We start from the raw sequence: 56,028 nt of genomic DNA on the forward strand, positions 1-56,028 counted from the left end.
GGCGTGATGAACGAGCAGGAAGTCAAGGAATACTCCCCGCGCGTCGTCTTCGTCGATGCCGACAACAAGCAGATCGAACTCGGCTCAGACCCGGCTCACGCGCCGGAGGGTTCGGGTCTGATCACCCCGCGCATGCTGTCGACACTCGAGGCCTCGCGCGAATCCAGCCTGGTGTAATCCATGCTGCTCACGGTCGACGTGCGGAACACCAATATCGTTCTGGGGTTGTTTTCCGGGACTGGTGAGTATTCGAAGCTGTTGCAGGACTGGCGAATGCGAACCGACCCTCGGATGACTGCCGACGAGTTGGCGTTGACCTTCCGTGGGCTGTTGGGTACTCATGTCGATGAGATCACCGGCGTTGCGGCGCTGTCGACAGTGCCGTCCGTCTTGCGTGAAATCCGCGTGATGCTGGAGCGGTACTGGGGTCACGTTCCCCACGTGGTGGTCGAACCGGGTATTCGCACCGGTGTGCCACTGCTGGTGGACAACCCCAAAGAGGTGGGGGCCGACCGGATCGTCAACAGTCTTGCCGCTCACCATCTTTACGAGGGTCCGTGCATTGTCGTGGACTTCGGTACGTCGACCTGTGTCGACGTCGTTTCCGCCAAGGGTGAGTTTCTGGGCGGCTGCATCGCGCCCGGACTCGAGATCTCGACCGATGCCTTGGCGTCGCAGTCCGCTGCGCTGCGCAAGGTCGAATTGGTGCGCCCGCGTTCGGTGGTCGGCAAGAACACCGTCGAATGCATGCAGTCCGGTGCGGTATTCGGCTTTGCCGGCCTCGTTGACGGATTGGTCAACCGCGTACGCGACGAACTGCCGGAGTTCGGTGGTGACGACGTCTCCGTGATCGCAACCGGGGACAGCGCACCGCTGATCATTCCCGAATCCGACACTATCGATCACCTCGAACGGGACCTCACTCTCGAGGGGCTGAGGTTGGTCTTCGAGCGCAATCAGGCGCGTCGTGGATCCGGTCGACGACCGGTCGCCTGATCGATGGTTTCGTTCCAGCAGTTTCGCGATTGCAAAAGTTATGCCACAATGGTGCTCGTGAATCGCTGCATGGGTGCTCAGGAGTGTTGTCGAGGCTGACCGCTGCCTTGACCAATTCACATTCCTTGGAGCTAGCTCGTGCTATCCACATATTCTGCAGATCTCTCTGTTTTGACCCCTACTCTCGCTGCTGATCGTGCTGTTTCCGCAGGTCGTAGCGCTAATCGTGGGGTGTCCGGACGCCGTCCGAGTGGTGCGTCGTTGCCTACCCGCCTTCGCCCGGCCGATTTGCTGCGACTGACCGACGAGGGAGCGAACGGCGTGCTCGACGGCCGTTTCGACCACCTCATCCCCGACGCCTTCCCGACGCTCGATCGTTGGTCCACCCGCCTGCATGCGGACGACGACGTCGATGTGTGGCTCATCAGCTGGGTACCCGAACGCAACACCGAATTGCACGACCACGCAGGCTCGTTCGGCGCATTGACCGTCCTCAGTGGTTCTCTCACCGAATTCCGTTGGGCCGGTGACGCCTTGGTGGAACGCCAGCTCGACGCCGGCGACCAGGCTTCGTTCCCGCTCGGCTGGGTTCACGATGTCGTGCGTTCGACGGATGCTCCTGGTGCTCCGATCGAAATCAGCTCTGATGCACCGACTCTGAGTGTTCATGCCTACTCGCCGCCACTGACGGCAATGTCCTTCTACGAAGTGACGGATCACCGGACTCTTCGTCGCACCCGTACCGAGCTGACCGACCTGCCCGAGGGGGGCACCAAATGACCATCGACCAAATGCTCGACGACGCTCGCGCACAGATCGATCGTATGTACGTCTTCCAGCTCACCGAAGCCTTTCATCGCGGGGCGATCTTCGTCGACATTCGCCCGCAGGCGCAGCGCGCCATCGAGGGAACTCTTCCCGGCGCACTCGCGATCGAGCGGAACGTTCTCGAGTGGCGACTCGACCCCACCAGCAGCGCACACCTCGCGTTGGCCACCGACCACGACGTCGAGTGGGTAATCGTCTGCTCCGAGGGCTACACCTCGAGCCTGGCCGCAGCGTCGTTGCAGCAGTTGGGTCTGCACAAGGCAACCGATCTCGTGGGCGGGTACCAGGCGATCAAGGCCGCCGGACTGCTCGGTGCGCTCAGTGGAGTTCGTCATTGCTCCCGCGAGTTGGCGGCGGTTTCGGCTCATTGAGGTATTTGCTGTGCGCCTTTATTAACCGCGGGCGGTTAATAAAGGCGCACAGCGGGTCTGGCGGTAGATCTTCGGGCTCATTCCGTGATGGCGGGTGAAGGCCGTCGTGAGCGCAAAGGGGCTCGAGTAGCCCACTTCTCGCGCGATCGAGGACACCGTTCGTGCCGGGTCTGCGAGTAGATCTGCCGCCACCGACAAGCGCCACTCGGTCAGATAGCCGACGGGTCCGATCCCCATGAGACCGGTGAACCGGCGCGCGAAGGCCGCTCGTGAGCTGCCGGACTCCTGGGCCAGGCTCGCGACCGTCCAGGGGTGTTCCGGCCGATTGTGTATGAGCCGCAAGGCATGCCCGATGACGGGATCCTCGTAGGCCTTGATCCATCGCGGTGATCGATTCGGGTTCTCGGCGAACCATGTACGGACCGCCGAGATCAGGACCAGGTCCAGGAGCCTGTCCAACAACACTTCTTGTCCTGGCCCGTCGGCGGCGATCTGTTGTTCCAGAAGCGTCGTCATCGGCGTGGTTTCCAGGCTGCGTCGCACTACCGCGACGGGTGTCAGGCTGTCGAGGATCTGACGGCTGACATAGGAGTCCAAACGGTATGTGCCCGTGAGCATGACGGTCTGGCCGCTGGTCGAGTTGCCCCAGGTGCGAACGCCGAGAACTGACATGTCCTCGAGCGGTGATCCGTCGACCGCGGCGCAGTTTTGTGCCTCGTCGATGAGTACGTGGACCGGGGTGTCCGGGTGATCGGCGACCGTATAGGGATCGGGGCCGCGCAGGAGCGCAATGTCGCCGGCCTCGAGATCTTCGGTCTGTCCGGTGTCGGACACGACAACTGCGGTGCCGCGAACCAGAACCAGCACGGTGATCGGTGCGTGGTCTTCGATACGTAATGACCACGGTGGATCGAGCAGCGAGCGCAGCAGAAAAGCGCCCTCCGCCCGCGATCCGGCCAGCATCATCGACAATGCATCCATGTTTCGACGGTAGACGCTGACGTATGTTTTTGCGACCTTCAGCTATGGATCGTATTGCCGCCGCGCGATCGAATGAGTTCATGACGACAACAAGCGACATTCAATCGGCAGTAGTGATCGGTGGTACCGGCAAGACCGGTGCGCGCGTTGCGCAGAGGCTGACGGCGGTGGGAATCCGTACCCGAATCGCGTCGAGAACATCCGGGACGCGTTTCGACTGGAACGATCAGTCGACGTGGCAGCCCGCGATGTCCGGTGTCGAAGCGGCATACGTGACGTATGCGCCGGACCTCGCAGTGCCGGAATCGAGCACCCACATCGAGGAACTCGCGGAGCTTGCGTACCGCGAAGGGGTTCGTCGCATGGTGCTCCTGTCCGGGCGCGGTGAACCGGCGGCGCAGAAAGCCGAGCAGGTTCTGGCCGACACCGGTCTGGAATGGGCTGTGGTGCGGGCCAGCTGGTTTGCCCAGAACTTCAGTGAGGGGTATCTACTCGATCCGATTCGGGAAGGCCACCTGGAACTTCCCGTAGGCGAGGTGGGGGAGCCGTTCATCGACGTCGACGATCTCGCTGACGTGGCGGTGGCCGCATTGACTCGAACCGACTTCCTCGGCCGAGTTCTCGAGGTGACGGGTCCGGAGTTGCTCACCTTCGCGGAGGCCGTTGAGGCGATTTCGGCGGTGTCGGGGCGTGCGGTGTCATTCGAAAGAATTGGACTGCAACAGTTTTCCGGCGGCATGGCAGAAGTTGGCGTCCCGAGTGATGTCGTGGAGTTGCTCACTTACTTGTTTGCCGAGGTTCTCGACGGACGAAATCAAAGTGTGACCGGCGTCGTCGAAGAGGTCCTGGAACGACCCGCTCGAGATTTCACCACTTTTGCCGCCGAGGCTGCTCGAACGGGGGTCTGGTCGTGAAGAAATCCGAGATCTTCTTGGAGTTGCTCGTCGGCGTGACTGCGCTCGGCGCGCTCGTTGCCGGTGGCGCGTTGTTCGCGTTCTCATCCTTCGTAATGCCCGCTCTGCGGTCGGTCGATGCACACGCCGCGATCACGTCGATGCAGGCGATCAACGTCGAAGCTCCGCGGAGCGCCTTGATGCTGCCCCTCGTCGGATCGGCGCTCACCGCGATCGCCGCCGGAATCTGGGCAGCGATCTCCAGACCGGACGGCTGGGTCCTTGCCGTTGTCGGTTGTGTCGGGGTGCTCGCGTCCTTCGCGGTGACAGCGATCTACCACGTCCCCCGCAACGACGCTTTTGCCTCGGTCAGCGCTACCGATGCAGCCGCATGGGCGTCGTACGAGGCGGGTTGGACGGTGTGGAATCACGTCAGGGTTGCGCTGTACCTCCTGTCGGGAATCGTGCTCGCGGTCGCCGCGGTGCTACCAGCAACAAACGCGGTGGACACGGCCCAGTAGTCTTGTACCCCGTGAGTGATGTAGAAGCCCAGCCAGTCGACGACACCCCCGAGCAGCTCCGTATCCGGCGCGAGAAGCGTGAACGGATCCTCGCGCAGGGGCAGGAGGCGTACCCGGTCTCGGTCGATCGCACCCACACGCTCGCGCAGATCCGCGCGGAGTACCCGGAACTCGAGCCGGACACGGCGACTGGCGTGCTGGTCGGCGTCGTCGGCCGCGTCATCTTCATGCGCAACACCGGCAAGTTGTGCTTCGCGACTCTGCAGGAAGGCGACGGTACCCAGCTGCAGGCCATGATCAGCCTCGCCGGCGTCGGCGAAGAGGCACTGGCCGCCTGGAAGTCCGACGTCGACCTCGGCGACTTCGTCTTCATCCACGGTGAGGTCATCAGCTCCCGTCGGGGTGAGCTCAGCGTGATGGCCGACGCGTGGCAGATCGCATCCAAGTCGCTGCGCCCCCTGCCGGTCGCTCACAAGGAGATGAGCGAAGAGTCCCGGGTGCGTCAGCGCTACGCGGATCTGATCGTTCGCCCCGAGGCTCGCGACAACGCCCGCAAGCGCGTCGCTGTTGTCCGTGCGCTGCGCAATGCGCTCGAGAGCCGCGGCTTCCTCGAGGTCGAGACGCCGATGCTGCAGACGCTGCACGGCGGCGCGGCAGCTCGCCCGTTCGTCACACACTCCAACGCCCTCGACATCGACCTGTACCTGCGTATCGCGCCGGAACTGTTCCTCAAGCGTTGCGTCGTCGGCGGTATCGAGAAGGTCTTCGAGATCAACCGCAACTTCCGCAACGAGGGCGTCGACTCCACTCACTCGCCCGAGTTCGCGATGCTCGAGACGTACGAGGCCTACGGCACGTACGACGATTCCGCGAAGATGATTCGTGAGCTCGTCCAGGAAGTTGCGCAGGAAGCATTCGGCACGCAGGTCCTCACCCTCGCCGACGGTTCCGAGTACGACGTCAGTGGCGAGTGGCAGGTTCTCGAGATGTACCCGTCGCTGTCGGCTGCCATCGGCACCGAGGTCACGCCGGATACGACGGTCGACGAGCTTCTCGCTCTGGCGGAGAAGGTAGGCCTCGAGGTTCCCAAGGACAAGGGCTACGGCCACGGCAAGCTCGTCGAGGAGTTGTGGGAGCACCAGTGCGGCGATCAGCTGTACGTGCCGACGTTCGTCCGTGACTTCCCGGTCGAGACGTCGCCCCTGACTCGTGATCACCGCAGCAAGAAGGGTGTCACCGAGAAGTGGGACCTGTACATCCGCGGATTCGAGTTGGCGACCGGCTACTCCGAACTTGTCGACCCCGTCATCCAGCGTGAGCGCTTTGTCGACCAGGCGCGCCTCGCGTCGGCAGGCGACGACGAAGCGATGGTGCTGGACGAGGAGTTCCTCGCCGCGATGGAACAGGGCATGCCGCCGACCACCGGCACCGGCATGGGAATCGATCGACTGCTGATGGCTTTGACGGGTCTCGGTATTCGCGAGACGATTCTCTTCCCGATCGTTCGTCCGTCCGCTCGCTAGCTTTACTTCGATCAAGGTTCGGCCGCACATGTTGCGGCCGAACCTTTTTCAGTTGGGGCACTCCCAAGGTATTCGATACGGTTCACAGTCGGCGTCGTCGTCGGCTATCGGCGGTGCCGAAAACCAGATGAATCTGGGTGAATTCTTCAGCTCGATCAGCTCAGCGGGGAGCGCTCGTAGTTGGGATTCGATTTGTTCCCAACGACATTCGCCTGCGGCAAAGGATTCATCCATGCGCGGTCGCCTGAGTTTCGGACTTTCGAATTGTTGCGATGATTTGGTCGATCGTGCCCTGGTTGAGTGCGTCAGGTAGTCCCTGATCCGACTGGACAAGGAGGACCATGACCTCGGCTGTGGAGTATCCGGGTGTGGTGACGACATCGAATTGTGCTGAGGGCGGATCGCATTCGTTGTCCGCCGGGATATTTGTGACGGTTGCGGTGTACCGGATCGCAGGGCGTCCGGAGATGGTGAAATTCGTGGGTCCGCTGTAAGCGATGCTGGCGAGAGTGCCGTTCTTGGAGGCGAAGATTGCGCTCGGTAGAGGTCTTGTCTCGAGCCGTCGTCTGTCATGATTCCCACGTCTGGATGCATCCCCGATGCGCGCAAGGAATGTATCGGCACTGTCTTTGTCGCAAGACAAGCCGACTGGCATACCCGGCGGAGATCAGTCCCAATCATCCGGACGAGCCAAGACAGGACGTTTGTCCAGGTGCTATTGTCGCTGCTTATCGAAGGATCTGGGGAGGAATGGTCGTGGTGAAAAAGGTTGTTGTCACGATGGTTGACGATCTGGACAAAAAATCGCCCGCGGACGAAACTGTGGAGTTTTCCGTCGACGGAGTTGCTTACGAAATCGATCTGACCGCCGCCCACGCCGCGGAACTGCGCGATGCACTGAAAAAGTGGATTCCTCATGCGAGAAAGTCGAATTCCGCCAAATCGGTCAACGGAGCGGTGACCAAATCCCGTCCCGTTGCGGACCGCGATCAGAGTGCCGCCATCCGCGAATGGGCCAAGGGTGCGGGCTTCGAGATTTCGGCCCGCGGTCGTATTTCCACGGAGGTGCGCCGAGCCTACGAAAAGGCCGTCTGAAATGGATCGCGAATGGATTCGGGCGCATTTTGCCGAAACGGATTGATAACGCGTTCTAGTTTGTTAGCGTCTGCACGGTTCGCATCTCTCGTAGAGGAGTCGGTCGTGCACAGAATCGGGTTGTTCGGGGGCGTGGTTCTTGCCGCTCTGATGCTTGTCGGGTTCACCTCCGTGGCTTCGGCTCAGGCCCCGTTGCCCGTGCCCAATGCCTTCCTTGCCGGTGTTCCTCAGGAGTTGGGAAATCCTGGCGGTTCAGCTCCGGGATCCAATGACTTTTTGTGTAAACCTACTGCCGAACATCCCAATCCGGTTGTGCTCGTTCACGGAACGGGTGGAAACAGGCAGACCAACTGGGCCACCTATGCGCCGTTGCTCGCCAACGAGGGCTACTGCGTCTTCGCGCTGACGTACGGAAACTTCCCCGAGCAGCCGTGGCCGTTGTCGGCCATCGGTGGAATGCAGGAAATTCCTTCCAGCGCAGAACAATTGTCGAATTTCGTCGATCAAGTTCTGGGCGCTACGGGCGCAACGTCGGTGGATCTCGTCGGGCATTCGCAAGGCACGATCATCAACGGGTACTACGCGAAGTTCCTCGGCGGTGCCGACAAAGTGGACAACATCGTCTCGGTGGCATCGCTGTGGAAGGGAACCCTCGGAAACGAGCAGGCAAGTATCGGCCGCAGCCTTCGCGAACTCGGGGTATCCGAGGCGGCACAGGCAGGATTCCCGATCTGCAAGGCGTGCCTGAACATGGGAGCCGGTTCGGAGTTCATCGAAAATCTCCGTGCGGGAGGCGTTTACGCGCCGGGCGTTCACTACACGAACATCACGACGCGCTACGACGAACTGGTGCTGCCGTATACAAATGGGCTGGAGCCCGGGCCGAACGCAACCAACATCGTCGTCCAGGACGGTTGTGAGCAAGACATCTCCGATCATCTCGCCATCGCGGCATCGTTGCGCGCGGCGACTTTTGCTCTCAATGCACTCGATCCCGCGCATCAGCGGCCGGTACCGTGCAACTCGGTATTGCCCGTCGTGGGTTGATCAATATGTGGAGGCCTTCGGTGGGGATTCGAACATGCGTGGGTGCGCTCGCTCTGGCGGGGGCCGTGGCCGCGACCGCCGCACCTCTTGCGTCGGCGAACGAACCTCTTCCCGTTCCGTCCGGTTTCTTCAGTGGAATCGCCCTCGAAGCGACCAACCCGGGCGGATCGGCCCCTGGCACCAACGACTTCTCGTGCACGCCTTCCGCTGCTCATCCTGATCCAGTCGTCCTGGTGCACGGGACGGCGGCCAACCGTCAGACCAATTGGGGCGTACTCGCACCCGTACTGGCCAACGAGGGATACTGCGTTTTCGCGCTCACCTTCGGGAATCGAACGGACCAGCCGTGGCCGATTTCCGCAGCCGGCGGTCTCGCACCACTCGGAGACAGCGCAGGGCAGCTGTCGGACTTCGTCGATGACGTTCTTTCTGCGACGGGTGCCTCGAAGGTCGACCTGATCGGACACTCTCAGGGGACGACGGTAAGTGCGTACTACGCCAAGTTTCTCGGCGGCGACGCGAAGGTTTCCAAGATCGTCTCCATCGCTCCGTTGTGGGACGGCTCGGAGGTCGGGCCGCCGGAAGGCGTCGGGGGACCGGATTTCGACAACGCCACCTTCGTGACCGAACTGCGCGACGCGGGCGTCTACTCCGATGACGTCGAGTACACCAACATCGTGACTCGGTTCGATCAAGTGGTCGTTCCGTACAGCAGCGGAATACTGGCCGCGTCGAACGCGTCGAACATAGTTGTTCAGGACGGTTGCGAGCAGGACCTGTCGGATCACATCGCGCTGGTGGCGTCGCAGCGAACGGCGACTCTGACGCTCAACGCGCTTGATCCGTCGAATCCGCGTGAGGTGCCGTGCACTCGGGTACTCCCGATATTCGGCTGATCAGGCGTCGAAAATCGCTGTTCGCTTCAGGCGTACAGGAACCGGGAAACGATTCCCTCAGCTGCGACGTTGTGAACGGTAAGCAGTCCGGCTTCCGCCGCCAATCGGGTGGAGGAGCAGCAGGTGGACTTCGCGCCCTCTAGAGTAATAAGTGGGGTCGTGCAACCTTTGTCGATTCGTGGACGTCAGTCCGCTGACCGGCGAGGCGATCAGTCTGTAGTGCCGGAGCGAAACGCGGCGACCAGGGACGAGACATCCGGTCTCGAACCTGCCCGCCGGAGAGTGTGAGGGAGAGCGATGTTCGAGAGGTTCACCGATCGCGCGCGGCGCGTTGTTGTCCTGGCTCAAGAAGAAGCCAGGATGCTCAACCACAACTACATCGGCACGGAGCACATCCTTCTCGGCCTCATTCACGAGGGCGAAGGTGTTGCAGCCAAGTCGTTGGAGTCGTTGGGTATCTCCCTCGAGGGAGTCCGCAGCCAGGTCGAGGAGATCATCGGCCAGGGCCAGCAGGCTCCGTCCGGTCACATCCCCTTCACACCGCGCGCCAAGAAAGTCCTCGAGCTGAGTCTGCGCGAAGCGCTGCAGCTCGGACACAACTACATCGGTACGGAGCACATTCTGCTCGGTCTCATCCGTGAGGGTGAGGGCGTAGCAGCCCAGGTTCTGGTCAAGCTCGGTGCCGATCTCAACCGTGTCCGCCAGCAGGTCATCCAGCTGCTGTCGGGCTACCAGGGCAAGGAGCCCACCGAAACCGGTGGCACCCGCGGAGAGGCCGGCACGCCGTCCACCTCGCTCGTGCTCGACCAGTTCGGTCGCAACCTGACGCAAGCTGCCCTCGAAGGCAAGCTGGACCCGGTCATCGGCCGCTCGAAGGAAATCGAGCGCGTCATGCAGGTTCTCTCGCGTCGTACCAAGAACAACCCGGTTCTCATCGGTGAACCCGGTGTCGGTAAGACCGCTGTGGTCGAGGGCCTGGCTCAGGCAATCGTCAACGGTGAGGTCCCCGAGACCCTCAAGGACAAGCAGCTGTACACGCTCGACCTCGGGTCGCTCGTGGCCGGCAGCCGTTACCGCGGTGACTTCGAAGAGCGCCTGAAGAAGGTTCTCAAGGAGATCAACACCCGCGGAGACATCATCCTGTTCATCGACGAGCTGCACACCCTCGTTGGTGCGGGCGCGGCCGAGGGCGCTATCGACGCGGCCTCCATCCTCAAGCCCAAGCTTGCCCGCGGTGAGCTGCAGACCATCGGTGCTACCACTCTCGACGAGTACCGCAAGTACATCGAGAAGGATGCCGCTCTCGAGCGTCGTTTCCAGCCCGTTCAGGTGGGCGAGCCGACCGTCGAGCACACCATCGAGATCCTCAAGGGTCTTCGTGACCGCTACGAGGCTCACCACCGTGTCTCCATCACGGACGGTGCTCTCGTGGCAGCGGCGACGCTGGCCGACCGCTACATCAACGACCGCTTCTTGCCGGACAAGGCGATCGACCTCATCGACGAGGCGGGCGCGCGAATGCGCATCCGTCGGATGACTGCACCGCCGGACCTGCGCGAATTCGACGATCGCATCGCCGACGCGCGTCGCGAGAAGGAATCCGCGATCGACGCGCAGGACTTCGAGAAGGCTGCGAACCTGCGTGACAAGGAGAAGACCCTCGTTGCTCAGCGCGCTGAGCGTGAGAAGCAGTGGCGTGCGGGCGACCTGGACGTCATCGCCGAGGTCGACGACGAGCAGATCGCCGAGGTTCTGGGCAACTGGACCGGAATCCCCGTCTTCAAGCTCACCGAGGAGGAGACCACTCGTCTGCTCCGCATGGAAGAGGAACTGCACAAGCGGATCATCGGCCAGGAAGAGGCAGTCAAGTCCGTCTCGAAGGCGATCCGTCGTACGCGTGCAGGTCTGAAGGATCCCAAGCGTCCCTCGGGCTCGTTCATCTTCGCCGGCCCGTCCGGTGTCGGTAAGACGGAGCTCGCGAAGTCGCTCGCCAACTTCCTGTTCGGCGACGACGACGCTCTGATCCAGATCGACATGGGCGAGTTCCACGACCGCTTCACCGCTTCGCGTCTGTTCGGTGCCCCTCCCGGGTACGTCGGATACGAAGAGGGTGGCCAGCTCACCGAGAAGGTGCGCCGCAAGCCGTTCAGCGTTGTGCTGTTCGACGAGATCGAGAAGGCACACCAGGAGATCTACAACACCCTCCTGCAGGTGCTCGAGGACGGCCGTCTCACCGACGGTCAGGGACGTACCGTCGACTTCAAGAACACGGTGCTGATCTTCACGTCCAACCTCGGTACGTCGGACATCTCCAAGGCAGTCGGCCTGGGCTTCAGCTCGGGAACGGGCACGGAGTCGAACTACGAGCGCATGAAGCTCAAGGTTCACGACGAGCTGAAGAAGCACTTCCGTCCCGAGTTCTTGAACCGTATCGACGACATCGTCGTCTTCCATCAGCTCACGAACGAGCAGATCGTTCAGATGGTCGACCTGATGCTCGCTCGCGTCGAGGCGGCACTCAAGAACAAGGACATGGCCATGGAGGTCACCGACAAGGCCAAGTCGCTTCTGGCCAAGCGCGGATTCGATCCGGTACTGGGTGCACGACCGCTGCGTCGCACCATCCAGCGCGAGATCGAGGACCAGATGTCCGAGAAGATCCTCTTCGGAGAGATCGGACCCGGCCACATCGTGCTCGTCGACGTCGAGAACTGGGACGGCGAAGGCTCGGGCGAGGACGCGAAGTTCACGTTCACGCCCACCAAGAAGCCGATCGACGTGCCGGACGCACCGCCGATCGAGCTGACCAAGGCCGGCGAAAGCGAAAGCGCAGCAGAGTAGTACAGCAGAGTAAGTAACGAACGGGCGGCACCTCACCGGTGCCGCCCGTTTCGTGTATCACGGGAGAGGGCGTACACATGAACGACATCGAACTGGGTCACCTGCGTCGTTGCGTCGAATTGGCAACGGAAGCATTGGATGCCGGCGACGAACCTTTCGGTTCCGTCCTGGCAGCGGCCGACGGAACATTTCTGGCGGAAGATCGAAACAGGATCGCGGGCGGCGACAACACCCGCCACCCCGAGTTCGAGCTGGCTCGGTGGGCGGCTCAGTATCTGACGCCGGAAGAGCGTTCGACGGCAACGGTATTCACCTCGGGGGAGCACTGCGCGATGTGTTCGGCTGCGCACGCATGGGTGGGCCTCGGACGTATCGTCTACATCTGCTCTTCGGCTCAACTCGGCGACTGGCTCGCAGAGTGGGGTGCGGCCCCGGCGCCGGTGAAGTCTCTGTCCGTCAACGAGGTTGCGCCGAACGTCCCGGTCGAAGGTCCGGTGCCGGAGTTGGTTCCGTTGGTGCGAGAACTGCATCGGAAGTTGCATTCGCAGAGCGCTTGACGGGCACACGCAAACGGGCGGCACCCCGCTGGAGGTGCCACCCGTTTGCGTGTGGAGTCAGGAAACTGCGTCGACCGCTCGAACCTTCTCTCGCAGTTCGCCCTTGACGACCTTGCCGCTTGCATTGCGCGGCAGCGCTTCCACGACGACGATGTCCTTCGGGTGCTTGTAACGCGCGAGACGATCATTGAGGAAGCTGCTCAGTTCCTCGATGGTCAGGTCCACGGCTGAACCTGGCGCCATCGCGACGATCGCTACCGGCACCTCACCCCACTTGGCGTCGGGGCGACCGACGACGGCCGCTTCGACGATCAATTCGTGTTCGTAGAGAACGTTTTCCACCTCGGCGCAGTAGATGTTCTCTCCGCCGGAGATGATCATGTCCTTCTTGCGATCGACGACGTAGACAAAGCCTTCGTCGTCGACTCGAACGAGATCGCCGGAGTGGAACCATCCACCGTGGAAGGCGTCAGCGGTGGCGGTGGGGTTGTTCCAGTACTCGCTCATCATCGTGGGCCCGCGGTAGACGATTTCACCGATTTCACCGGGCGCCACGTCGTCCATGTTCTCGTCGACGACCCTGGCCGAAATGGTCGGGATGACCCGACCGACGGATCCGAGCTTGCGAATCGCATCCTCACCGTCGAGAACGCAAGTGATGGGCGACATCTCGGTCTGACCGAAGACTGCGACATTGAACGCGTCCGGGAAGGTTTCGGCCATTGCCCGCAGGATGGTATCGGACGATGGTGCGGCGCCCCACGAGATGTTCTTCAGCGACAGTGCTCGAGGTTGCGCCTTCTGCACTGCGCACACGGCCTGCCATTGCACGGGCACGAGGAACAAGCTGGTGACCTTCTCGGCTTCGAGAATGTCGAGTAGTTGACCAGGGTCGAATGCGCCGACCGGATGGATCACCGTGGTCGTGCCGAGTTGCAGGCTCGGCGCGATGGAACCGAGGGCCGCGATGTGGAACATGGGCGACGCGCAGAAGCCGATGGAATCGGCATTGAACAGGTGGAAGGCCCTGATACAGGTCAATGCTTGCGAAGACAGGTTGGAGTGGGAGAGCACCGAACCCTTGGGGCGACCGGTGGTTCCCGAGGTGTACATGATGAGTGCAGGAGTGTCGTCCGGGATGTCGACGAACGCGTGCGGCTCGCCCGCCTCGCTGATCAGGTCCTCGTAGTTCAGGCTGTCACCCTCGGCGGGGGCGCCTACGGTGATGGAGATGTCGATACCCTCTGACACGGCACGCGCGGCTCCGGCCAGTGGAGCCAATGGTCCTTCGGCGACAATGACTTTGGAGCCGGAGTCGTTGACCAGGTAAGCGACCTCGGGTGGCGTGAGACGGAAGTTCACCGGAACAGCTATCGCGCCCAGTGCGTTGGTCGCGAGCACGATCTCGAGGTATTCGGGGCGATTGAGCATCAGGATGAGCACGCGGTCGCCGAAGCTGACGCCGCGTCGGGCTAGAGCGTCTGCCAGCTTCTCGACGCGTGCGTCGAGGGTGCTCCAGGTGATGGAATCGCCCAAGAATCGCAGCGCGGTGCGATCGGGAATCATCTGCGCATGCCTGGCGATCTGATTGTTCCAGTTGGTGCGGCGTGAACGCTGCGCCTCGGAGACTGCATCGGTGGAGGCCATCGATGGGTTCCTCTCATGCGTGGGTGATTGTGTGACTCAGGCTACAGTGAGCCGTCGATTCTCACAGTGGTTTTGTTAACGAAAATTCGCAACGACTACTTGAAGTGCGGTGCGCGCTTCTGCAGCATCGCCATCGCGCCTTCTTTGAAGTCGTCGCCGGTGAGAAGTTCTGCCTGACCGGTATTTTCGAGCTCCAACGCGGCATCGAGGCGGTCCAGCGTCGCCGCATTGAGTGCGCGCTTGGTGAGTTCGAGTGCGCGTCGGGGAGCCTTCGACGTGCGATCGACGACCGAGTCGACGAGTGCGTCGAACGCGTCGTCTGCGACGGTGCGGGACACGAGCCCGAAACGCTCTGCGTCCTCGGCGGAAACCCGCTCGCCCAGCAACGCCATCTCGGCCGCTCTGGCACGTCCGATCGCTGCCGGCACCAGCGCACTGGCGCCGCCGTCGGGCATCAGGCCGATGTTGACGAACGAGAGGAGGAAATAGGCGCTCGATGCTGCGTACGTCAGGTCCGCGGCCAGGGCGATGGACACTCCGACGCCGGCTGCCGGGCCGTTGACCGCGGCGATCACCGGGACCGGGGCGCTGGTGATGGCGCGAATCAGAGAAGTCGCGGCATCCATGACAACTTTCGGGTCTGCGGGGTTGAGGGCCGCTGCCGCAAGATCGGCTCCGGTGCAGAACGCTCGACCGGATCCGGTGATCACGATGGTACGAACTCTCGGGTCTGCGCCGCCCTCTCTGACGGCGGCTGCGAAAGCAGTCATCGTGGGTAGATCGATCGCGTTCATCCGCTTCGGGCGGTCGAAGGTCAATCGCAGTACACCGTCGGTGATTTCGGAGCGAAAGCCCGTCTCGGCGGTGGCGGTCATGCCGCGCTCACAGCGGTGACGAATCCGGAAAGCCGTGAGGTGATGAGGTGTTCGGCCTCCGAGACCATGCGGTCGATCATGTCGGCGACGGTCGGGATGTCGTTGATCAACCCTTGGCTTTGCCCGGCGGACCAGATGCCTGCATCGAGATCGCCATCTTCGAAGACCTTGCGCCCGCGTGCCCCGGCGACCAGATGCTGGATGTCGCTGAACTGCGCGTCGCCGCGCGCCTCGATGTCGACGACTTCGGCACTGATCGCATTCGCTGCTACGCGTGCGGTGTTGTGCAGGGTTCGGAAAATCAGCTTGGTGTCACGCTCGGTGTTGGCGACTATCTGTTCTTTAACCGATTGCGCTACAGTAGATTCCACGGTGCACATGAATCGAGTTCCCATGTTGACGCCGTCTGCTCCGAGCGCAAGCGCCGCGACGAGACCGCGGGAATCTGCGATTCCGCCCGACGCGATCACCGGAATCGTGAGTTGCTGCGTGGCCGCCGGAATCAGAATCAGCCCTGGTATGTCGTCTTCACCTGGGTGTCCGGCGCATTCGAAGCCGTCGATGCTGACGGCGTCGACGCCCAGTCTCTCGGCCTTGACCGCGTGACGAACTGCAGTGCACTTGTGGATCACCTTCACGCCCGCGTCCTTGAAATGCGGAAGATGATCGATCGGATTGGAACCGGCCGTCTCGACGATCTTGATCCCGGATTCGATGATCGCCTGGCGATATTCGGCGTACGGCGGCGGCGTGATCGACGGCAGAATCGTGAGATTGACGCCGAAAGGCTTGTCGGTGAGATCGCGGGTCCGAGCAATTTCCTTGACGAGGTCTTCCGGAGTGGGTTGGGTAAGGCCGGTCAGGAACCCCAGGGCGCCGGAATTTGCCGTGGCCGCAACAAGTTCTGCGCGTCCTACCCACATCATGCCGCCCTGCACGATCGGATGGTCTACGCCGAACATCTCGGTGAAGCGAGTGCGAATCATCTGCTCACAACTACTTTCTTACGATCGGTCAATCGGCATCGAACCCTATTGCAGGCGAAGAAAAATCCTGCGCTGCATGGAACGAGCCCGCCAGCGGACTGCGTGCAAGTTTGTGCGAATCATCACTAACATAACACCGGTGTGAGAGCGGGTGTCAAGACTCTTTTTCCGGAATCCGTCCGCCGTGACAGCCGCGTTGTAGGGTTTCGGGTGAAGCCGTACCGGGCGCGAATTGCGACCTTCGCGACGGTTAACATGGTCCGTTCGGACTCGCGCCCGTAGAAGTGCGGTGCAGCGGACGAAGGCAGCGGAAGAAAGCAACGGAAGTGGAGGGTCAGGTGCCCGGACAGACACGCGTCTCCGTGAGCGGCAGTGGCTCTGCACCACGAACGCGTCCGAAGAATCGGAAGGCCCAAATCGCGGCCGCTGCCGCGGAGGCATTCAGTGAACGTGGCTACCACGCGGTCGGCATCGACGAGATCGCAGCGAAGGTCGGGATCTCCGGGCCGGCCCTCTATCGTCATTTCCCCACGAAATACGCGCTGTTCGTCTACACCGTGAACAACCTGACCCAGGCGTTGCTGGATGCCAGCGATCCCGCGGTACACGGAAACGACGATCCACGCGAGCAGTTGAACTCCACCATGGTGGGGGTCATCCGCGCGACGATCGAGAATCGGCGTAGGGGAGGGCTCTACCGTTGGGAGGGCCGGTACCTGGTCGACGAGGATCGTGAGCAATTGCGGGAGGGAATGCGCACGCTCAATCTTCGGATTGCCGAGCCGTTGGCCGCAGTGCGCCCGGAACTGGCCCCGGCCGACGTCGAGCTGATCGCACCGGCTGTGCTCAGCGTGATCGCCAGTATCACCGGTCATCGATCGGCGTTGTCCGCCAAGCAGATCGAATCGTTGATTCTCACAGCTTGTTGGTCGGTCATCGGCGTCGAGTTGCCCGTTGGTGCGAAGGGCGGCGGCAAGAAACAGGCGCCCGAACGCAAACCCGGTCTTGCCTGGACGTCGAAACGTGAAGTGCTGCTTCAGGAAGCCGTATTGCTGTTCTATCAGCGCGGCTATCACGACGTGAGTATCGAGGAGATCGGCGCCGCAGCGGGTATCAACGCGTCGAGCGTGTACCGGCACTTCGCGAGCAAGGCCGATCTGCTCGCCGCGGCTTTCTATCGGGCGTCCGATCGCCTGACGATGACGTTGGGTTCGGCGTTGGCGGAGTCGGAGACACCACTCGCGGCCGTAGAGACATTGGCCAAGATGTACGTCGAGGTGTCGTTCGGCAGAAGCGAACTGTTGGCGGTGTATTTCGCCGAGATCGGCAGCTTGCCGGACCGGTCGCGGACCGAGTTGCGGAACATCCAGCGGCTCAACGTGGAGGAGTGGGCGCACTTGTGCGTCGAGGCGCGGCCGGAGTTGACGATCGTCCAAGCGCGGTTCCTCGTCCACGCGGCGCTCGGTCTGGTCTTCGACATCGGCAGAATCGTGCACTTTTCCTCGGAGAACTCCGCGCAAGCACGCGTCGAGAAATTGTTGACCGCGACTCTCCTGGGGTAGCGCAGTCCGAAACAGTAGGTGTGACTTCACGTATCGCGGGTAGGTTCGTGATCGCAAGGCGTTCACCGAATCATGTGAAGACGGAAGTAGGGACAGCAATGCCAACTCGTACCGCACGCACCGCCTGGAACGGCACCCTCGAAGCCGGGTCGGGACAGGTCGAACTCACCAGCTCGGGTGTCGCGACCTTCGATGTGTCGTTCCCCAAGCGCGCAGCTGAGGAAGCCGGCGGAACCACCAGCCCCGAAGAACTGATCGCCGCGGCACATTCGTCCTGCTACGCGATGCAGTTGTCGGCACTGATCGCCGAGGCCGGCGGAACACCGCAGAGCCTCGACATCACCGCAGACGTGTCGCTGGGCCCCGACACGGTCGGCTTCAAGCTCACCGGAATCAAGCTCACCGTTCGCGCCGAGGTCGATGGCCTCGACGCCGACGGTTTTGCCAAGGTTGCCCAGGCGGCCAAGGAAACGTGCCCGATCAGCAAGGCACTGACCGGCGTCGACATTACGTTGGATGCAGCACTGGACTGATCACCTCGTGCTCGGGCGCCCCCTGCGGCGCCCGAGTGCGGTTGTGTGTGACGACCAGGTAGCTTGCGAACAATATCGGGAGCACCCACAGATCCGAGGGATCACGAAAGACCACGATCGGCAAGAGCTCGCCGCGGAATCCTCCTGCGGTCCAGCGGAAAAACCCGATCACCCACTCGTACGCGTCGCCGATCGGCGAGACCGTCTTCACCGCGGCGAAGCCGATGCCCGTGACCGCGATGGACCAGGCGATCGCTGCTCGCCCCGCCAGCTTTCGTCTGAGCACCTCGAGAACCGAGAGCAGAAGCAAGGGAAACAGGAACACGCCGGCGACGTCGGACAGCTTGCCCGTCATCGTGTTCCCGAATGCCCCTTTGAGTACGTGGTCGTTGACCAAGATGACGGACACCGAGACCAGCGCCCACGGACTCAGCAGCAGATCGCCCGGGCGGTTCACGACAGGTTGATGGTTGCCGAGCCGGACGAGAACAGGTCGCACTTGAACTGAAGGCGAAGACCGGTGGCGGCTTCGGGGACCTCGTACGCCAGTTCGCCTCGCTTGGCTGCACCCGGCGCAAGCTCTCCGTCGACACTCGACGTGCTGCTGTCGGTGAACGTGATGTTGTACGACTTGTTGGTCGAGTCCTGCAGTTCGAAGCACATCATCGATGACACAGTCGACGGCTTGTCGCTGTTGTTGGTGACCTCGGTGTCGACCACGACGTAGCGGTTTCCGGGATCCGCGGTGATGAACTGATTGGTCGAGACATAGGGATCGACAACGCCATGTACCTGGACGCGCCAGTCGCCCAGTTCGACGACGTCACCGATGCCGAAGGCAGCCGCGGGTGCGGCGGAAGAACCGTTGTCGTCGACCTTCTTCGCTTCGTCGGTCTCGCCAGAGGCGATGGTTGCGAACAGGGCTGCGCCGACGGCGAGGAGGGCGAGGGGAGTACGGAGTGATCGCATGATGTGCGCCTTTCGAGAGTTGGTATGGCACAAGTCAACGATGTGGGGACCGCTCACCGCTTCGGTCGAAAGATCGGGGAGCCTCATCCTTTCGGTCGGAGCTTGACGGTTCGTCCACCCGTTCGGCTGATTCGAGGCGTCGGTGGCGGTGGATACGCTTGCTCGGTGATCACCACCAAAGGAACCGTTGTGCGACGACGCGTATGGACTACCGCCGCCGTCGCGTTCAGCCTTTTCTGTTCCTTCATGACGGTGGGCATCGCAGGCGCGTCGGGAAATATGCCACCGGTATTGGTCGGGATCGGGTTCGTCCTGGGCGTGGCCGGTGGGATATCGCTTGTCTGGCGCCATCAACATCCCTGGGTGGTTCTGGCGATCACGCTGGTCGGCCCGCTGTTCTTCCCCACCGATGCGACGGCGGCGCTCATCGCGTTGTTCGCCGTTGCTCGGATCGCGCGTGGGCCTCGGCTTGCAGCAGCCGCGGCAGCTGTCTTCGTCGTGTGCGGAATTTCGTTGACCTACGACGCTTTTCGAAATCGTGAGTACTCCGTTCTCACGATGGGCACCGCGAAACCCAAAGACGGTTCGGTGGTTGTTCAATACGACGTCGCCATCTGGATCCCGTGGCTCGTCGCAGCCGTCATGGTCGGCATTGTCGTGGCGCTATCGCTCCTGATTCGGACCAGAACCGAACTCGTCGAGGCAGAGCACGTACGGGATCTGGCCACCGAGAAAACCGACGTGATGCGCGACGAGATGATTCGCACCGAGGAACGAACGCGGATCGCTCGCGACATGCACGACACGATCGCGGCCAGTTTGAGCCGGATCTCGTTGTTCGCCGGCGGGTTGCAGGTCAGCGCGGCAGACAATCCCGAGAAGGTCGTCAACACCGCAGCGATGATCAGAACCACCGCCCACGAGGCTTTGGACGAATTGAAGGGAATCGTCGGAGTGCTCAGGGGAAGCGGTGATCGCCGCGAACACGGTGGGCACCAGGGGATCGACGCGATCGGTGACCTGGTCAACAGTGCACGCGCGGCAGGCATCCACTGCCGTCTCGAATCCGAGTTGCTCCCGGGTGATGTCGGAATGTTGGCGGGGCATGTCTGTTATCGCGTCGTTCAGGAATCGTTGACCAACGTCCAGAAGTACGCGAGCGACCAGATGCTCGTCATTTCCGTGACCGGGTCGCCGCACGACGGAATCCGCATCCTCGCACGCAACAAGCTGAGCGAGCTTGCACCCATGACGTCGATCGGTTCTCGATCCGGCCTACGCGGGTTGGCCGAACAGGCGCGAGAGATCGGCGGCAAGGTGGAGGCAGGCGCGTTGGGGGACGATTTCCTCGTCAGTTGCTGGGTGCCCTGGTCGTCGTAGCCCTCCCACCCTCTAACTGTCGGGGGCTCTGGGTAATCTGAGCGCACTATGGACGCTGACTCGCGCATCACAGTTTTGATCGTCGACAACGACGCGTGGGTTCGGCGCGGGATGAAGGACATCCTGGAAGCAGCGCCGGACATCGTGGTGGTTGCCGAGGCCGAGGACGGCGATCAGGTCGCAGCCAAGGTCACTCGTTTTCGTCCCCACGTGGTGCTGATGGATCTGAAAATGGCACGGGTCGGTGGCTTGGAGGCCACGCGTGAATTGATGACCATGAGCAATCCACCGAAGGTCATTGCCATGACCGCCTTCGACGTCGACGACATGGTTGTGCAGGCAGTCGAGGCGGGCGCGCACAGTTTCCTGAGCAAGGACGCAGCTCCGCAGGCGTTCCAGCAGGCAGTGCGGGTAGTGGCGTCGGACCACTCGTTGTTCAGTTGCGATTCTCTGCGCGCCATCGTGGCCTCGTCGCCGCGTCGGCAAGCGCCCGATCAGACTCCGCTCGCTTCGCTCACCGAGCGCGAGCGCGAAGTGCTGACAATCCTGGCGACAGGCGCGGCCAACAGTGTCATCGCGGAGCGGCTGTACCTCGGTGAGACCACCGTCAAGACGCATATCTCTTCGCTGTTCGGCAAGCTGGGTGTGCCCAACCGCGTGAGTGCATCGTTGATCGCGTTCCGGTGTGGCCTTGTGACGTGACTCGGGACTAATCCCGACCCTGTTCGTTGTTGCACCTTCGGTGACTGATCAAATCGTGATTGACCAAGACGTGACCATCGAAGTGTGGTCGGACGTCGCTTGTCCGTGGTGCTACATCGGAAAGACCAGGTTCCTCTCGGCGCTGGATCGTTTCGAGAACAAGGACCGCGTCAACGTCATCTGGCGCTCGTACCAGCTCGCTCCGGAGACGCCGGTGGGAGAGGGCCGAACCGAACTCGACGCCTTGGTCGAAATGAAGGGGATGGCGCCTGATCAGGTACGTCAGATGTTCGCCCACGTCAGCGCGACGGCCGCCGAGGTCGGGTTGACCTTGGACTTCGAAACCGTGATCGCCGCCAATACCTTTGATGCGCACAGGTTGCTGCATCTCGCGGGTGAGCGGCAGAACGAGCTCCTCGAAGCGCTGTTCAAAGCGCACTTCAGCGACGGCAAGGTGATCGACGACCGTGAGGTGCTGGTCGAGCTGGCCGTGAGCGTCGGCCTCGACGCCGATGTCGTGCGCGAGCAACTGGGCTCCGATGCCGCAGCGGAGGCTGTCCGCGAAGATCTGTCCATGGCCCGCCAACTGCAGGTCAGCGGCGTTCCGTTCTTTGTCGCCAACCGTGCGGTTGCCGTGTCGGGCGCTCAGCCCGAAGAGGTGTTTCTGCAGTTGCTCACTCAGGCCTCCGAACCGGCCTGAGTAAGGCGAGCGGCACGCACCGCCGGGGCATTCGAAAACGGCAACAGATGTGCGCCGTTCACTGGGCAGGACAACGTCACGTGCGCTGCATCGACGAACCGGTACGGCTGCGCTGCAACAACTCCGGCGAGGTTCTTTCGCAGACGCGACATCTCGGCCCGCGCGGTCACCGTGCGGGCCGGGTCGCCGAACAGATCTTGCGCCAACCGCGATGCAGTCAGTCCCCGTCTCTCGGATCCGAGGAGGAACAGAATCTCCGCATGTCGTTGGGTGGGGGCGTATGCCCATTCGCCGAAACCCGACGTGACGGTCACCGACATGTTCTCGGAATCGCGCAGATCGATATGCACCGTGGGCGCGCTGATTCTCTCGCCGGTGGCGATCGGTCGAACCAGCCACCCGCCGGGAAGCGGATCCAGTTCGCACAGGCCCAGGGCCGGGAACCATGCCCTGCCGGGAGCCAAAGCTGCGGGGAGCAGCACGCGCGAGCGATGAGGTAACGCGTCGACCGCTGCGACCCATCCGTGGGTGTCGATCACCAATGCGGGTGATCCGCTTCGTGCAAGCATCGGCCCTGCAACAGAACGTAGTTGATCGAGATTGTCCCGATGCTTGTCGCGCAGGTGTGATTGAGCGAGGCGTGCGACGGCGTCGACCAGAGCGAGCGTCGTGGGATGGACGGTCTTGGCAGGACCACTGATGTCGACGACGCCGATGACACGGTCGTCCCGCGGATCGCGGATGGGCGCCCCCGCACACGTCCACGGATGATGGCTGCGCGCATAGTGTTCCGCCGAGAAGATCTGAACCGCCTGTCGTGACACCAATGCCGTTCCGATGGCATTGGTGCCGACGTTGTCCTCCGCCCAGTTCGCCCCTTCGACAAATCCCAGACGCGCAGCTTGGTCCAGTACGCGATGGGAACCGCTGCGCCACAGTACAGTTCCGCGAAGATCTGCGACGACCATGATGTTCTCACCGCTCGCGGTGACCGATTCGAGTCCGCGTGTCACGTCGTCGAGTACGTCGTACAGTCCGGACTCACGACGACGGAGATCGAGTTCGGCGACGTCCATCGACGGTTCGACCCGGCTGTGCTCGGGATCGATACCGAGTTCGCGCAGGCGCTGCCACGATTGGCGCACCACGTCCCTTGGGCGGGCCGGTGCGCGGTCTCCGGCCATCGTCGCGTCGTACACCGCGGCGAGGGTCCTCGCGTAGTCGCGAGGATCCTCGCCGGGCGGCATCGCAGGCTCTGGCAACCGCTTTTTCAGTGAAGACACCGCTTTCGGCGAAGACGCCGCTTTCAGTGAAGACACCTCGGTCAGCGGTAGACGAGACCGCCGTCGATGAGACCGGCCTGCCCGGTCATGTAGTCGGAATCGGGCCCAGCGAGGTAAGAGACGAAACCGGCTACGTCGTCGGGGGTTTCAGCTCGACCCAGCGCAATTCCGCCGACGAACTTCTCGTAGGTGGCGCCCTCTGGCGCACCGGTCAACTCGGCGAACCTCTTGTCGATCGTCACCCACATGTCGGTGCCCACGACGCCGGGGCAGTACGCGTTGACGGTGATTCCGTCGGACGCGTATTCCTTGGCCGCAGCCTGAGTGAGGGCCCTGACCGCGAATTTTGTTGCGCTGTAAACACCTAACATGGCGAACCCGTCATGACCGGCGATGGACGACGCGTTGATGATCTTTCCGCGCTGACCGAGCGCCTGGAACTTTGCCGCTGCGGCTTGAATTCCCCACAGGACACCGTCGACGTTGACGCTCCAGATCTTGGAGACCTCTTCCGGCGTCGCATCGGAGATCGGGCCGACGAGAGCGATTCCCGCGTTGTTGACGATGACGTCGAATCCGCTCAACTCACTGTGCGCGTGTTCGACTGCGGCGTGAACCTGCGCGCGATCGCTGACATCGGCGATAAACGTCGTCGCACGACGACCGATCTGTCTGATCTCGTCGGCAACCGCATCCAGCTTGGTCTGGTCGAGGTCGACCAACGCGATGTCGGCGCCGTCGTGGGCGAGGCGGAGAGCGATTCCGCGTCCGATTCCTTGGCCGGCGCCGGTGACCAGTACTACCTTGCCCGTGATGCTCATGCAGATCTCCTCGTAAGCAGTGAACCAGTCGGTTGTGAACCGGTGAGTGATTTGTATGTGACGGCGACCACAATGCGGAAGGGTTGCACCGTGTTGCAATTCCGGAAAATCGGACAGCAGTTGCAACCCTCGGCAACCCTCCCGGTACCCCGCGCGACGGTTCCATAGTTGCGCCACCACTTCGCGAATCATCTTGCGAGACAATCTGGGAGAGGGCACATGACCGCTACAGTCGACACACCCACGGAACCGGCCACGCCGAGCCGACAACCGTCACGCCGCTGGATCGGGTTCGGGATCGCGAACCTCGTGATCGTTCTCGTGCTGGCCGTGGCGAGTTGGTACCTTCTGGCCGATCCGACCACCAGTCCCTGGAGTTTCTATCCTCTGCCGTTCAACGCGGCGCTTTTCTGGGCAATCCTTTTTGTTGTGTTCATCGGCTTCAATTGCGAGTTCGCCGGCTTCGATCGACTCCCACAGCCGGCGAAAGGCTTGGCGATCATGGTCGCGACCGCGGTCTTCGCCGTCGTGGTGACGTGGCTCCTGGCAAACGGCTTGGGGAGTTTGTACCCGGATTTCGCGGCCGATCGTGAGGGCGGCCTCGGATATTTCGCGGGTGCGCTGTTCGTGCTCTTCGGCTTCGGGACCTGGGTGATGGTGGTCCTGAACTGGCAGCATTGGCCGTGGACTTCCCTCGGGATGAAGCAGCCGTTGGTGGGTTTGTGTGAGATCGCGTTTGTCGCCGTCCCGACGCTGGCGCTGTACTTCGTGTTCGGTCTGCCGTCCGTGTCGCTGTCCGCCACGGATCCGTTGATGACCGTCGACACCGCACTCGGATGGTTCTACTGCGTCGTGGTGGTCGTGATCCTGACTGGCCAGACGCTCGACAACTGGCCGTGGCGACTGTTCGGCGGCGGCGGTAAGACGGCGCTCGCAGCCACGATCGGTAACTTCGCCGTCGGAACCGGCTTGTACTTCGTGGCACTTCCGGTCGTGAAGGTGTTGGTGGGAAGCGATGCCGTTGCCGAGTTGGGTGGTGTGGTCCATCAGTTCCCGGCGCAGCTCGGTGTGTGCTGGGCCTTCTGGATGATCTTCTGGGCCAACGCCTTCGGTAACAAGCCCACGGGCTTTGCGGACGGGGTCAACCTGGCGATCCGCGCGCTGCTCACGTTTGCGCTCGCGGTGGTCACATTCTTGTTCTATTACCGCTTTGCGGCAGAGCACATTCTTCACGAGCCGGCAGTTGTCGACGGATTACACGGCAATGCACTGGGTTTCGTGGACTGGGCCGTGTTGTGGACGCTGTTCTACGTCGTGGGATTTCAGTCGCTGGGACTCGGCAAATTCAAGCCTACTGAGGGGTGAGTCGGTTGCCCGCACATCGGTGCGGGTAACCGGTATCGGGCGGCGGCACCGCGCCCGCTGATTGCAACAGACTGCAACGCTTGTGACCGGGGCCACTTATGGGATGTGCTGTGTCTCACATTCACAAACAAGGAGAAGTGATGACGCAAACCATCGATTCCGCAGTCACCCCCGAGGTGAAGTTGACGGCGGTGACACCTCAGGAACGCGTCGACGCCTGGCTGGCGGATTTCGAGTCGGCCCTCGCGGCTCGTGACATCGAGCGTGTGGCAGGCAAATTTGCACTCGACAGCTTCTGGCGCGACTTGGTGTCGTTCACCTGGAACATCAAGACCGTCGAAGGTCGCGAGCAGATTGCCGACATGCTCTCCGAGCGTCTCGACGACACCGATCCTTCGGGATTCCGGACCACCGAGACACCCGACGAAGCCGACGGCGTCACGTCGGCCTGGATCGAATTCGAGACTGCAACCGGTCGCGCGCACGGGCACCTTCGTTTGAAAGGAGATGAAGGTTGGACCCTGCTGACGTCGTTGCAGGAATTGAAGGGACACGAAGAAGGTAAGGGCACTCGCCGGCCTCGTGGAGCGAAGCACGGAGCAGACCCGAACCGCATCACGTGGGCCGAGCAGAAGGAGATCGAGGATCGCGAACTCGGTTACACCACACAGCCTTACGTCGTGATCGTCGGCGGCGGACAGGGAGGCATCGCCCTCGGTGCCCGGATGCGCCAACTCGGAGTTCCGGCCATCGTGATCGACAGCCACGAGCGGCCGGGCGACCAGTGGCGTGGACGCTACAAGTCCCTGTGCCTGCACGATCCGGTTTGGTACGACCACCTGCCATACATGCCGTTCCCCGACAACTGGCCGGTGTTCGCGCCCAAGGACAAGATCGGCGACTGGCTCGAGATGTACACCAAGGTCATGGAGGTTCCGTACTGGAGTTCCACGACCTGCACCTCTGCGTCGTTCGACGAGAAGACCCAGGAATGGACCGTCGAGGTCAACCGCAACGGCGAGAAGCTGACGTTGCGTCCCAAGCAGTTGGTGATGGCGACGGGTATGTCCGGCAAGGCCAACGTTCCGACGTTCCCCGGGCAGGACAAGTTCCTCGGCGATCAGCACCACTCGAGCAAGCACCCCGGCCCGGATCAGTACGTGGGCAAGAAGGTCGTCGTGATCGGGGCCAATAACTCCTCGCACGACATCTGCGGCGCACTGTGGGAGAACGGCATCGACGTCACGATGGTGCAGCGCAGCTCGACGCACATCGTGAAGTCGGATTCGCTGATGGATTTGGGCTTGGGCGATCTGTACTCGGAGCGAGCACTGGCCGCGGGCATGACGACACACAAGGCGGACCTCACGTTCGGTTCGCTGCCGTACCGGATCATGCACGAGTTCCAGATCCCGGTGTACGACGCAATCCGTGAGCGCGACAAGGATTTCTACGATCGCCTCGAGAAGGCGGGCTTCGAGCACGACTGGGGTGACGACGGTTCAGGTCTGTTCATGAAGTACCTACGACGCGGCTCGGGTTACTACATCGACGTCGGCGCGGCCGAACTGGTCGCGAACGGGGACATCAAGCTCGCGCACGGCAACATTCGTGAGCTGACCGAGAACAGCGTGATCCTCGAAGACGGTACGGAATTGCCTGCCGACGTGGTGGTCTACGCGACCGGCTACGGCTCGATGAACGGCTGGGTGGCGGATCTGATCGGCCAGGACACCGCCGACAAGGTCGGCAAGGTGTGGGGCCTGGGCTCGAATACCACCAAGGATCCGGGACCGTGGGAAGGCGAGCAGCGCAACATGTGGAAGCCGACGCAGCAGGAAGCGCTGTGGTTCCACGGAGGCAATCTGCACCAGTCGCGCCACTACTCGCTGTACTTGGCGTTGCAGTTGAAGGCGCGCTACGAGGGCATCCCGACGCCGGTGTACGGACTGCAGGAAGTGCATCATCTGAGCTGAAATAGAACTGCTGTGCGCCTTTATTAACCGCCCGCGGTTAATAAAGGCGCACAGCAGGATCAGCGAAGGGCGTACTTCTTTGCTACTTCGGTGTTCTTGGTCGCGCGCTCGGTGAGGAAGGCGAATGCCAACCCGAGTACGAGCCAGAGCGTCGCCTGCGTAGCGAGCGAGGAAAGTCGGAACTCCCACAGCAGAGTTGCCGGGAAGTCCTCGCCCACCTCGTTGATGCCGGGAAGCGAGACGTAACCGATCGTGGCGATCACCAGGAACGCAGCCACCGGAGCAGCGATGCGCACGCTGAGGAACTCGTGCCCGGAAACTGCCTTTGCCGCCGCTGCTGCCGCGGTGACGGACAGTAGCCCGAGAATCACGGCGGCCAGCCACAGCAGTGTGCGCTGGTTGATGGTGTCGGGATCTCCGACGGCCGGCGGATTGGCCGGGTACTTGAAGAAGGGCACGGCCTCGATGGCCAGCCAACCACCGACGGCGATGGTGATCGCCAACAACGGCCCGGACATTCCGGTGAGTCGTCGAGCGTAATTGGCAACGACCGAGAAGATCGCCCCGAGTGCCAGTCCGGCCAGCGCTGTGGCCAGGAACAGCCCGGCGCGCTGCCCGTCGCGGCTCACCAGTGGTTCTTCTTCGTCACCGTGCGAATGCCCAGCGGCTTCGCCGGCAACCTCACCGGTGGCGCTGTTGGCTTCTTCGATCGCAATGGCGGCATTGACGTGCGGTTCACCCAGCACGAATGCAACTCCGCCGGCAAGGATGCCTGCGATCAAACCAGCCAACAAACCACGAATGAGAAGCTTCGTGAAATTGTCGACTAGTGGCACGGCAGGCCCATCAAGTGTCGACCGTCGTGCATCAATTCATGCATGTACATGCCGGTGCGAGAGATAGCGCCCTGGTCGAATCCGACCAGGTAGAGAGCGAGCATCGCGAACAGAACTACTGCAGCGGCGAGGAAAGCAAGACGAGTCGAATCGATCGACGTATCGGGAGAATAGGCGAGAGCCATCGAAGCCTCCTGGGATTTTCGCGTCCCCTAGGTCCATGCGATGGCCGAAGTGTCTGGCTGTCGAAATAGTCGTGCCGAAAAAGGCACTTCACCTCGAATTACAGTGGCGCGACCGCTCCGGGCTTTCACCGGATTCCTGTCGGACCATCGCGTTTACATGCGAACTTTTGCACTACTGCCCGCACCGTGTCAACGCGTAAGCCGAGATGACCGTCGATTGTGCCCGCCAAGGCGGGCACAATCGTTCTAGATCAGCTCTTTGCGGCGACGTCCAGAACAACTTCGAACTCGAGCAACGACGCACCCGAAGCGACGGGCTTCGCACGCTCGCCGGAATGGGCTTCGCGGGCAGGGCCGTCACGCCAATCGGCGAACGCCTGCTCGGACTCCCACTGCGTCACCACGAAGTAGCGGCTCTCACCTGCGGTGGGGCGGAGGAGTTGGAATCCGAGAAAGCCCGGGGAGTTCTCGACTGCATGAGCGCGTGCTGCGAAGCGCTTCTCCAGTTCGGGGCCGGCGCCCTCGGGGACCTCGATTGCATTGATCTTCACGACTGCCATGCAAGCGACATTACCCGCGCACCTTCACCGCGTACCGTGACACTCGTGTTGCATGACGAAGGTGGAACAGGACAACCGATTCTGTTGTTGCACGGCCTCATGGGCAGCTCGAGGACGTGGCGACGCCAGGTGCCCTGGATCCGCGAGTTCGGCCACGTCTACACGTTCGACGCCGCCGGTCACGGCCGGCCCGCGCCGTCAGAGCTGACCACCGAGGCATTCGTCGACGACCTGGCATCTGCCGTTGCGTCCATCGAGGAGCCGATGATCGTGATCGGCCATTCGATGGGGGCTCTGCACGCGTGGTGCTTCGCCGCATCGCATCCCGAAAAGGTTTGTGCACTGGTCCTCGAAGACATGGCTCCGGATTTTCGCGGACGCACCGCCGCGGATTGGGCTCAGATGATCTCGGCGTGGCCGCAGCCGTTTGCTTCCGAGGACGCGATGAAGGAATTCTTCGGGCCCGTCGCCGGCCAGTACTTTCTCGACTCTTTCGACCGCCGCGACGACGGGTGGTACCTGCACGGCGAGGTGTCGACCTTCCGCGACATCTCGGAGGAGTGGGGCACGAGGCATTTCTGGGATCAGTGGAAGGCGATCGACGTGCCGACCTTGCTGATCGAGGGAGAGTTCACCATCACCCCCGAGGGACAGATGCGAGAGATGGCCGAGAGGCCGGGAACTCGGTACGTACGTATTGCCGACGCAGGCCACCTGGTTCACGACGATCAACCGCAGCGCTATCGCGAAGTGGTGACGGAATTCCTTCAGACGGTGAGCTGACTGCGGATCGACGCGCCCACCTGCTCCAGTTCGACGGCTCGCCTGGCCAGGAGTCCGGCAGCGAACTTCGCCTTGTCGCCGCGATGGCGGGGGACGACGTGGAGGTGCGAGTGGAACACGGTTTGGCCCGCGGCACGCCCGTCGTTGACGAGAAAGTTGACTCCGTCAGCGGCGATGTCGCAGCGGCGTAGAGCTCCGGCGATGAGCGTGCCGACGCGGAACATCTCTGCGCCCTCGTGGCTTTCGAGAGCATCGAGGTTTTCTGCATGACGCTTGGGGACCACCAGGGTGTGTCCGCGACTCACCGGTCGGGCGTCGAGAAATGCAAGAGTCGTCTCGCTCTCGTGGACGAGAATCGCCGGCTCGGTCAGCGCGACGATCTTGCAGAAGACACAGGTATCGGTGCTCATGCCTACAGAATGTAGTCCGAATCAGATCCGACACGGGACTACAGCAGGCGCAGCTGACGTGCCTTCGTGATCGCTTCGTTTCGATTGTGTACGTCGAGCTTCTTGTAGAGAGTGCGCAGTTGAGTCTTGACGGTGTTGACGGACACGTAGAGTTTGTCGGCCATCGCGGCCGATCCCATGCCGAGCGCCAGGAGTGAGAGGACCTTCTGTTCGCGTTCGGTCAGCTCCACGATACGTACGGATCCCGGAAATGATTCCGCAGGAGCACTTTTCGAGAACTCGGCGAGTGCACGCGATTTTGTTACTGCCATCGATTCGAGTTTCTCGACGTCCGCCGATCCAATGGTCGCGAACGGACGCAGAAGTCCGGTTTGGTCCGCGATACTGCACGCTCTGGACCACTCTTGAGAGGCGAGGCGTGGCTCACCCAACTCGGAGTGTGCAACCGCTTGCACCAGAAGCGATTCCATCTGTGCCCGCGGATAGGATTCGCCAGACCAGTCGAACTGATGACACAGCGCCACAGCGGCCTCGTTCTGGCCGATTCGCTGACGTAAACGCGCCACCGACGCGAGCGTCCACGGGTTGGCTGCAGGATCGGCAATTTCCTTGGCCAGAGCCGTCGCCTTGTTTCCCTCGCCGAGTGCGAGCAGGAGATCGATTTCTGCGGATTGCAGCAGAGGAAGCGCGAAAGACGTGGCCGTGTACTGCTTGGAATGCACTCCAATCGCGTTGTGGAGCAAGGACAGAGCGGAAGATGCACTGCTCTGAGTCAGGGCGAATTGGCTGTGCGCATAGACGACGAACGCCCATAGCTCCTCGGTGTCGGACGGAACGCCGAGTTCGGTCAGTGCGATACGTGCGTCACCGAAGTCGAGTGTGTCGAGAGCGGCGAGAGCCCGTGCCGTCAAGCCGGCGATCTTGACTACAGGTTCGAGCCAACCCCCGGGGTCAGGATGCTTCTGTTCGAGTTCGAACCAGTGTCTGGCCTGCCGCGGCTCACCTGCCAAGGCCCAATTCAGGGCGGCACTACCCGCAGAGTTGCGAGCGATGAAGTCGACTCCGTGAGACAGGGCGCCGTGGTATGCCATTCGAGCCTTGATCGTGGATTCGGTGAACCTGCCGCTCAATTGAAAATTGATCGCCCATTGAAGTCGCATCAGGGGGAGTTGTGCGCTGACCGCTTCCGGATTGTTTTCCAGCGCACTGCGGCTGAGGTGAGACAGCCGCCTGGTGGTCTCTGCCGAGAGCCCGTATTCACCGGCCATCCTGAGCATGATCGATTGAACGCAGGCGATGCTCAAGGCGTCCTTCGCGCTGGGTTGGGCGCCGAGTTCCCACAGTTCGGCCGGCGATTCGGGTAGCAAGTCGATTGCCGTGGATCGCTTGCTCGGATGCATCGTGAACAAGGCGCGCCCGGCCTCAACGGCAGAGTGCTTGTCGGCAGCTTCCGCCGGAATCCGTTGGAGGGCGGCGCGAACCGAGTCCAGGTTATGCACGATCATCGTCACCCAATGTTGTTCGACGATGTCTACTGCCAGGGTCCAGTTCTGTGCCTCGACCGCGTAGTCCAGCGCCGACGCGTGATGACCGTTGTCGAGTCGATTGTGAGCGAGGAATGAAAGACGTTGCGATGGATCGATTCCCACGCGAGTGTGGTGCGCGAGTATCGATCGTCGAATGGCGGGAGGCAATTCCCATGTTTCGTCGGCTTCGGCCTCGACGCGCGACAACAAGCCGGCTGTCTCCAGCGTCACCAGCCGCGAGCGGATCTCATGAACGGTTTCGGCAGTGTCAGGGCGCTGGGACTCGAACAGCATTGTGGCGACGCCGACGGTGATCGATCGACCAAAGGCGGTCGCGAGTAGGAACTCATGTTGCTTTAGGCGCTCAGCGGTGGCGAGAACGGAATCAGTCACGTAATCGTCTATCGCTTGCGTGGTGTTCGTTTTGATCTCTCGCTCACGGTTGCTTTTACGTGAGTCCCTGACGGCGGCGACTGCGGCGCGAACCAATGCGGGCAGCCCACCCGTCAGGGATGTGATTTGTTCTGCATCACCCTCAGCCGTGCGCACCCCCGCCTGTTCCAGCAATTGGGCGGTATCGGATGTCGTGAACAACAGCTCATCGGCGCCGATGACCTCGTGATCCGTGTCGAGAAGGTATGGCTCGGCGAACATGCCGAATCCCGAGAGCGTGACCACGAGGTCCAGGTTGTGGCAGAGGGTGAGGAGATCGATCAACTGATCGTCCAACTCTGGTTCCGATATCAGATCCGGCCTGATCAGCACGAGCAGCACGGGGCGGCTGAGGGCGTTCAGGGATTTGGCGGCAGCGGTGAAAGGATCGGCGAGATCGTCGACGTCGGGCAGTGCGATTCCGGCAGCGTGGATTCGATCGAGGACAACGGCCCAGAAATCTTCGAGTGTCGACGAGGGCTGTGGGGCCGAGACCCAGACGAGTATTCGTTCGGATGCCAGATGGGCGCGCAGCCACGATGCGATCAACGACGATTTCCCGTGGCCGTTCGGTGCACGGACGACGGTCAGAGCGGCGCGTCGATCCAGTTTCGCGAACAATGCTTGCCGAGGAATCGACTCGGTGAGAGTGCGCCTTTCGGGAATAGCTGCCCAGTCGTGGCCGTCCCTCCCGAACATCAACGCGGACCCTTTCTGCTTTCACGCCCCACGCTAATTGGCGGATTTGGGCGGATTGTCTCGATCCATCTATCTACAGGGAGGAGCGTAGCTGGTGCGAATCCAGAGCGTGTCATCCCGGGCAATTCACCCGCGACTTCACCCCGGGTGAGAGAAGTTCACCCACATAATCATGCCGTCACCATTGGCTTTCGAGTCCCTCGAGCGACTTCTATTGAACGTAGCTCGGGATTCGCCAAATCTGGTCGAGAGTGCCCGACCGGGCCCCGAGGGTTGGCCATCGAAGGAGCGTCGTGAGAACTCGTCTGTCAGAGGTGTGGTCGAAGGCGGTTACGGTCCGACTCCGACCGAGAGCGTGCGCCCGAAGAGTGCGAGGCGTAGTCGTGGTGACAGGAGTGTTACTTGTCGGCGCAGCTGCGCTCGGTGCGCTACCGATGCAGTCGGATGTTCGATTGGCAGCCGAGGGAGAGTCCGCTTCTCCCTTCACAGTCGAGTTGACGGCGATTGACGGTGCGCCGCCCTTCGATCCCGGTGACGGCCCAGGGCTCGATTCCGGACCGTCCAACGGTATTGTCCGAGAAGGTGATCCGGTGACGTATGTCGTAGACATCGGCGTCCGGGGCGACCCGCTCTCGGACGTGGTCGTGCAGCTTCCGGTGCCTCGAGGTTTCGTTCTACCGTCCGTGCCTGACTACTGCGGAGACGGCTCGGGTGTCGACGAGTTCGGGTTACATTGCCTGATAGGCAATCTGGAAGCGGACCGGTACTTCACCCGGACAGCGACGATGACTGCGGGAAAGCGGGAAGACGCCGACGGTCTATCGATTGCTGCACTGGTCACCGCAGATCGAGGGGCGGCTCGCGTGCGGTCGGACGATGTCACCGTGCGGGTGGCGACCACCCCGGGAGTGTGTGATCCACAAGGGAATTCTGTTGGTGGTCGGAGAGACCAGGGGACAGCTGTCTCGGCAGATGGTCGGATCTCAGGTCTGGTGACGTCGGGCATCTCGGAGGCGGTGGTGATCAACGGCGTCGATCAATGCGGGCACGCGACAGCGCGGACGGTGAAACCGTTCGAGGGTCGCTTCTCGTTTGTCGGACTCCTGCCGGGGACGTATCGCGTCACGGTCGACGGCCGAGCGCCGGTGGACGTGGTGTTGGAACCAGGCGCAATGGCGGTCGGTGGCCTGACGTTCTGATACAGCTCCACAGTGATAGCAACACCTGAAACAGTTCAGAACCAGTTAGAAACAGTCAATGGAGGATCCAGTGCGTGAAAGCCTGGGCGTGGTATTCGAAAACAATTCCATTTCAACAGCTCTCGTAGATGCGGACACACCCCTTCTGGGCTCGATCGACGAGTTCCGTCATCCGTGGGGCGCGAACGGGACTGTTCCCTCTGCGCAAGCGTCGGCACGCGCGCTCGCCTCCGCTGCCGAGGTCGCCACCGGTCGGGCCCTGCGCTCGAACCTGTGCCCCACCGTCCTCGGAGTGCTGTGCGAGCGCGCGGACGTGCGCGAATTTGTCCCGGATTCATTGTCCTCCAGCACTTTCGAGAACATCGAGTTGGTCAACGGTCTGGACGCTCGCATTGCCTACTTGCGGACGGTCGACGCCCTGAATGGTATTTCGCCGATTCTCGCATTCTGGCCGGACGGCGGTGAGACTGTGATCGCTGCCATCGATCCGAGCGCCGGCGTCGTGGACTCGGCGCACCGTTACGCAACCGCCGAGTTGCTTACAGACAGCTCGACATTTGCTGCGACATTGGACCTGCTCGTCGCTGAACGAGACCCCGTGCCCAAGATGCTCGTCGCGATGCTGGTGAAGGAAGAGTCTCGGCAGCTGTCCGCCGAAGCCGCCGAATCGGCAGGGCTCGGCTTCCTGTATCTCGGCGAGCGCGCCCAACTGGCGATAGGCGCTGCGCTGGTGGCGGCCGATCGGGGGAGCGAGGTCAGGTCCGCTGGCGGCGCGGCTGTTCAGCCCGTCAACAGAATCCGGTGGGCGGCGGCGATAGTGCTGCCGCTCCTGCTCATGCTGACGGGATTGCTGATCGCTCTGTCGCCGGACGGGTCGCGAGCGGTGTCCACTGATCGCCCGAACGTCGGCGCCGAGCCGGCGAACCCGACGAGCGGGCCACCGTCCGGAGCGGCCCTACCGATCCTGACGCTCCCGCCCTGCGACCCGGTGGTACCCGTCGTTCCCGCTGCGTTTCGGCGTTCGGATCCTGAAGTTGCACCACCCCAGACCGTCGAACCAGCAGAAGCATGCGACCCGATGCGAGTGGGCTAGGGCGTACCTTCTCCAGCCAGCGCAAACAGGCCGTCATCGGTCTGCTCGACCAGTCCGTCGACCAGCAGGGAATGTAGTGCGCGGTCACGCTGACCAGGATCGGTCGGCCAGACGATGTCGAGTTGCGCGCGTTCGACCGGACGGTGGCTCTCGCGCAGAACGGCCATCAATTTTCCGCGAACTTGGCGATCGGTGCCCGCGAACTTCTGCACCTTCTTGGGCGGTCCGGTGTGTGCCGGTTTGCCCGAAGCGACCCACGCGCAGTTCGGCAAAGGGCAGTTCTCGCAGTTCGGCGTCCGCGCAGTGCAGATCAGTGCACCGAGTTCCATGAGAGCGGCGCTGTAGGTGGCGGCGCGCGCTCGTGTCCGTGGCAGCAGCGCCGCGACGTCGGCGAGGTCGCGTGTGTTGGACGGATTGCCTGGTTCCGCATTGCCGTGGACGGCTCGCGCAACCACGCGTCGTACGTTGGTGTCCACCACCGGCACTCGCTGTCCGTAGGCGAAGCACGCCACGGCGCGGGCGGTGTACGGACCGATTCCCGGTAGGGAGAGCAAGGTGTCGATGTCTTCCGGCACCACGTCACCGTGCTCGGCGGCCAGGACGCCCGCGCATTCGTGTAACCGAAGCGCGCGTCGTGGATAACCAAGTTTGCCCCACGCGCGAAGTACTTCTGCCTGACTCGACGCTGCCATCGCGGACGGTACCGGCCAGCGCTCCACCCACTCTTCCCAGATGGGCGCAACGCGCACCACCGGCGTCTGCTGGAGCATGATCTCGCTCATCAGGATCTGCCAGGCACTGACGCCCTCGCGTCGCCACGGCAGGTCACGAGCCGTCTCGGAGTACCACTTCAGTAGCACCGAAGATTCCACTGCCACTGCTACCGACACACTCCTCGAACCTGTGCTCCTGGTCGACGAAGGACACGTCGACTTCTGGAGGCCACTTTATCGGCAGTCACCGACACGGCTGCCTGTGACGCCAGACCTTTGAGTCACAACAACTGCACGTTGCTCAGTTTCCACTCGCCGTCCTCGCGGACCAGAGAAAGTTGCATGCGGTTACGGTCGATCCTCGGATCAGGGGAGTTGGTATTGGTGATCGTCTGATCGAGGAACACGAGCACCTCGGCGTTGTCGCGATCACTGCTCGCCAGTCCGGCTGAAATGATCTGAGCGGACGAGGTCGCCTGATACTGCACGATCATGTTCTGCAGGTTGGCTGCCACCTGGGCGTACTGACCGGCGAACTCGCCGACAGAGTTGTCACGCACCACGGAAAGATTCTGATCGAGGTTCTGGAAGTTGTACGTCGCAAGATCAGTGGCGAATTGCCGTCCGCTGTCCAGTGCGCTGGTACGCGCGTCTTCGTCGGCCGATTTCTGCCAGGTCGCGAATGCGCCCCATCCGAGCGCCGCGACCACGACCAGGACGCCGGCAACGATCAACAAGGTCTGCTTGCGAAGCCGCTTGGGCTTTTCGGCGATTGTGGGTGTCGGACTCTCGGGGGTCTGGGGTTGGGGTGTCTCGGACTGGGGTGTCTCGGTCATTGCGTTCCTTGTACTAGTAGTGCGGCAAACGAGTTGTCACCGAGAACGGTGTTCTGACCACCGTTGAGGCCCAGACGAATCGACGTTCCGTCACCGGTCGCAACGGTGCCGAGGGCAGGATCGTATTCGGCAACCCCGTCGATCGTTCCAGCTCCGGTGGGGACGTTCTGCGAACCGCGATTCTGGATCCGGCCCGACTGGTCCGCGCAGTGTTGGTTCTTGTCGAGCGTGGTCGGTGAGGTGTCCTGTACCGATCGTCGGGGCGTGTCGTAGATACAGACCGGGCCGAGTGCTGTGATCAGATCAAGCTGTGCGCGTCCGTCTTTGACGATACTTCCGAACTTCTCGAATCCTTTGGGCACCACCACCAACAAGGCATCGACGGCGGGCATCCGTGCAGTGACGATCTGAGTGGAGACGAGAGAATTGGCCAACAGCAGACTGAACGGCTCACGACTCTGTTCGATGAGAGGCAGTATCTGATTGTCGAGAACACTCGGGCTTCGATCGAGGAGTGTGCGCAGTTGCGGATCGGAGTTTCGTACCTGATCTGTCAATTGGCGAAGTGTGAGCGCAACTTCGGGAAGAGCGTCAACATTTTCCTCGTTCGCAGTGAACAGTGAGCGCGAGTTCTCGACGAGTGTGTTGACACGCGGTTGATCGGCTTGGACAGTGCGCGCGAGCACGTCGAAGTTGTCGACGAGCGCCTGCAGATCCGGACCCAATCCGTTCAATCCCTCACCGAGTTCGTGCGAGAGGGTACGCAGATCTGCCGGATCGACGGTGTCGGCAGCAGCGTTGAAATTCGCAATCACGGTTCCCAACGCGACCGGGATCGAAGTGCGCTCAGTCGGAACAACCGAACCTTCAACCAGATACGGGCCGCCGTCGGTCTGCGAGGACAACTGAACTTTCAATACCGGAACGGCGGTGTCCTGGCTGATGGCCACATGCGAATCGTTGGGTATCTGTTGGTCGGCGGCGATGCTCAACGTCATCACGACGAGGTCCTGGGCAGAGTCCACCTCCACCGACTCGACGTCGCCGACGGTGACTCCGCGATAGGCCACTTCCGAACCCGGAGCGATTCCGGCCGCGTTCTCCAATTCGACGGTGACCGAGAACGTTCCGGTGAAGGGATCTCCGGCACCTACTTGTCGGAGCACATACGTCGTGCTGACCACCGCGATGAGGAGAAAGGCGACGATCTCGAAATAGACGGTTCGGTTCTTCATCGCGTTCCTCCTTGCAGGGGTGTCGTGATCGGCAGTTCCCGATCGGAGGCGGGCAGAGGTGGCAGTGGCGGTGCGGCGCCCGGAATTATCTCGTTGAGCACCCCGGTCACGGTGCCCTCGACATCGACGTCGAGGTCGATGTTCACGTAATCACCTGGGCTGGCGCGCTCGAGGAGCGCTCTTGCGTTGTCCAGGTTGGACATGGTCTCACTCAGTGTCGGGCCCATTGCCGAGAACTGGTCGAGGATGGGTGACAGTCGTCCGGTGATCTCGGAGATCTGGTCGGCCGACTGGTCGAGCACGGAATTGGTTGCGGTACTGAGCCGATCGGTTTCGTCGAGTAGATCGAGGAGCGGTTGTCGTTGGTCGGCGATCACGCCCAATGCGGGTGTGAGTGTTCGCAAGCCTTCGTCGATGGTGGCGCTCTCGTCACCGATCAGAGCGCTGAGCCGGTTCAGTGAATTCAGTGCCGAATTGATCGATTCCTTTCGGTCGTCAAGTGTTCCGAGAAAAGTGTCAAGGCGCGCAAGCAGATCGCGGATCGTCTCTTCCCTGCCGTCGAGAATCTGATCAGCCTCACTGACGATGTTCTTGACCTGCGCCAACCCACTGCCGTTCAACAGAGTTCCGACGGCGCCGAGCAGTTGTGCGACATCGGGTCCGCGCACGGTCTCCGATCGCGCGATGGTGGAACCTGGTTCGAGCCTGGGGCCCGTGGGATCGACCGGAACTTCGAGGTTGACAAATGCGTCGCCGATCGGGGTGGACAGCTCGATCCGAGCGCGGGTCCCGGCGGGCAGTTCGATGTCCGATTCAATTTCTGTATGTACTACGGCTGCAAATGTTTCCGCGCTCATCGACGTGACTCTGCCGACCACTGCCTGGCCGATCCGCACCTCGCCGCCGACGGGGAGTAATGACGCATCGACGAATTCCATGTTCAGCGGGTACGACTCTCCTGGCAGACCGCGCCCGAGGGGGAGGTGCTGGAAGTTGAGACTGCAGCCGGTCAACGGCGCCGCGATGACAAGTGCCACGACAACGCTCACCACGGACTTGTTCGACGCCATCAGTTGCCCCCACCGAGGATGCGTGCCAGGTCGGAGCTGCCTGCCGAAGGAAATTCGATGGGATTGACGATCCCAGGCCCGGTGCACAGCGGAATCGGCATCTTCTCGCACAGTTCTCGCGTCGTGTCGAACTGTGAGAGATCGGTGGCGACGTTCAATCGCGCTCTGGCTCGGCCTTCTTCGGTGACGAGGTTGGCGACGTTCTCGAATCCCGTTGGTGCCGTTTCGATGATCTCGCGCAGTTGGTCCTGTTTGGTCGCGACTGCACCGGCCAACTGTGCGAGCGCACCCAGATCGGCGGTGACCGCCTCGCCGTGTTCGGCGAGTAGCGCTGAGACCTGTCCGAGCAACGTGGTCAGGGAATCGAGCGCCCCGCTGATGTCATCTCGCTGGGTACTGAACGCGCGGGCGGTGACTGTCACCGAATTCGACAGCGAGTCGACCTTGGTCTGGTTGTCCGCGATCAACTGCACGAGGGTGTTCAGGTTCTTCACGAGTTCGGAGATGTCGGGACTTGCACCCGCCAGTACCGAACTAGCCTGTGAGATGGACCGAACGGCATCGTTGAATGCTTGCCCGTTGCCGTCCAACGCGTGGGCGCCTTCTCCGATGAGGTCACCGATCCCACCGCCGTCCGCGCCAGGGCCGAGCGCCACCGTCAGTTCGTTCACCGATGCGGTGAGCTGGTCCCATGTCAGAGGGGAGTGAGTTCGTTCGAGAGGGATCACTGCGCCGTCCGCGAGGAACTCACCGTCCTCGTAGCCGGGGCCGAGTTCGATCGTTCGGTCGCTGATGACCGAAGGAGACAGGACCCAGGCCTGCGCGTCGGCCGGTATGCGTGTTCCGGATGGCAGGCTCATCGCCACTCGTACCCGGGACCCTTCCGGCGTGACGCTCTCGACCCTCCCGCTGGGAACTCCCAGAATAGTCACCGTGTTGCCGGTGAAGATGGCGTCTGTCGAGGTGAATTCGGCAGTGAGAGTGAGTTGGTGTTCGTCACGCGTGACGAACAGGACCGCACCGATCGCGCAGATCATTATCGCTGCCAGCACGGCGAGCTTCTTGACGGTCGTGGTCATCGACACCCCTGAACGAGCCCGACGACGCACAACCAGTTGTCCGGGATGAGGGTGGAGGGCGAGTTGAGGTCGAGCCAGTTGCCGTTACCGGTCGCATTGGTGACGTACCGAACGCTGGGGGCGAAGTTGTCGAGCAACGTGGTCAGTGATTGTTCGTTCTCGGAAAGAACTCCCGTCACCTCGTGGATGTCTCCCATGACCGAGTCGACCAATGCCTGGTTGTCACCCAGGAACTGGGCAAGTGTGGTGCTCAACTGATTGAGGTCTTGTACAAGCGCATTCAGCACATCTCGCCGGTCGGCGATCGTGGCCATCACCAGGTCCGCATTTCCCAGAAGGGTTTCCAGAGTGTCCTTCTGCTCGATCAGTGTTGCGGTCGTCTGCTGCGCTCCGGTGAGAAGGGAACGGAGCGCAACGTCGTTGTCGTTGACTACTCCGGAGAGTGCGTCGATTCCCTCGAGCGAGCGGCGAATGAGCTCGGGATCGTCCGGTGAGTTGTCGGACACCACGGTCAGCATGTTTCGCAGTTGTTGCAGATCAAGGTTTTCCGAAGTGGATTGTGCTCCTCGTCCGAGATCGTCGAGGGTGAACGGAACACTCGTGTTCTCGATGGGAATGGTCGAACCTCCGGGTAACGAGCGCGATCCGTTCGGAGTGATGTCGAGCGAGCGTCGGCCGAGCAGAGTCGAGATCTTGATGTCCGCGCGCGAGTTTTCGCCGAGAGTGACGCCGTCGTCGAGTCGGAAGGTGACTTCAACAGAGTTGCCGCTGACCGCCAACGAGGTGACCACCCCGCTCGGGACTCCCGCGACGTTGACCGGATCGTCCTGCGTCAATCCGGTGGCGTTGGCAAACACGGCGTTGTACTTGTTGGTCTTGACCTTCAAGATCAATTGAGGGACAACGAGTGCGGCCAGAACGACACAGACTCCGACGAGAATGCAGATCATTCCGTTGCGGACCGGGTTCTTGACGGTGAGCCAGTTCATCGGCACACCGCCGAACGCTCGGGGCCGCCGAGAGTCACCGATTGGTCCAGCGCGCTGAGCCGGAAATTACAGATGTAGATGTTCGCCCAACTGCCGTAGCTCATTGCGATTCCCAATTGGGTGAACAGTTGATCGAAAGCGGTGATACCGGTCGCCAGCGACTCACGATTGTCGACGACGACGCTGGCCGACTGATCGATCGAAGTCAGCGCGCCAGCCAAGTCCGGTTCCACGCGCGTCACCAAGTCCTGAAGGGAAGAAGTCAGGGAACCTGCGGAATCAACTGCGGCCGAGATCTGTTGGCGATCCTGTGCCAAACCGCCTACCAGCGTGTCGAGCGTGTTGATCATCTCGACGAAGTTGGGTCGATTCGTCGTCGTGACGGTGAGTACCCGGTCGAGGTTGGTCAGTAGTTGGTCCAAGATCGCGTCTCGGGACGTCAAGTTCTCGGTGACGGCAACTGTGCGCTCCAGCAGGCTTTCGATGGTGGAACCTTGTCCTTGGAATACCTGGACGACTTGTGCGGCAAGCTCGTTGACTTCTGCGGGGTCAAGTGCGTCGAACAGGGGACGGAAACCGCCGAGGATGTCGGTGAGGTCGATCGCCGGCTGAGTCTGTTCCACGGGAATTGTGGCTCCGGGGGAGAGGTAGTTGCCGGCTACGAGTTCGCCCTGTCCGGGTTCGATCGAGATCGTCCGTGCCCCCAGCAGATCTGCATACCTCACCACAGCCCGACCGTCGGTCGGAATACGTTGTGTAGATTCGAGTTCGAAGCCGACGACGGCTTGGTTGTTCACCAACTCGACGCTGTCGACGCGCCCTACTCGCACCCCGGCGATCTGAACATCGCTGCCGGTGACCAGGCCGGAGGCATTGACGAAGACGGCCCGGTACTGCGAACTAGACCCGGAGACTGGGTTGATCAGAGTGCTCACCACGACCACGGTGGCGAGAATCGACAGCGCGGCAAACAGTCCGAACCTGATCAGAGATTTCTTCACGCTCATCCGCCCACCACCGTCGTGCCGCGAAAGACCGGCCCCGCCACGAGAGTGTCCAAAGCTGTACTGCCCTGGGTGATAGCTGAGATCAGGGATTGTTCGGCAGGGCTGCCGACCGGGCCGACGGTTCCGCCGAACGCGGTCGCGGCGGCAGGACAGTTGGGGCCGCGGGTCCCGTCGTATTGTGGGCAGTCGGTCTTTCCGTACGGATACAGATCTGTGACAGACAGGCGCAGGTCAGTGCTGAGCCACGGGCCGTGCGCCAATGCGGGCGGGAGTTTGATCGTGAGATTGCGCAGGCCGTTGTAGAAGGTGGTGATGTGGTCCGACCGCGAAGTGATTGCACCGGTGAGGGAATCGGCGTCGTCGACCAAGGTGATCAGGCGGTCGCGATTGTCGCCGATCAGACTCGTGGCAGCAGATCCCGTGCTGGTGCCTGCTCGCAGAAGCCCCGCCAATCCGTCGGATTTCTCGACGACGGTCTTGGATGTGGTGATGGAGTTCTCGAATGCGGCGAGCATGTCGGGCGCACTCGTCGAGAGACTGTCGGCGAGCGTGGCTATGTCGTCGAGGTCGTCACCGAGTCCGTCGATGACGGGCTGCGCACCGACCAACGCTTGGTGGACTGAATCGAGAGACTCACCGATCTGGTTTCCCTTGCCGCTCATCGCATCCGAGACTGCCGTGAGCGCCGCGTTGATGTCGGCGGGGTCGAGGGAAGAAACGAGCGAGTAGATCCGTGAGATCGATTGGTAGAGCTGGACCGCGACTTCGGACTGATCTGATACCAACTCGGTACCCGGCGCGAGAGCAGGACCGCGCGAGAGACCGTCAGGTTGAATCAAGTCCACGAAGAAGTCGCCGAAGATGTTGCGAGGCATCAGCCGCACCTGACTTGTCGACGGTATGTCCTCGAATGCACCCTCGTCGATTGCGAGTGAGATGGTGGAAGCGGTGGTGCCAGGCTCGATATCGGCGACCGAACCGACGACGACGCCGCGGTACTGAACCGAGGATCCGACTCGCAGCGCACCGGCGCTGGCAGGGACGACAGCACTGACCTGCGGTGTGGAACTGAACGTGTCCGTGCCCCTGCTGAACAAGAAGACGTAGGCGACGATCAGCAGGACTATCGCAAGTAAACCACGCAGTGCCAGTGCAATTCGACTGGTGCCCGTGACGATCATCCGGTCAACCCGGGCACCTGAGGTTTGAGTCCCCAGAGCGCGATGGTCATGGCGACGTCGGTGAAGGCCAGGAAGACGATGCTAGTGCGCAGCGCTCGCCCGGCTGCTCGCCCGACGCCTTCAGGTCCGCCCGTCGCGGTATAACCGTAGTAGCAGTGCACGAGGGTCACGACGACCGCGAACACCATGACTTTGATCAACGACAACCAGATGTCGTTGGGCGAGAGGAAAAGACTGAAGTAGTAGCCGTATGTTCCCTCCGACTGGCCTTTGACCCGGATCACCGCGAGCGCCGTTGCCATGTACGAAGCAAACAGGCCGACCAGGTACAGCGGGACCACCGCGATGAGCGCCGCGATCATTCGGGTGGTGACCAGGTATCGCAGCGAGGGAATCGCCATGACTTCGAGTGCGTCGATTTCCTCGGAGATCCGCATGGCTCCGAGCTGCGCGGTGAATCCAGTTCCGACCTTGGCAGCCAAGGTGATTGCGGCAACGAGTGGTGCGACCTCACGAGTATTCGCGATGGCGGACATCACGCCGGACAGCGGTGCGAGGCCGACGAGGTTGAGTCCGCGGTAGCCCTCGAGTCCGATCTGGGAACCTGCGAAGAACGAGATCGCGAAGATCACGACGACGCTGCCGCCGCCGGCGAGCAGGGTGCCCGAACCGAATGCTACCTGGGCGACGAGACGGGCGACTTCACGCCAATATCGCTTGAGGGTTGCCGGAATCGAGATGATGACGCGCGCGTGGAACGTGAACTGATCGCCGAGTCGACTCAGACCGTCGACGGTGCGCGAACTGGCCCGCTTGGCACGAATTGCGATGGGCAGGTGCATCAGTAGGCACCCTTCACCGAGACGAACAGCGGGTAGAACTGGGTAATTGCGAGGTTGGCGACGAACACGAGGACAAACGAGAGCACGACGGTCTCGTTGACTGCGTCGCCGACGCCTTGAGCTCCGCGCTTGACGGTCAGGCCCTTGTAGCAGGCCACGATTCCCGAGATGAGAGCAAAGGCAACGGCTTTGATACCGGAGACGGCGAAGTCGCTCGGTTGACTGAATTGAACGAGATTGCGCAGGAAGCTCTGTGCGTTGCCGTCGAGTATCAGGACGTGAACGAAGAGGCTTGCGCCCAAACCGATCACGAGAACTATCGAATTCAGCAGGAGGCAGACGACGGCAATTGCGATCATCCGCGGCACGACCAGGCGTTCCAACACCGGCAGGCCCAGTACTTCGAGCGCATCGATCTCTTCGCGGATCGTGCGCGCTCCCAAATCTGCGCAGATTGCGGAACCGCCGACGCCGGCGATGATCAGGGCGCAGACCAGCGGTCCGGCCTGTCCGATGATGAGGAACGCGACGACTGCACCGCTGTATGAACCCGCGCCGATTTGGTCTGCGAGCGAACCGATCTGGAGAGCTACGCCCACGCCGAGGGGAATCATCACCAGTGCCGAAGCGACCGAGGTGACGTGGGCGAGAAACCACATCTGGTCGAGCGCTTCACGCCAGGCGAGGCGCTTGTGTCGCAGAGTTGTGAAAGCGGCGACGCATACGCGAACGGTGAAGGTGAACAGCAGTCCGATCTCGGACAGCAGGTTCGAGAACATGTTCGTCTTGGCGGGGGAGGCAGGCGTTGCGTCCCCGGTTGTTCCAACTTCAGTGCTCACGCCATCCCCCTTTCCGGCCGAATCGTTCTGGTCGGGTTTCTTCGATCACACTCGGAAGGTCGAAGTGCTCCAGGTCACGTTCGGAGACGGTATCAGGAAACTGACTCTGAAGTAAGTTCCAATTCGGGCACGCCATCACAAGGCGTGAATGTGGACGCGGAGCTTCCGTTTGCGTCTACGCAACCTTCCCGGCGAGAGTCCGAAATGCGACGGGTGCACAATGAGTGAATGCCACGATCAAGCCCCATTTCCGCTTGGAAGTCCCTTCGCGAAGGCAACGAGCGATTTGTCAACGACGCGTCCATTCACCCCAGCCAGGGAATCGCCGATCGCGCGAAGCTCGTCGATGGGCAGCACCCCACCGCGGTGCTGTTCGGTTGCGGTGATTCGCGCGTAGCCGCCGAGATCATCTTCGATCAGGGCCTCGGCGACATGTTCGTCGTGCGTACGGCGGGTCACGTGCTCGACGATTCGGTGCTCGGTTCGATCGAGTACGCCGTTCACGTGCTCAACGTGCCGCTCATCGTCGTCCTCGGTCACGACGGTTGCGGTGCGGTGAAGGCAACGCTCGACGCTCTGGACAAGGGTGCGGTTCCCGACGGCTTCATTCGCAGCGTGGTCGAGCGCGTTGCTCCCTCCATCCTGATGGGTCGCAACGAAGGCTTGTCCACCGTCGACGAACTCGAAGGTCGACACGTAGTGGAGACCGGCTCGTTGATCATGCAGAGGTCGCGGATCATCGCAGACAAGGTGGACAACGGTGCGTGCGCGATCGTCGGCGTCACGTACACATTGTCCGACGGTCACATGCGAGTTCAGGGCGCGGTCGGCGACATCGGCGAGAGCGTCGAGACCGTCGAGGGTTAGATCTTCCGGGGCAGTGATACCCGGTAGCAGACAATGGGTACCGACACGCCGCCTCAGCTGACGGTTAGTGGACCCTGCGCCAACTACCGTTGAGTCCGTGTTGGAACCGAATGGACCACTGCCCCCCGAGATCTACTGGCGTCGCCGGGCGCTGGCCATTGGTGCCGCCGTCATTGCACTGGCGTTGATCATCTGGGCAGCGTCCGCCCTCTTCGGCGGTGGAAGCGATACTCCTGAGGCCAATTCGGCCGCTGCGAGTTCCTCGCTGACGACGGACGTCTCCTTCACCCCCAACCCTTCCGGCTCCAACGCGCCGGACGGTAACGGTGGTTCGGGTGGCGGTGCTGCGGGTGGATCAGGTGGCTCGGGCACGCAGGCTTCGGGATCGTCGACGTCGGCATCGTCCTCGTCGACCACCGGCGCTCCGGTCCCGGCTGGTCAGTGCGCGGACTCGTCGTTGGCAGTCAAGGCGACCGCAGACAAGGCGACCTTCGCTCCCGGTGAAGAGCCGTCCTTCACGATCGTCATCACCAACATCGGTTCGGCACCCTGTGATCGAGATCTGGCGGGCGGCCTGCAGCAGGTGCTCGTCTACAGCATCGACGGCAAGACCCGTTTGTGGTCCAACGTCGACTGCTATCCCCAGCCTGCAGCCGACGTACGCAATCTCGCTCCCGGCGAGCAAGCTGCGTTCAAGGTCGCCTGGTCGGCCACGACGTCGACCCCCGAGTGCGCGACCGCGCAGAACCCCGAGCGCAATCCGGTGGGCGCAGGCGCGTACACGGTTGTCGGTCAGCTCGGCGCACTGCGAAGCTCCCCGGAGCCGTTCAACATCGCGTGAGAGCGGGCAAGCCCGAACAGGCCCGCTAGTTGAACGATCCGGTGATCGACGTCTCCGCGAGCCGGGAAAGTCCCTCACGGATGTGACGGGCCCACAGCCCGCCGATGCCCTCGACCGACTGCAGATCGGCAGCCGTAGCGGCCAGCAGCGACTGGAGAGTGCCGAAGGATCCGACCAACCGGTGGATCTGATGGAACTGCAATCGAGGCACACGCATCAGTACGCGATATCCGCGAGGAGTCATCGGAGTGTCGAGGGCTTCGATCGTGCCCGGATAGCCGAGAACACGCGCAAGAGTCGTGAGATCGAGTAGGTCGGCGTCGGTGACACGATCGAGTGCGACGAGGACGTTGTCCATCGCCGTCGTGCCGATGGGTTCGGGGCCGGCAAGATAATCCCGAACGATCAGTTGACGTGCAATGTCGTTGTCGCCGACCAGTTCTTCGAGCTGCAGTGCCAGCTGGCGACCGTCGGTGCCGAGCTCGAGGACATCCTGCTCGATTTCGATCGACACACGGCGAACCATTTCGAGTCGCTGTACGACGGTCAACGCGTCGCGCAGAGTCACGAAATCCTCGATCTCGACCACCGACAGTTGCCGTGTCACTTCGTCGAGTCGCGCTTTGTATCGTTCGAGCGTCGCGACGGCCTGGTTGGCGCGCGAAAGTATGGTGGCCGAGCCGTCGATGACGTGCCGGATACCACCGACGTACACACTGACGATCGACATCGACTGACTGACCGAGACCACGGGATAGCCAGTTTGAATTGCCGTGCGCTCGGCGGCACGGTGCCTGGTGCCGGATTCGACGGTGGGAATCTTGTGATCGGGAACCAGTTGGACATTGGCGCGCACGATGCGTGTGCCGTCCGTCGAGAGGACTACCGCGCCGTCCATCTTCGAGAGCTCGCGCAATCGGGTCGGTGCGAACTCCACGTCGAGGTTGAATCCGCCGTCACACAGCGCTTCCATCTCCTCGTCGTATCCGAGGACGATCAGCGCGCCGGTACGGCCGCGCAGAATTCGTTCGAGCCCGTCTCGCAAAGCGGTACCCGGCGCCAACCTGGCGATGGTCTCTCGCAATGCCGACGACGACTGTGTGTCCGCCATCGCACTGATCATTGAGAAACTCCCTGCTGAGGTCGATGTCACTTCGGTCGGGTCCGATGCCTGCGCCGGACTGATCCCCGTTTAGATTACCTATCCATGAGTAGTACCTGGACCCTGCCTGATGACCTGACTGTCCCGGAGCCGGTCGAATTCTTTCCGGCCGCCGGCGAGAAGTTGCCTCAGCACTGGTCGAAATGCTTCGGCTGCGGCGACGACCAGCCTGCGGGAATGGCGATGAGTTTCAGGGCTGGTGACGGGTTGGAAGTGACGGGCCGTCTGGAGGTCGCCAAGAAGTATCAGGGCGGTCCGGGGGTCATTCACGGCGGTATTTTGTCGACGGCTTTCGACGAGGCGCAAGGCATGGCATGCATGGCTCTCGGCTCGCCGGTGGTGACCGGGCACCTCGAGATCGACTTCGCCCGGCCCATCCCGTTGGGATCGGTGCTCGAATTTCGGGCTCGCATCGACGGCGTTGTGCGCCGCAAGGTCTACACCAGCGCGGAAGCGGTGATCGTCGAAGGTCCGACAGCGGATCCGGACACGGTGGTGGGAACGTCCCGCGGACTGTTCCTGACCATCACGTCGGAACACTTCGCCAAGACCAAGGAGTTCGTGGACGGCGAACCGACTTCCCCGTTCGGCACCTCGTCGGTCTGACGCGGTAGTCGGCCGCAGGCCGGTCACTTCACCGGAGTGAGCTTGGGGCGAGACGGGGCTTGTTTGCCGCCCATCAATCCGGCATAGGCGAGTGCCTCGGCCAGGTTCGCTACTTCGTTGACGCGCATGCCGGGAATGTTCGGGCCGGAATCGACCGGCACGATGGCGCTGGTGAATCCCAATCTGGCAGCTTCGATCAGCCGTCGGTTCACGCCGGCAACTCGTCGAACCTCTCCGGCGAGTCCGACCTCGCCGAGGATGACGAGCCCCTTGGGGACAGGTTTGGCTTTCACAGCGGAAGCGACCGCTATCGCGAGAGCCAGATCGGCACCCGGCTCGGTCATCCGCATACCGCCGACGGTCGCCGCGTAGACGTCGGCCTTCGAGATCGACACCCCGACGCGGCGCTCCAACACGGCCAGAACCATGGCCACGCGGGCGGTGTCGAGCCCACTGACGGCTCGACGAGGTGTCGGTAGAGGCGTGGCGGCGACGAGGGCCTGAACTTCACCGAGTAGCGGTCGCTTACCGTCCATCATTACGGTGACGGCCGTGCCTTCCACAGCTTCTTCGCGGTGATGCAGGAACAGGCCGGACGGATCGCTGATCTCGTTGATGCCCTGCTCGCTCAGCTCGAAGCATCCCACCTCGTCGGCCGCACCGAATCTGTTCTTGACGCCGCGGACCATGCGCAGCGTGGAGTGCTTGTCACCCTCGAAGTGCAGAACCACGTCCACGAGATGCTCGAGCGAGCGCGGTCCGGCGACGGCGCCGTCCTTGGTGACGTGGCCGATCAGAAGCACCGGGATTCCACTGGCCTTGGCCAGGGAGGTCAAGGCGCTGGTGACGGCCTTGACCTGAGTCACGCCGCCGACGACTCCGTCGACGTCGGCAGCAAGCATGGTCTGCACCGAGTCGACGATGACCAGGGTCGGCTTGACCTGCTCGATGTGGCCGAGGATGGTCGCGAGATCGGATTCGGCCGCCAGATACATCCGTTCGTGGACAGAGTTGGTGCGATCTGCCCGAAGTCGAACCTGACCGGCGGACTCCTCGCCCGTGACGTACAATGCTCGATCATCCGCGCTGCGCATCGCCCAGCGGTAGACGACCTCGAGAAGTAGCGTCGATTTTCCGACTCCGGGCTCGCCCGCGAGCAGCACCACCGAACCAGGTACGACGCCACCGCCGAGGACGCGGTCCAACTCGCCGATCCCGGTGGGCTTGGCCTGCGTCGAGGTGCTGTCGATCTGTGTCAGCGGCGTGGCCGGCGTCGTAGGGAGCACGGCGCTCGATCCCGCTTTGGCGAGTGATGCGCCGGCGCGACTGGCGACGGGTGCCACTACCGCGACCTCGGTCATCGAGCCCCACGAATCGCAGTCCGGACATCTACCGACCCACTTGGGCACTACCGACTGGCATTCGGAGCATCGGTAGTTCGATTTCACTTTGGCCACCGGGACAGACTAGAGGCGGGGTCCGACATGGACCCCGCCTCTAGTGTGATTCTGAAGTTGTTCTGCGAAGCGCAGTGTGCGCCTTGGTGATTCGGGGCTCAGTGCCCGGCTTCTGCAACGTCGGGCGACTTGTCCGACTCGTTGCGCTCGAGCTGCGGGCCTGCGTCGACCGGCACGTCGACGGTGACCGAGCCGGCCTTCTCGAACTTGAAGGTGATCGGGACGGTCAAGCCGGGGCGAACGCCTGCCTTGATGTCCTGCAGAACGACGAGAGTGAGCGCAGCGGGTGCGTCGTCGTTCTCTTCGTTGTTCTTGATCTGGGTCTCTGCCTCGGTCGCGGCACCTTCGCCTGCGGGCAACTGGCCGGCCTGCAGCGACGTCTGCGGCTTGATCGTCAAGCCACCTACCTCTTCACCCGCGATGACGCGTGCTGCGTAATCGGTGGTGATGCTGACGAGCTTGTCCGTGGTCTCGGCGCTGTCGTTCACGACGGTGAACGCGAGCACGGCGTTGCCGCCCGGCTCGATGCTGTATTCCTCGGACGAGGGGTAGGCGATGTGCACGTTGCGCAGTGCGATCTCACCGAGGTCGGCGCTGTTGCCGTTCACGGCGGCCTGCTGGACGGCGGTCTGGCTCACCTGTCCGGAACCGCAAGCGGACAGCGCGATGGCTGCGCCTGCAGCCAGTGCAATGGCGGTAGCGACTCGACGAGTCGGCTTACGGATAGCAGTCACGATTTGTCCTCCACGGCGTCAGGTTCGCACTCCACTAGGCAGAGTAGTAGATAAGGTCCCGCGGGCTGGCCGTCGGGTCGCCACAACGGTTGTCTGCGTGGGCTTTCAGTCGGTTATGCAGGGGTGCTCCAGACCAGTTGAATGCACGTACAACAAGCCCTGTCAACCCCTACGCTCGAGCAAGGATGCCCCTGACCTGCACAGTTGATGAGTGGTCGGTTCTTTCACGTGTTAAACTAGTGGAATCGAAAGGGGCACGGGACACATGATTTTCAAGGTCGGAGACACCGTCGTATACCCCCATCACGGTGCGGCGCTGATCGAAGCTATCGAAACCCGCACCATCAAGGGTGAGCAGAAGGAGTACCTGGTTCTGAAGGTCGCTCAAGGCGATCTCACAGTACGGGTTCCTGCAGACAACGCAGAGTACGTCGGAGTTCGTGACGTGGTCGGCCAAGAAGGCCTCGACAAGGTTTTCCAGGTTCTGCGAGCACCGCACACCGAGGAGCCCACCAACTGGTCTCGTCGATACAAGGCAAATCTCGAGAAGCTTGCCTCAGGTGACGTGAACAAGGTTGCAGAAGTTGTTCGTGACCTGTGGCGTCGTGAGCAGGACCGCGGGCTTTCCGCTGGTGAGAAGCGCATGCTCGCCAAGGCTCGTCAGATTCTCGTCGGAGAGCTCGCGCTCGCCGAGGGCACTGACACCGAGAAGGCAGAGACCATTCTCGACGAGGTCCTCGCGGCCGCGTCCTGACTGCAACACAACAAAGCTGACAGTGGCAGTAATAGCCCTGGTACCTGCCGCAGGTCGGGGAGTGCGATTGGGCGAGAAATTGCCCAAGGCATTTGTCGAACTCGGTGGGTGCACCATGCTTGCACGCGCGGTCGATGGACTCCGGAAATCCGGAGCGATCGACCGCGTTGTTGTCATTGTGCCGCCTGAACTGGTCGAATCCGTCGTGGCCGACCTCGGTCGTGCATCGGACGTCGACGTCGTCGGTGGTGGTGCCGAAAGAACCGATTCGGTTCGAGCCGGTCTCAGTGCTGCCGGCGATGCAGATTTTGTACTCGTGCACGACGCCGCGCGGGCATTGACGCCGCCGGCGTTGATCGCGCGCGTCGTCGACGCTCTCCGAGCCGGCAGCTCCGCTGTCATCCCGGTACTCCCGGTTACCGACACGATCAAGTCGGTCGACGTACTCGGCGCAGTCACCGGAACGCCTCTGCGTTCGGAGTTGCGTGCGGTTCAAACTCCTCAAGGCTTCTCCACCGACGTCCTGCGCAGTGCGTACGACGCCGGTGATGTCGCCGCGACCGACGACGCCGCTCTGGTGGAGCGTCTCGGTGTTTCGGTGCAGACGATTCCCGGCGACGCTCTCGCCTTCAAGATCACCACTCCGCTCGACCTCGTCCTTGCACGGGCGCTCCTGATCTCGGAGACAGAGTTGAGCGCGGACTCACAGGACGGAAAATAGATGCGCGTCGGTCTCGGCACGGATGTTCATCCCATCGAGGTCGGCCGACCTTGCTGGATGGCCGGGTTGCTGTTCGAGGAAGCAGACGGGTGCTCGGGGCATTCGGACGGCGACGTCGCCGTCCACGCGCTCTGTGACGCGTTGCTCTCCGCCGCAGGTCTTGGCGACCTCGGTTCGGTTTTCGGCACCGGCAGGCCCGAATGGGACGGCGTGAGCGGCGCTCGAATGCTTGCCGAGGTTCGTCGACTGCTCGAAGTGAACCAGTTCACCGTCGGCAACGCCGCGGTGCAGGTCATCGGCAACCGACCGAAGATCGGGCCGCGACGCGACGAGGCACAGAAGGTGCTCTCGGACATTCTCGGCGCGCCTGTTTCGGTGTCCGCGACCACCACGGACGGGCTCGGCTTGACCGGTCGCGGCGAGGGGATCGCCGCCATGGCCACCGCGTTGGTCATGACAACCGAACACGACAGGTAAGATCGCTGGTCGTGACCCTGCGCCTATACGACACCGGTACGCGGGCCCTTCGGGATTTTGTTCCGTTGGCCCCCGGACATGCATCGGTGTACCTGTGTGGGGCGACAGTTCAGGGCGATCCTCACATCGGGCACGTTCGTAGCGGCGTCGCTTTCGACGTGCTGCGACGCTGGCTGTTGGCGCACGGCAACGACGTTGCCTTCGTGCGCAACGTGACGGACATCGACGACAAGATTCTCAACAAGGCCGCCGGCGCCGGTCGACCTTGGTGGGAGTGGGCGGCGACGTTCGAGCGGTCGTTCACGTGGGCCTACGACCAACTGGGTGTGCTGCCGCCGTCCATCGAGCCGCGGGCCACCGGTCACGTGACGCAGATGGTCGAGATGATGGAACGCCTGATCGAGAACGGCCACGCGTACGCGGCGGGCGGCGACGTCTACTTCGACGTGCAGAGCTACCCCGAGTACGGCGCACTGTCCGGCCACAAACTCGACGACGTTCATCAGGGCGAGAGTGCGGCCGAGGGCAAGCGCGATCCTCGCGACTTCACCCTCTGGAAGGCCGTCAAGCCCGGTGAGCCCTCGTGGCCGACGCCGTGGGGACCTGGCCGTCCGGGCTGGCACCTCGAGTGCTCGGCCATGGCGGAGTTCTACCTCGGGGCGGCATTCGACATCCATTGTGGTGGACGCGATCTCGTCTTCCCGCACCACGAGAACGAAATTGCGCAGGCCAAGTGCGCCGGCGACGATTTCGCTCAGTACTGGTTGCACAACGGCTGGGTCACGATGAGTGGCGAGAAGATGTCCAAGTCGTTGGGCAACGTTCTCTCTGTGCCGAACGTGCTCAAGAAGGTTCGTCCGCAAGAACTTCGGTACTACCTCGGTAGTGCGCACTACCGTTCCAATCTCGAGTACTCGGACGAGGCGTTGGACGAAAGCGCGAAGTCCTACCAGGGGCTCGAGTCGTTCGTCCTGCGCACACACAAGCGTGCGGGTGGCGTCGAACTCGGTACTTGGACCGAAGGTTTCGCGGCGGCTCTCGACAACGACTTGTCGGTGCCGATCGCGTTGGCCGAGATTCACGGCAAGGCGAGCGAGGGTAATTCCGCGCTCGCTGCCGGTGATCTCGACGCGGCTCGGGTGGCTGCCGGTCAGGTGCGGGCCATGCTCGCGATCCTGGGCGTCGACCCACTCGACGAGCATTGGACGCAGTCCGGTGGCGACACCGAGACGGCAATGGAAGCTTTGGACGTGTTGGTGCGGGCCGATCTCGATCGTCGGCAGCAGGCACGTACGGAAAAGAACTGGGCGGTGGCGGACGAGGTCCGCGATCGCCTCATCAAGGCGGGTATCGAAGTAACCGATACTCCCGACGGACCCGAATGGTCCCTTAAGGCAGGGCAGTAACAATGGCTGGAAACTCGAGCAGGCGCGGCGCAGTCCGTAAGGGCGGCACCAAGAAGGGCCAGGTTGCCGGTTCCGGTGGCCAGCACAAGCGTGGTCTCGCCGGCCGCGGTGCTACGCCTCCCGCCGAGGCACGCACCAAGCACCCAGCGGCGAAGCGTGCAGCGCGCGCCGCCCGGGCCGACGAGAAGCAGAACCAGGGCCGCGGTGGCCGTCCGGGTCCGGGCCGCAAGGTTCTCGACGGTCCCGAGACCGTGCTCGGTCGCAACCCGGTGGTGGAGTGCCTGCGCGCGGGTGTTCCGGCGACGGCGCTGTGGGTGGCTGTCGGTACCGAGAGCGACGACCGGTTGAAGGAATCCGTTCAGCGGGCTGCCGACGCCGGTATCTCCATCCTCGAGGTGCCGCGCTCGGATCTGGATCGCCTCAGCGCCAACGGTCTTCACCAGGGCATCGCTCTGCAGGTTCCGCCGTACCGCTACGCGCACCCGGACGATCTTCTGTCCGAGGCACGTAAGCACGCCGAGCCCCCTCTGCTCGTCGCGCTGGACAACATCACCGATCCCCGCAACCTGGGTGCCGTTGTGCGCTCGGTCGCAGCTTTCGGTGGACACGGCGTCGTGATTCCGGAGCGTCGTAGCGCGAGCGTGAGTGCTGTCGCTTGGCGTACCAGCGCCGGTGCTGCCGCTCGTCTGCCGATTGCTCGGGCAACCAACCTCACTCGCACGCTCAAGGACTGGGCGTCGAAGGGTGTTCAGGTCGTCGGTCTCGACGCCGAAGGTGACACCACTCTCGACGATTTCGACGGCAGCGGTCCCGTGGTGATCGTGGTCGGTTCCGAGGGCAAGGGCCTTTCGCGCCTCGTCCGCGAGAACTGCGACGCGATCCTGTCGATTCCGATGGCGGGTCCGGTCGAGTCGCTCAACGCCTCGGTTGCCGCCGGAGTCGTCCTGGCGGACATCGCCCGCAGGCGTCGTAGCAGCTGAGTTGTAACGGCTTTCAGGTGAGCCTGGCGGGGTTCTAGCTCCGTACCGACCAGGCTTCCCACAGTGCAGCGTAGGAACCGTCCGCGCCGATCAGTTCGTCATGTGTCCCGCTCTCGACCACGCGGCCACCGCTCATGACGAGTATGCGATCGGCGCGGACTGCTTGGCTCAGGCGGTGTGCGATCACCACGGCAGTCCTGCCGGTGACTGCGAGCTCGGCTGCCTGATCGAGTAGACCTGCTGCAGTGGTTCCGGCTTCGGCAGTCGCCTCGTCGAGGATGACGACGGGCGGGTCGAGCAGAGCCAGCCGGACGAGGGCTATGTGCTGTGCCTGTGCCGCCGTCAACTGGTACCCGCCCGCCCCGACCCTGGTCTCGAGCCCGTCCGGAAGCTCATGGATCCATTGAGCTTTCATCGTTTCGACGGCTTCGGTGATCTTTGCATCGTCCGAATCTGGTGCGCACAACCGGAGATCGTCGGCGATCGTCCCGACGAACACGTGAACTTCCTGGCTGACCAGGACGACTTTGTGCCGAAGTTCGGCATCACTCAGGTCGTCAATCGGTGTGCCGTCGACGGTGATTCGCCCGTCCCCGACGGGAATGATGCCGGCAATCAGTTTGGCGAGTGTGGTCTTTCCGGCACCACTGCTGCCGACGACGGCGATTCGTTCCCCCGGTGCGATCGAGATCGAGATCGAATCGATCACCGGGGTGGAGTTGTCGTACGAGTAAGAAACCCGCTTCACGTCGACTCCGATGGGTGCGGACCGAGCCGAGGCAGGATTGCCCGCGGGACGCCCGGGCATCGCGGTGACACCGATCAGGCGAGCCAGGCTGGCACCCGCATCCTGCAATTCGTCGATGTTCGAGAGAAATACCGCGATGGGGCTGAACAGACTGTGGAAGTAGAGCGCAGCGGCGGTAGCGGCCCCGATGGACACCGATCCCGTGGTCACGAGCCAGTAGCCGACGCTCAGGACCGCGGCCAGTCCGAGCAGTTCGGCGCCGTTGAGTTGAGCGAAGAAGTTGGTGCGCAGTCGAACTGCCTGCATGTCGAAGCTGATGGCATGCTCGGAGGTCTCGGCGATTCGGCCGATGTGCTCGTCGGTTCGACGCAGGGCAGTGACAGTACCTGCACCACCCAGGGTTTCGATGAGCT

The 56,028-nt window shown here is 62.4% G+C and carries 58 protein-coding genes and 1 riboswitch (2 of these 59 cut by a window edge); of the genes, 30 read left to right on the forward strand and 28 right to left on the reverse strand.

The features are described from left to right. The 4 genes from panD to AC3WQS_RS10555 all read left to right on the forward strand — a co-directional run. Positions 1–177, forward strand: partial view of an aspartate 1-decarboxylase gene (gene panD / locus AC3WQS_RS10540; RefSeq protein WP_003945761.1) — the 3' end only. The gene continues 270 nt to the left of window position 1, outside the view; the window shows 177 of its 447 coding nt (coding positions 271–447); its start codon lies off the left edge, out of view; it ends in the stop codon at positions 175–177. Positions 178–180: 3 nt separating this feature from the next. Further along, the gene (locus AC3WQS_RS10545; RefSeq protein WP_019746791.1) at positions 181–996 is read left to right on the forward strand and encodes a type III pantothenate kinase; all 816 of its coding nucleotides are present in this window, start codon (positions 181–183) and stop codon (positions 994–996) included. 231 nt (positions 997–1,227) lie between these two features. Continuing rightward, positions 1,228–1,776 (forward strand): cysteine dioxygenase, encoded by a 549-nt coding sequence (locus tag AC3WQS_RS10550; RefSeq protein WP_492712759.1) that lies wholly within the window; start codon positions 1,228–1,230, stop codon positions 1,774–1,776. Beyond that, complete coding sequence (locus tag AC3WQS_RS10555; RefSeq protein WP_003945445.1) at positions 1,773–2,195, forward strand: rhodanese-like domain-containing protein; 423 nt, start codon at positions 1,773–1,775, stop codon at positions 2,193–2,195. Before AC3WQS_RS10550 ends, AC3WQS_RS10555 begins: the two co-directional genes overlap by 4 nt. A gap of 21 nt (positions 2,196–2,216) precedes the next feature. On the opposite strand, the gene AC3WQS_RS10560 is transcribed toward AC3WQS_RS10555, so the two are convergent. Then, positions 2,217–3,176 carry an AraC family transcriptional regulator gene (locus tag AC3WQS_RS10560; protein WP_492712758.1) on the reverse strand — a complete coding sequence of 320 codons (960 nt, stop codon included), beginning with the start codon at positions 3,174–3,176 and terminating at the stop codon, positions 2,217–2,219. A gap of 80 nt (positions 3,177–3,256) precedes the next feature. Between AC3WQS_RS10560 and AC3WQS_RS10565 the strand changes: the two genes are divergently transcribed. From AC3WQS_RS10565 to lysS, 3 genes are read left to right on the forward strand one after another with little or no spacing between them, the layout of a single operon-like run. Beyond that, the gene (locus AC3WQS_RS10565) at positions 3,257–4,090 is read left to right on the forward strand and encodes an NmrA family NAD(P)-binding protein (RefSeq protein WP_029254412.1); all 834 of its coding nucleotides are present in this window, start codon (positions 3,257–3,259) and stop codon (positions 4,088–4,090) included. After that, a complete protein-coding gene (locus AC3WQS_RS10570) occupies positions 4,087–4,590 on the forward strand; it encodes an anthrone oxygenase family protein (protein WP_019746795.1) in 504 nt (167 codons plus the stop codon). The genes AC3WQS_RS10565 and AC3WQS_RS10570 overlap by 4 nt, the downstream gene beginning before the upstream one ends. An 11-nt stretch (positions 4,591–4,601) precedes the next feature. Then, on the forward strand, positions 4,602–6,113 hold the full coding sequence (gene lysS, locus AC3WQS_RS10575; RefSeq protein WP_003945834.1) for a lysine--tRNA ligase: 1,512 nt from the start codon (positions 4,602–4,604) through the stop codon (positions 6,111–6,113). Between the two features lie 226 nt (positions 6,114–6,339). Here lysS and AC3WQS_RS10580 read toward each other — a convergent pair whose 3' ends face one another. Continuing rightward, positions 6,340–6,768 carry a DUF8017 domain-containing protein gene (locus tag AC3WQS_RS10580; RefSeq protein ID WP_492712757.1) on the reverse strand — a complete coding sequence of 143 codons (429 nt, stop codon included), beginning with the start codon at positions 6,766–6,768 and terminating at the stop codon, positions 6,340–6,342. Between the two features lie 101 nt (positions 6,769–6,869). On the opposite strand from AC3WQS_RS10580, the gene AC3WQS_RS10585 reads away from it, so the two are divergent. The 5 genes from AC3WQS_RS10585 (at position 6,870) to AC3WQS_RS10605 (ending at position 12,549) form a co-directional block, all read left to right on the forward strand. Beyond that, positions 6,870–7,208, forward strand: coding sequence for a histone-like nucleoid-structuring protein Lsr2 (locus AC3WQS_RS10585; RefSeq protein WP_003945673.1), 339 nt, complete (start codon positions 6,870–6,872; stop codon positions 7,206–7,208). Between the two features lie 105 nt (positions 7,209–7,313). After that, entirely contained in the window at positions 7,314–8,255 is a 942-nt protein-coding gene (locus tag AC3WQS_RS10590) for an esterase/lipase family protein (RefSeq protein ID WP_492712756.1), read from the forward strand. A 5-nt stretch (positions 8,256–8,260) separates the two neighbouring features. Further along, complete coding sequence (locus AC3WQS_RS10595; protein ID WP_047888640.1) at positions 8,261–9,151, forward strand: esterase/lipase family protein; 891 nt, start codon at positions 8,261–8,263, stop codon at positions 9,149–9,151. Between the two features lie 297 nt (positions 9,152–9,448). Further along, positions 9,449–11,992, forward strand: coding sequence for an ATP-dependent Clp protease ATP-binding subunit (locus AC3WQS_RS10600; protein WP_003945604.1), 2,544 nt, complete (start codon positions 9,449–9,451; stop codon positions 11,990–11,992). Between the two features lie 77 nt (positions 11,993–12,069). Further along, the gene (locus tag AC3WQS_RS10605; protein WP_019746801.1) at positions 12,070–12,549 is read left to right on the forward strand and encodes a nucleoside deaminase; all 480 of its coding nucleotides are present in this window, start codon (positions 12,070–12,072) and stop codon (positions 12,547–12,549) included. Between the two features lie 57 nt (positions 12,550–12,606). On the opposite strand, the gene fadD5 is transcribed toward AC3WQS_RS10605, so the two are convergent. From fadD5 to AC3WQS_RS10620, 3 genes are all read right to left on the reverse strand, one after another. Then, positions 12,607–14,196, reverse strand: coding sequence for a fatty-acid--CoA ligase FadD5 (gene fadD5 / locus AC3WQS_RS10610; RefSeq protein WP_020906085.1), 1,590 nt, complete (start codon positions 14,194–14,196; stop codon positions 12,607–12,609). A gap of 95 nt (positions 14,197–14,291) precedes the next feature. After that, the gene (locus AC3WQS_RS10615) at positions 14,292–15,071 is read right to left on the reverse strand and encodes an enoyl-CoA hydratase (protein ID WP_019746803.1); all 780 of its coding nucleotides are present in this window, start codon (positions 15,069–15,071) and stop codon (positions 14,292–14,294) included. Further along, positions 15,068–16,057, reverse strand: a complete 990-nt coding sequence (locus tag AC3WQS_RS10620; protein ID WP_070385778.1) for an NAD(P)H-dependent flavin oxidoreductase — start codon at positions 16,055–16,057, stop codon at positions 15,068–15,070. Before AC3WQS_RS10620 ends, AC3WQS_RS10615 begins: the two co-directional genes overlap by 4 nt. Before the next feature lie 338 nt (positions 16,058–16,395). Between AC3WQS_RS10620 and AC3WQS_RS10625 the strand changes: the two genes are divergently transcribed. Together AC3WQS_RS10625 and AC3WQS_RS10630 are read left to right on the forward strand one after the other, a co-directional pair. Continuing rightward, on the forward strand, positions 16,396–17,619 hold the full coding sequence (locus tag AC3WQS_RS10625; protein ID WP_492712755.1) for a TetR/AcrR family transcriptional regulator: 1,224 nt from the start codon (positions 16,396–16,398) through the stop codon (positions 17,617–17,619). Positions 17,620–17,717: 98 nt separating this feature from the next. Beyond that, positions 17,718–18,152 carry an OsmC family protein gene (locus tag AC3WQS_RS10630; RefSeq protein WP_003945839.1) on the forward strand — a complete coding sequence of 145 codons (435 nt, stop codon included), beginning with the start codon at positions 17,718–17,720 and terminating at the stop codon, positions 18,150–18,152. On the opposite strand, the gene AC3WQS_RS10635 is transcribed toward AC3WQS_RS10630, so the two are convergent. Further along, positions 18,127–18,609, reverse strand: a complete 483-nt coding sequence (locus AC3WQS_RS10635) for a hypothetical protein (RefSeq protein WP_492712754.1) — start codon at positions 18,607–18,609, stop codon at positions 18,127–18,129. The genes AC3WQS_RS10630 and AC3WQS_RS10635 overlap by 26 nt on opposite strands. Beyond that, on the reverse strand, positions 18,606–19,121 hold the full coding sequence (locus AC3WQS_RS10640) for a DUF4352 domain-containing protein (protein ID WP_019746807.1): 516 nt from the start codon (positions 19,119–19,121) through the stop codon (positions 18,606–18,608). Before AC3WQS_RS10640 ends, AC3WQS_RS10635 begins: the two co-directional genes overlap by 4 nt. Positions 19,122–19,145: 24 nt before the next feature. Between AC3WQS_RS10640 and AC3WQS_RS10645 the strand changes: the two genes are divergently transcribed. From AC3WQS_RS10645 to AC3WQS_RS10655, 3 genes are read left to right on the forward strand one after another with little or no spacing between them, the layout of a single operon-like run. Then, positions 19,146–20,501: a sensor histidine kinase gene (locus AC3WQS_RS10645; RefSeq protein ID WP_021342791.1), complete on the forward strand. Its 1,356-nt coding sequence runs from the start codon at positions 19,146–19,148 to the stop codon at positions 20,499–20,501. A 48-nt stretch (positions 20,502–20,549) separates the two neighbouring features. Next, complete coding sequence (locus AC3WQS_RS10650) at positions 20,550–21,203, forward strand: response regulator (RefSeq protein ID WP_021342792.1); 654 nt, start codon at positions 20,550–20,552, stop codon at positions 21,201–21,203. A 55-nt stretch (positions 21,204–21,258) separates the two neighbouring features. Continuing rightward, positions 21,259–21,903, forward strand: coding sequence for a DsbA family oxidoreductase (locus AC3WQS_RS10655; RefSeq protein ID WP_232816808.1), 645 nt, complete (start codon positions 21,259–21,261; stop codon positions 21,901–21,903). On the opposite strand, the gene AC3WQS_RS10660 is transcribed toward AC3WQS_RS10655, so the two are convergent. After that, positions 21,882–23,150 (reverse strand): GAF domain-containing protein, encoded by a 1,269-nt coding sequence (locus AC3WQS_RS10660; protein WP_438473306.1) that lies wholly within the window; start codon positions 23,148–23,150, stop codon positions 21,882–21,884. The two genes, AC3WQS_RS10655 and AC3WQS_RS10660, sit on opposite strands and share 22 nt — an antisense overlap. A gap of 77 nt (positions 23,151–23,227) precedes the next feature. Then, positions 23,228–24,007 (reverse strand): acetoin reductase, encoded by a 780-nt coding sequence (locus AC3WQS_RS10665; protein ID WP_020906092.1) that lies wholly within the window; start codon positions 24,005–24,007, stop codon positions 23,228–23,230. Between the two features lie 219 nt (positions 24,008–24,226). On the opposite strand from AC3WQS_RS10665, the gene AC3WQS_RS10670 reads away from it, so the two are divergent. Continuing rightward, positions 24,227–25,372 carry a hypothetical protein gene (locus AC3WQS_RS10670; RefSeq protein ID WP_060939437.1) on the forward strand — a complete coding sequence of 382 codons (1,146 nt, stop codon included), beginning with the start codon at positions 24,227–24,229 and terminating at the stop codon, positions 25,370–25,372. Positions 25,373–25,512: 140 nt separating this feature from the next. Then, positions 25,513–27,348, forward strand: a complete 1,836-nt coding sequence (locus tag AC3WQS_RS10675; RefSeq protein WP_020968370.1) for a flavin-containing monooxygenase — start codon at positions 25,513–25,515, stop codon at positions 27,346–27,348. Between the two features lie 59 nt (positions 27,349–27,407). Here AC3WQS_RS10675 and AC3WQS_RS10680 read toward each other — a convergent pair whose 3' ends face one another. From AC3WQS_RS10680 to mhuD, 3 genes are all read right to left on the reverse strand, one after another. Next, positions 27,408–28,184 carry a CbtA family protein gene (locus tag AC3WQS_RS10680; protein WP_019746815.1) on the reverse strand — a complete coding sequence of 259 codons (777 nt, stop codon included), beginning with the start codon at positions 28,182–28,184 and terminating at the stop codon, positions 27,408–27,410. Continuing rightward, entirely contained in the window at positions 28,175–28,369 is a 195-nt protein-coding gene (locus AC3WQS_RS10685; RefSeq protein ID WP_003945915.1) for a CbtB domain-containing protein, read from the reverse strand. Before AC3WQS_RS10685 ends, AC3WQS_RS10680 begins: the two co-directional genes overlap by 10 nt. A 25-nt stretch (positions 28,370–28,394) precedes the next feature. Beyond that, positions 28,395–28,533, reverse strand: a riboswitch (cobalamin riboswitch). An 87-nt stretch (positions 28,534–28,620) separates the two neighbouring features. Continuing rightward, complete coding sequence (gene mhuD / locus AC3WQS_RS10690) at positions 28,621–28,929, reverse strand: mycobilin-forming heme oxygenase MhuD (protein WP_007726927.1); 309 nt, start codon at positions 28,927–28,929, stop codon at positions 28,621–28,623. Between the two features lie 45 nt (positions 28,930–28,974). On the opposite strand from mhuD, the gene AC3WQS_RS10695 reads away from it, so the two are divergent. Then, positions 28,975–29,712: an alpha/beta fold hydrolase gene (locus AC3WQS_RS10695; protein WP_029254422.1), complete on the forward strand. Its 738-nt coding sequence runs from the start codon at positions 28,975–28,977 to the stop codon at positions 29,710–29,712. Here the strand turns inward: AC3WQS_RS10695 and AC3WQS_RS10700 are convergent. Continuing rightward, on the reverse strand, positions 29,697–30,122 hold the full coding sequence (locus AC3WQS_RS10700; RefSeq protein WP_019746817.1) for an HIT family protein: 426 nt from the start codon (positions 30,120–30,122) through the stop codon (positions 29,697–29,699). The genes AC3WQS_RS10695 and AC3WQS_RS10700 overlap by 16 nt on opposite strands. Before the next feature lie 38 nt (positions 30,123–30,160). After that, positions 30,161–32,779, reverse strand: a complete 2,619-nt coding sequence (locus AC3WQS_RS10705) for a helix-turn-helix transcriptional regulator (protein WP_492712753.1) — start codon at positions 32,777–32,779, stop codon at positions 30,161–30,163. 386 nt (positions 32,780–33,165) lie between these two features. On the opposite strand from AC3WQS_RS10705, the gene AC3WQS_RS10710 reads away from it, so the two are divergent. Both AC3WQS_RS10710 and AC3WQS_RS10715 read left to right on the forward strand, forming a co-directional pair. Beyond that, entirely contained in the window at positions 33,166–33,978 is an 813-nt protein-coding gene (locus AC3WQS_RS10710; RefSeq protein WP_492741457.1) for a hypothetical protein, read from the forward strand. A 58-nt stretch (positions 33,979–34,036) separates the two neighbouring features. Further along, positions 34,037–35,071 carry a hypothetical protein gene (locus AC3WQS_RS10715; protein ID WP_492712751.1) on the forward strand — a complete coding sequence of 345 codons (1,035 nt, stop codon included), beginning with the start codon at positions 34,037–34,039 and terminating at the stop codon, positions 35,069–35,071. Here the strand turns inward: AC3WQS_RS10715 and AC3WQS_RS10720 are convergent. From AC3WQS_RS10720 to AC3WQS_RS10765, 10 genes are all read right to left on the reverse strand, one after another. Next, positions 35,068–35,949: an HhH-GPD family protein gene (locus AC3WQS_RS10720; RefSeq protein ID WP_438472914.1), complete on the reverse strand. Its 882-nt coding sequence runs from the start codon at positions 35,947–35,949 to the stop codon at positions 35,068–35,070. The genes AC3WQS_RS10715 and AC3WQS_RS10720 overlap by 4 nt on opposite strands. A 116-nt stretch (positions 35,950–36,065) precedes the next feature. Beyond that, positions 36,066–36,620 (reverse strand): Rv1363c family protein, encoded by a 555-nt coding sequence (locus AC3WQS_RS10725; protein WP_142006430.1) that lies wholly within the window; start codon positions 36,618–36,620, stop codon positions 36,066–36,068. Continuing rightward, positions 36,617–37,855 carry an MlaD family protein gene (locus AC3WQS_RS10730; RefSeq protein WP_046377901.1) on the reverse strand — a complete coding sequence of 413 codons (1,239 nt, stop codon included), beginning with the start codon at positions 37,853–37,855 and terminating at the stop codon, positions 36,617–36,619. Before AC3WQS_RS10730 ends, AC3WQS_RS10725 begins: the two co-directional genes overlap by 4 nt. Continuing rightward, positions 37,852–38,925 (reverse strand): MCE family protein, encoded by a 1,074-nt coding sequence (locus AC3WQS_RS10735; protein WP_142006432.1) that lies wholly within the window; start codon positions 38,923–38,925, stop codon positions 37,852–37,854. Before AC3WQS_RS10735 ends, AC3WQS_RS10730 begins: the two co-directional genes overlap by 4 nt. Further along, the gene (locus AC3WQS_RS10740; protein WP_052740911.1) at positions 38,925–40,004 is read right to left on the reverse strand and encodes an MCE family protein; all 1,080 of its coding nucleotides are present in this window, start codon (positions 40,002–40,004) and stop codon (positions 38,925–38,927) included. Before AC3WQS_RS10740 ends, AC3WQS_RS10735 begins: the two co-directional genes overlap by 1 nt. Next, positions 40,001–40,993 (reverse strand): MCE family protein, encoded by a 993-nt coding sequence (locus tag AC3WQS_RS10745; RefSeq protein ID WP_492712750.1) that lies wholly within the window; start codon positions 40,991–40,993, stop codon positions 40,001–40,003. Before AC3WQS_RS10745 ends, AC3WQS_RS10740 begins: the two co-directional genes overlap by 4 nt. Then, the gene (locus tag AC3WQS_RS10750) at positions 40,990–42,000 is read right to left on the reverse strand and encodes an MCE family protein (protein ID WP_113682093.1); all 1,011 of its coding nucleotides are present in this window, start codon (positions 41,998–42,000) and stop codon (positions 40,990–40,992) included. Before AC3WQS_RS10750 ends, AC3WQS_RS10745 begins: the two co-directional genes overlap by 4 nt. After that, entirely contained in the window at positions 41,997–43,181 is a 1,185-nt protein-coding gene (locus AC3WQS_RS10755) for an MCE family protein (RefSeq protein ID WP_097387908.1), read from the reverse strand. Before AC3WQS_RS10755 ends, AC3WQS_RS10750 begins: the two co-directional genes overlap by 4 nt. Next, positions 43,178–44,023: an MlaE family ABC transporter permease gene (locus AC3WQS_RS10760; RefSeq protein WP_019746829.1), complete on the reverse strand. Its 846-nt coding sequence runs from the start codon at positions 44,021–44,023 to the stop codon at positions 43,178–43,180. Before AC3WQS_RS10760 ends, AC3WQS_RS10755 begins: the two co-directional genes overlap by 4 nt. After that, entirely contained in the window at positions 44,023–44,862 is an 840-nt protein-coding gene (locus AC3WQS_RS10765) for an MlaE family ABC transporter permease (protein ID WP_232816805.1), read from the reverse strand. Before AC3WQS_RS10765 ends, AC3WQS_RS10760 begins: the two co-directional genes overlap by 1 nt. 228 nt (positions 44,863–45,090) lie before the next feature. On the opposite strand from AC3WQS_RS10765, the gene AC3WQS_RS10770 reads away from it, so the two are divergent. Next, complete coding sequence (locus AC3WQS_RS10770; RefSeq protein WP_019746832.1) at positions 45,091–45,729, forward strand: carbonic anhydrase; 639 nt, start codon at positions 45,091–45,093, stop codon at positions 45,727–45,729. A gap of 97 nt (positions 45,730–45,826) precedes the next feature. Then, on the forward strand, positions 45,827–46,570 hold the full coding sequence (locus tag AC3WQS_RS10775) for a DUF4232 domain-containing protein (RefSeq protein WP_019746833.1): 744 nt from the start codon (positions 45,827–45,829) through the stop codon (positions 46,568–46,570). 25 nt (positions 46,571–46,595) lie between these two features. On the opposite strand, the gene disA is transcribed toward AC3WQS_RS10775, so the two are convergent. Continuing rightward, complete coding sequence (disA, locus tag AC3WQS_RS10780) at positions 46,596–47,681, reverse strand: DNA integrity scanning diadenylate cyclase DisA (RefSeq protein ID WP_438472921.1); 1,086 nt, start codon at positions 47,679–47,681, stop codon at positions 46,596–46,598. A 96-nt stretch (positions 47,682–47,777) separates the two neighbouring features. Between disA and AC3WQS_RS10785 the strand changes: the two genes are divergently transcribed. After that, positions 47,778–48,338 (forward strand): PaaI family thioesterase, encoded by a 561-nt coding sequence (locus AC3WQS_RS10785; RefSeq protein WP_019746834.1) that lies wholly within the window; start codon positions 47,778–47,780, stop codon positions 48,336–48,338. A gap of 23 nt (positions 48,339–48,361) precedes the next feature. Here AC3WQS_RS10785 and radA read toward each other — a convergent pair whose 3' ends face one another. Next, positions 48,362–49,795: a DNA repair protein RadA gene (gene radA / locus AC3WQS_RS10790; RefSeq protein WP_003945739.1), complete on the reverse strand. Its 1,434-nt coding sequence runs from the start codon at positions 49,793–49,795 to the stop codon at positions 48,362–48,364. Between the two features lie 98 nt (positions 49,796–49,893). Beyond that, entirely contained in the window at positions 49,894–50,529 is a 636-nt protein-coding gene (locus tag AC3WQS_RS10795) for a copper chaperone PCu(A)C domain-containing protein (protein ID WP_003945942.1), read from the reverse strand. A 265-nt stretch (positions 50,530–50,794) separates the two neighbouring features. Between AC3WQS_RS10795 and carD the strand changes: the two genes are divergently transcribed. Genes carD through rlmB form a run of 5 tightly spaced genes read left to right on the forward strand, consistent with a single transcriptional unit; the run spans position 50,795 to position 54,867 of the window. Then, on the forward strand, positions 50,795–51,283 hold the full coding sequence (gene carD / locus AC3WQS_RS10800; RefSeq protein WP_003945666.1) for an RNA polymerase-binding transcription factor CarD: 489 nt from the start codon (positions 50,795–50,797) through the stop codon (positions 51,281–51,283). A gap of 22 nt (positions 51,284–51,305) precedes the next feature. Further along, positions 51,306–52,004 carry a 2-C-methyl-D-erythritol 4-phosphate cytidylyltransferase gene (ispD, locus tag AC3WQS_RS10805; RefSeq protein WP_172932248.1) on the forward strand — a complete coding sequence of 233 codons (699 nt, stop codon included), beginning with the start codon at positions 51,306–51,308 and terminating at the stop codon, positions 52,002–52,004. Beyond that, on the forward strand, positions 52,005–52,481 hold the full coding sequence (ispF, locus tag AC3WQS_RS10810; RefSeq protein WP_060939428.1) for a 2-C-methyl-D-erythritol 2,4-cyclodiphosphate synthase: 477 nt from the start codon (positions 52,005–52,007) through the stop codon (positions 52,479–52,481). Positions 52,482–52,492: 11 nt separating this feature from the next. Further along, complete coding sequence (gene cysS / locus AC3WQS_RS10815) at positions 52,493–53,887, forward strand: cysteine--tRNA ligase (RefSeq protein ID WP_003945830.1); 1,395 nt, start codon at positions 52,493–52,495, stop codon at positions 53,885–53,887. Between the two features lie 2 nt (positions 53,888–53,889). Continuing rightward, positions 53,890–54,867 carry a 23S rRNA (guanosine(2251)-2'-O)-methyltransferase RlmB gene (gene rlmB, locus AC3WQS_RS10820; protein WP_020906105.1) on the forward strand — a complete coding sequence of 326 codons (978 nt, stop codon included), beginning with the start codon at positions 53,890–53,892 and terminating at the stop codon, positions 54,865–54,867. Between the two features lie 34 nt (positions 54,868–54,901). Here rlmB and AC3WQS_RS10825 read toward each other — a convergent pair whose 3' ends face one another. Then, positions 54,902–56,028 carry the 3' portion of an ABC transporter ATP-binding protein gene (locus tag AC3WQS_RS10825; protein ID WP_492741459.1) on the reverse strand. Its footprint extends 655 nt past the window's final position, so the window shows 1,127 of its 1,782 coding nt (coding positions 656–1,782); its start codon lies off the right edge, out of view; it ends in the stop codon at positions 54,902–54,904.

This window comes from Rhodococcus sp. FW305-130, assembly GCF_058788335.1.

Excerpts from the sequence above, each read along its gene's own strand:
- AC3WQS_RS10630 (WP_003945839.1), top strand. The coding sequence starts at position 17,718 with ATGCCAACTCGTACCGCACGCACCGCCTGGAACGGCACCCTCGAAGCC.
- AC3WQS_RS10555 (WP_003945445.1), top strand. The coding sequence starts at position 1,773 with ATGACCATCGACCAAATGCTCGACGACGCTCGCGCACAGATCGATCGT.
- ispF (WP_060939428.1), top strand. The coding sequence starts at position 52,005 with ATGCGCGTCGGTCTCGGCACGGATGTTCATCCCATCGAGGTCGGCCGA.
- AC3WQS_RS10770 (WP_019746832.1), top strand. The coding sequence starts at position 45,091 with ATGCCACGATCAAGCCCCATTTCCGCTTGGAAGTCCCTTCGCGAAGGC.
- AC3WQS_RS10560 (WP_492712758.1), bottom strand. The coding sequence starts at position 3,176 with ATGGATGCATTGTCGATGATGCTGGCCGGATCGCGGGCGGAGGGCGCT.
- AC3WQS_RS10620 (WP_070385778.1), bottom strand. The coding sequence starts at position 16,057 with ATGATTCGCACTCGCTTCACCGAGATGTTCGGCGTAGACCATCCGATC.
- AC3WQS_RS10760 (WP_019746829.1), bottom strand. The coding sequence starts at position 44,023 with ATGCACCTGCCCATCGCAATTCGTGCCAAGCGGGCCAGTTCGCGCACC.
- disA (WP_438472921.1), bottom strand. The coding sequence starts at position 47,681 with ATGGCGGACACACAGTCGTCGTCGGCATTGCGAGAGACCATCGCCAGG.
- mhuD (WP_007726927.1), bottom strand. The coding sequence starts at position 28,929 with ATGGCAGTCGTGAAGATCAATGCAATCGAGGTCCCCGAGGGCGCCGGC.
- AC3WQS_RS10715 (WP_492712751.1), top strand. The coding sequence starts at position 34,037 with ATGGAGGATCCAGTGCGTGAAAGCCTGGGCGTGGTATTCGAAAACAAT.
- carD (WP_003945666.1), top strand. The coding sequence starts at position 50,795 with ATGATTTTCAAGGTCGGAGACACCGTCGTATACCCCCATCACGGTGCG.
- AC3WQS_RS10745 (WP_492712750.1), bottom strand. The coding sequence starts at position 40,993 with ATGAACTGGCTCACCGTCAAGAACCCGGTCCGCAACGGAATGATCTGC.
- AC3WQS_RS10640 (WP_019746807.1), bottom strand. The coding sequence starts at position 19,121 with ATGCGATCACTCCGTACTCCCCTCGCCCTCCTCGCCGTCGGCGCAGCC.
- AC3WQS_RS10595 (WP_047888640.1), top strand. The coding sequence starts at position 8,261 with ATGTGGAGGCCTTCGGTGGGGATTCGAACATGCGTGGGTGCGCTCGCT.
- rlmB (WP_020906105.1), top strand. The coding sequence starts at position 53,890 with ATGGCTGGAAACTCGAGCAGGCGCGGCGCAGTCCGTAAGGGCGGCACC.
- AC3WQS_RS10785 (WP_019746834.1), top strand. The coding sequence starts at position 47,778 with ATGAGTAGTACCTGGACCCTGCCTGATGACCTGACTGTCCCGGAGCCG.
- AC3WQS_RS10580 (WP_492712757.1), bottom strand. The coding sequence starts at position 6,768 with ATGCCAGTCGGCTTGTCTTGCGACAAAGACAGTGCCGATACATTCCTT.
- AC3WQS_RS10700 (WP_019746817.1), bottom strand. The coding sequence starts at position 30,122 with ATGAGCACCGATACCTGTGTCTTCTGCAAGATCGTCGCGCTGACCGAG.
- AC3WQS_RS10740 (WP_052740911.1), bottom strand. The coding sequence starts at position 40,004 with ATGACCACGACCGTCAAGAAGCTCGCCGTGCTGGCAGCGATAATGATC.
- AC3WQS_RS10670 (WP_060939437.1), top strand. The coding sequence starts at position 24,227 with ATGACCGCTACAGTCGACACACCCACGGAACCGGCCACGCCGAGCCGA.
- AC3WQS_RS10565 (WP_029254412.1), top strand. The coding sequence starts at position 3,257 with ATGACGACAACAAGCGACATTCAATCGGCAGTAGTGATCGGTGGTACC.
- AC3WQS_RS10755 (WP_097387908.1), bottom strand. The coding sequence starts at position 43,181 with ATGATCGTCACGGGCACCAGTCGAATTGCACTGGCACTGCGTGGTTTA.
- AC3WQS_RS10615 (WP_019746803.1), bottom strand. The coding sequence starts at position 15,071 with ATGACCGCCACCGCCGAGACGGGCTTTCGCTCCGAAATCACCGACGGT.
- AC3WQS_RS10685 (WP_003945915.1), bottom strand. The coding sequence starts at position 28,369 with ATGGCTCTCGCCTATTCTCCCGATACGTCGATCGATTCGACTCGTCTT.
- AC3WQS_RS10600 (WP_003945604.1), top strand. The coding sequence starts at position 9,449 with ATGTTCGAGAGGTTCACCGATCGCGCGCGGCGCGTTGTTGTCCTGGCT.
- AC3WQS_RS10665 (WP_020906092.1), bottom strand. The coding sequence starts at position 24,007 with ATGAGCATCACGGGCAAGGTAGTACTGGTCACCGGCGCCGGCCAAGGA.
- AC3WQS_RS10735 (WP_142006432.1), bottom strand. The coding sequence starts at position 38,925 with ATGGCGTCGAACAAGTCCGTGGTGAGCGTTGTCGTGGCACTTGTCATC.
- AC3WQS_RS10750 (WP_113682093.1), bottom strand. The coding sequence starts at position 42,000 with ATGAGCGTGAAGAAATCTCTGATCAGGTTCGGACTGTTTGCCGCGCTG.
- AC3WQS_RS10660 (WP_438473306.1), bottom strand. The coding sequence starts at position 23,150 with ATGCCGCCCGGCGAGGATCCTCGCGACTACGCGAGGACCCTCGCCGCG.
- AC3WQS_RS10645 (WP_021342791.1), top strand. The coding sequence starts at position 19,146 with ATGGCACAAGTCAACGATGTGGGGACCGCTCACCGCTTCGGTCGAAAG.
- AC3WQS_RS10730 (WP_046377901.1), bottom strand. The coding sequence starts at position 37,855 with ATGAAGAACCGAACCGTCTATTTCGAGATCGTCGCCTTTCTCCTCATC.
- fadD5 (WP_020906085.1), bottom strand. The coding sequence starts at position 14,196 with ATGGCCTCCACCGATGCAGTCTCCGAGGCGCAGCGTTCACGCCGCACC.
- AC3WQS_RS10545 (WP_019746791.1), top strand. The coding sequence starts at position 181 with ATGCTGCTCACGGTCGACGTGCGGAACACCAATATCGTTCTGGGGTTG.
- AC3WQS_RS10650 (WP_021342792.1), top strand. The coding sequence starts at position 20,550 with ATGGACGCTGACTCGCGCATCACAGTTTTGATCGTCGACAACGACGCG.
- AC3WQS_RS10605 (WP_019746801.1), top strand. The coding sequence starts at position 12,070 with ATGAACGACATCGAACTGGGTCACCTGCGTCGTTGCGTCGAATTGGCA.
- AC3WQS_RS10675 (WP_020968370.1), top strand. The coding sequence starts at position 25,513 with ATGACGCAAACCATCGATTCCGCAGTCACCCCCGAGGTGAAGTTGACG.
- AC3WQS_RS10705 (WP_492712753.1), bottom strand. The coding sequence starts at position 32,779 with ATGTTCGGGAGGGACGGCCACGACTGGGCAGCTATTCCCGAAAGGCGC.
- AC3WQS_RS10725 (WP_142006430.1), bottom strand. The coding sequence starts at position 36,620 with ATGACCGAGACACCCCAGTCCGAGACACCCCAACCCCAGACCCCCGAG.